The organism is Streptomyces sp. NPDC107454 (assembly GCF_055582885.1).
Genome location: NZ_JBVJPA010000016.1, coordinates 1 through 57,671, shown reverse-complemented (window position 1 = coordinate 57,671; position 57,671 = coordinate 1). Strand labels below are relative to the sequence as shown.

The 57,671-nt window shown below is 70.6% G+C and carries 40 protein-coding genes, 8 tRNA genes and 1 riboswitch; of the genes, 26 read left to right on the top strand and 22 right to left on the bottom strand.

What is annotated here, in order from left to right; all coding sequences use genetic code 11:
* Positions 1–106: 106 nt before the first annotated feature.
* The 3 genes from ACZ69M_RS36275 to ACZ69M_RS36265 form a co-directional block, all read right to left on the bottom strand.
* Positions 107–182: transfer RNA gene (locus tag ACZ69M_RS36275), tRNA-Gly, on the bottom strand.
* Between the two features lie 79 nt (positions 183–261).
* Positions 262–333: transfer RNA gene (locus ACZ69M_RS36270), tRNA-Gly, on the bottom strand.
* 152 nt (positions 334–485) lie between these two features.
* Positions 486–803: a histone-like nucleoid-structuring protein Lsr2 gene (locus ACZ69M_RS36265; RefSeq protein WP_352053582.1), complete on the bottom strand. Its 318-nt coding sequence runs from the start codon at positions 801–803 to the stop codon at positions 486–488.
* A 361-nt stretch (positions 804–1,164) separates the two neighbouring features.
* On the opposite strand from ACZ69M_RS36265, the gene purS reads away from it, so the two are divergent.
* The 7 genes from purS (at position 1,165) to purM (ending at position 8,936) form a co-directional block, all read left to right on the top strand.
* Positions 1,165–1,428 carry a phosphoribosylformylglycinamidine synthase subunit PurS gene (purS, locus tag ACZ69M_RS36260; protein WP_005482678.1) on the top strand — a complete coding sequence of 88 codons (264 nt, stop codon included), beginning with the start codon at positions 1,165–1,167 and terminating at the stop codon, positions 1,426–1,428.
* A complete protein-coding gene (gene purQ, locus ACZ69M_RS36255) occupies positions 1,425–2,105 on the top strand; it encodes a phosphoribosylformylglycinamidine synthase subunit PurQ (protein WP_470056740.1) in 681 nt (226 codons plus the stop codon). The genes purS and purQ overlap by 4 nt, the downstream gene beginning before the upstream one ends.
* Positions 2,102–4,360, top strand: a complete 2,259-nt coding sequence (gene purL, locus ACZ69M_RS36250; protein WP_352053581.1) for a phosphoribosylformylglycinamidine synthase subunit PurL — start codon at positions 2,102–2,104, stop codon at positions 4,358–4,360. The genes purQ and purL overlap by 4 nt, the downstream gene beginning before the upstream one ends.
* 173 nt (positions 4,361–4,533) lie before the next feature.
* The gene (locus ACZ69M_RS36245) at positions 4,534–5,328 is read left to right on the top strand and encodes a maleylpyruvate isomerase family mycothiol-dependent enzyme (protein WP_470056738.1); all 795 of its coding nucleotides are present in this window, start codon (positions 4,534–4,536) and stop codon (positions 5,326–5,328) included.
* A gap of 84 nt (positions 5,329–5,412) precedes the next feature.
* Positions 5,413–6,204: an META domain-containing protein gene (locus ACZ69M_RS36240; protein ID WP_470056736.1), complete on the top strand. Its 792-nt coding sequence runs from the start codon at positions 5,413–5,415 to the stop codon at positions 6,202–6,204.
* A gap of 61 nt (positions 6,205–6,265) precedes the next feature.
* Complete coding sequence (purF, locus tag ACZ69M_RS36235) at positions 6,266–7,792, top strand: amidophosphoribosyltransferase (protein WP_403702294.1); 1,527 nt, start codon at positions 6,266–6,268, stop codon at positions 7,790–7,792.
* 43 nt (positions 7,793–7,835) lie between these two features.
* On the top strand, positions 7,836–8,936 hold the full coding sequence (gene purM, locus ACZ69M_RS36230) for a phosphoribosylformylglycinamidine cyclo-ligase (RefSeq protein ID WP_470056733.1): 1,101 nt from the start codon (positions 7,836–7,838) through the stop codon (positions 8,934–8,936).
* 144 nt (positions 8,937–9,080) lie between these two features.
* On the opposite strand, the gene ACZ69M_RS36225 is transcribed toward purM, so the two are convergent.
* A complete protein-coding gene (locus ACZ69M_RS36225) occupies positions 9,081–9,335 on the bottom strand; it encodes a DUF3073 domain-containing protein (protein ID WP_319753414.1) in 255 nt (84 codons plus the stop codon).
* 321 nt (positions 9,336–9,656) lie between these two features.
* On the bottom strand, positions 9,657–10,745 hold the full coding sequence (locus ACZ69M_RS36220) for a Leu/Phe/Val dehydrogenase (RefSeq protein ID WP_470056731.1): 1,089 nt from the start codon (positions 10,743–10,745) through the stop codon (positions 9,657–9,659).
* 245 nt (positions 10,746–10,990) lie between these two features.
* Here ACZ69M_RS36220 and ACZ69M_RS36215 point away from each other — a divergent pair, with 245 nt between their 5' ends.
* Both ACZ69M_RS36215 and bldC read left to right on the top strand, forming a co-directional pair.
* A complete protein-coding gene (locus ACZ69M_RS36215; protein WP_470056729.1) occupies positions 10,991–11,839 on the top strand; it encodes a DUF8083 family protein in 849 nt (282 codons plus the stop codon).
* Between the two features lie 737 nt (positions 11,840–12,576).
* Positions 12,577–12,783, top strand: a complete 207-nt coding sequence (bldC, locus tag ACZ69M_RS36210) for a developmental transcriptional regulator BldC (protein ID WP_003949541.1) — start codon at positions 12,577–12,579, stop codon at positions 12,781–12,783.
* Positions 12,784–13,232: 449 nt separating this feature from the next.
* Here the strand turns inward: bldC and ACZ69M_RS36205 are convergent, their stop codons facing one another.
* From ACZ69M_RS36205 to ACZ69M_RS36170, 8 genes are all read right to left on the bottom strand, one after another.
* A complete protein-coding gene (locus ACZ69M_RS36205; protein WP_470056728.1) occupies positions 13,233–13,421 on the bottom strand; it encodes a DUF6274 family protein in 189 nt (62 codons plus the stop codon).
* A 377-nt stretch (positions 13,422–13,798) separates the two neighbouring features.
* Positions 13,799–13,873, bottom strand: a tRNA-Asp gene (locus tag ACZ69M_RS36200).
* A gap of 93 nt (positions 13,874–13,966) precedes the next feature.
* Positions 13,967–17,944 carry an ATP-dependent RNA helicase HrpA gene (gene hrpA / locus ACZ69M_RS36195; protein WP_470056726.1) on the bottom strand — a complete coding sequence of 1,326 codons (3,978 nt, stop codon included), beginning with the start codon at positions 17,942–17,944 and terminating at the stop codon, positions 13,967–13,969.
* A gap of 438 nt (positions 17,945–18,382) precedes the next feature.
* Positions 18,383–18,787, bottom strand: coding sequence for a hypothetical protein (locus ACZ69M_RS36190; RefSeq protein WP_470056724.1), 405 nt, complete (start codon positions 18,785–18,787; stop codon positions 18,383–18,385).
* Between the two features lie 130 nt (positions 18,788–18,917).
* Positions 18,918–18,994 (bottom strand) — tRNA-Phe (locus ACZ69M_RS36185).
* Positions 18,995–19,018: 24 nt separating this feature from the next.
* Positions 19,019–19,093 (bottom strand) — tRNA-Asp (locus ACZ69M_RS36180).
* Between the two features lie 47 nt (positions 19,094–19,140).
* Positions 19,141–19,213 (bottom strand) — tRNA-Glu (locus ACZ69M_RS36175).
* A gap of 80 nt (positions 19,214–19,293) precedes the next feature.
* Positions 19,294–20,973 (bottom strand): metallophosphoesterase family protein, encoded by a 1,680-nt coding sequence (locus tag ACZ69M_RS36170; protein WP_470056722.1) that lies wholly within the window; start codon positions 20,971–20,973, stop codon positions 19,294–19,296.
* Between the two features lie 95 nt (positions 20,974–21,068).
* Between ACZ69M_RS36170 and ACZ69M_RS36165 the strand changes: the two genes are divergently transcribed.
* The 6 genes from ACZ69M_RS36165 (at position 21,069) to ACZ69M_RS36140 (ending at position 29,807) form a co-directional block, all read left to right on the top strand.
* Positions 21,069–21,419, top strand: a complete 351-nt coding sequence (locus tag ACZ69M_RS36165; RefSeq protein WP_067377126.1) for a metallopeptidase family protein — start codon at positions 21,069–21,071, stop codon at positions 21,417–21,419.
* Between the two features lie 171 nt (positions 21,420–21,590).
* Entirely contained in the window at positions 21,591–22,112 is a 522-nt protein-coding gene (locus ACZ69M_RS36160) for a hypothetical protein (protein WP_470056720.1), read from the top strand.
* 358 nt (positions 22,113–22,470) lie between these two features.
* Positions 22,471–24,708: a DEAD/DEAH box helicase gene (locus ACZ69M_RS36155; RefSeq protein WP_470056718.1), complete on the top strand. Its 2,238-nt coding sequence runs from the start codon at positions 22,471–22,473 to the stop codon at positions 24,706–24,708.
* Positions 24,709–24,941: 233 nt separating this feature from the next.
* Complete coding sequence (locus tag ACZ69M_RS36150; protein ID WP_470056717.1) at positions 24,942–28,031, top strand: FG-GAP repeat domain-containing protein; 3,090 nt, start codon at positions 24,942–24,944, stop codon at positions 28,029–28,031.
* Positions 28,032–28,089: 58 nt separating this feature from the next.
* Positions 28,090–29,625: an amino acid permease gene (locus ACZ69M_RS36145; protein ID WP_470056715.1), complete on the top strand. Its 1,536-nt coding sequence runs from the start codon at positions 28,090–28,092 to the stop codon at positions 29,623–29,625.
* 109 nt (positions 29,626–29,734) lie between these two features.
* Positions 29,735–29,807 (top strand) — tRNA-Lys (locus ACZ69M_RS36140).
* A gap of 72 nt (positions 29,808–29,879) precedes the next feature.
* Here the strand turns inward: ACZ69M_RS36140 and ACZ69M_RS36135 are convergent.
* On the bottom strand, positions 29,880–30,506 hold the full coding sequence (locus ACZ69M_RS36135) for a GTP cyclohydrolase II (protein ID WP_470056713.1): 627 nt from the start codon (positions 30,504–30,506) through the stop codon (positions 29,880–29,882).
* A 206-nt stretch (positions 30,507–30,712) separates the two neighbouring features.
* Positions 30,713–31,216, bottom strand: coding sequence for a MarR family winged helix-turn-helix transcriptional regulator (locus ACZ69M_RS36130; protein WP_470056711.1), 504 nt, complete (start codon positions 31,214–31,216; stop codon positions 30,713–30,715).
* A gap of 72 nt (positions 31,217–31,288) precedes the next feature.
* Between ACZ69M_RS36130 and ACZ69M_RS36125 the strand changes: the two genes are divergently transcribed.
* The 6 genes from ACZ69M_RS36125 to ACZ69M_RS36100 all read left to right on the top strand — a co-directional run bounded on the left by ACZ69M_RS36125 (position 31,289) and on the right by ACZ69M_RS36100 (position 36,653).
* A complete protein-coding gene (locus ACZ69M_RS36125) occupies positions 31,289–32,431 on the top strand; it encodes a dihydrofolate reductase family protein (RefSeq protein WP_470056709.1) in 1,143 nt (380 codons plus the stop codon).
* Between the two features lie 73 nt (positions 32,432–32,504).
* Positions 32,505–32,578 (top strand) — tRNA-Met (locus ACZ69M_RS36120).
* A 113-nt stretch (positions 32,579–32,691) separates the two neighbouring features.
* Complete coding sequence (locus tag ACZ69M_RS36115) at positions 32,692–32,883, top strand: hypothetical protein (protein ID WP_470056707.1); 192 nt, start codon at positions 32,692–32,694, stop codon at positions 32,881–32,883.
* Positions 32,884–33,059: 176 nt separating this feature from the next.
* Entirely contained in the window at positions 33,060–34,187 is a 1,128-nt protein-coding gene (locus ACZ69M_RS36110) for a PP2C family protein-serine/threonine phosphatase (RefSeq protein ID WP_470057030.1), read from the top strand.
* Positions 34,188–34,443: 256 nt separating this feature from the next.
* Positions 34,444–34,601: riboswitch (cyclic di-AMP (ydaO/yuaA leader) on the top strand.
* A gap of 11 nt (positions 34,602–34,612) precedes the next feature.
* On the top strand, positions 34,613–35,650 hold the full coding sequence (locus ACZ69M_RS36105) for a M23 family metallopeptidase (RefSeq protein ID WP_470056705.1): 1,038 nt from the start codon (positions 34,613–34,615) through the stop codon (positions 35,648–35,650).
* Positions 35,651–35,708: 58 nt separating this feature from the next.
* Positions 35,709–36,653, top strand: a complete 945-nt coding sequence (locus tag ACZ69M_RS36100) for an aldo/keto reductase (protein ID WP_470056703.1) — start codon at positions 35,709–35,711, stop codon at positions 36,651–36,653.
* 3 nt (positions 36,654–36,656) lie between these two features.
* Here ACZ69M_RS36100 and ACZ69M_RS36095 read toward each other — a convergent pair whose 3' ends face one another.
* The 4 genes from ACZ69M_RS36095 to ACZ69M_RS36080 all read right to left on the bottom strand — a co-directional run bounded on the left by ACZ69M_RS36095 (position 36,657) and on the right by ACZ69M_RS36080 (position 41,832).
* Entirely contained in the window at positions 36,657–38,054 is a 1,398-nt protein-coding gene (locus ACZ69M_RS36095) for a PrsW family intramembrane metalloprotease (RefSeq protein ID WP_470056701.1), read from the bottom strand.
* 67 nt (positions 38,055–38,121) lie between these two features.
* Positions 38,122–38,961: a tRNA (guanosine(46)-N7)-methyltransferase TrmB gene (gene trmB / locus ACZ69M_RS36090; RefSeq protein ID WP_470056699.1), complete on the bottom strand. Its 840-nt coding sequence runs from the start codon at positions 38,959–38,961 to the stop codon at positions 38,122–38,124.
* A 68-nt stretch (positions 38,962–39,029) separates the two neighbouring features.
* On the bottom strand, positions 39,030–40,235 hold the full coding sequence (gene lhgO, locus ACZ69M_RS36085) for an L-2-hydroxyglutarate oxidase (RefSeq protein ID WP_470056697.1): 1,206 nt from the start codon (positions 40,233–40,235) through the stop codon (positions 39,030–39,032).
* Between the two features lie 172 nt (positions 40,236–40,407).
* Complete coding sequence (locus ACZ69M_RS36080; protein ID WP_099921857.1) at positions 40,408–41,832, bottom strand: MFS transporter; 1,425 nt, start codon at positions 41,830–41,832, stop codon at positions 40,408–40,410.
* Between the two features lie 747 nt (positions 41,833–42,579).
* Between ACZ69M_RS36080 and ACZ69M_RS36075 the strand changes: the two genes are divergently transcribed.
* Together ACZ69M_RS36075 and ACZ69M_RS36070 are read left to right on the top strand one after the other, a co-directional pair.
* Entirely contained in the window at positions 42,580–44,679 is a 2,100-nt protein-coding gene (locus ACZ69M_RS36075) for an asparagine synthase-related protein (RefSeq protein WP_352053435.1), read from the top strand.
* Between the two features lie 420 nt (positions 44,680–45,099).
* A complete protein-coding gene (locus tag ACZ69M_RS36070; RefSeq protein ID WP_470056694.1) occupies positions 45,100–48,603 on the top strand; it encodes an AfsR/SARP family transcriptional regulator in 3,504 nt (1,167 codons plus the stop codon).
* A 6-nt stretch (positions 48,604–48,609) separates the two neighbouring features.
* Here the strand turns inward: ACZ69M_RS36070 and ACZ69M_RS36065 are convergent, their stop codons facing one another.
* Both ACZ69M_RS36065 and ACZ69M_RS36060 read right to left on the bottom strand, forming a co-directional pair.
* Positions 48,610–50,631, bottom strand: coding sequence for a sigma-70 family RNA polymerase sigma factor (locus tag ACZ69M_RS36065; protein ID WP_470056692.1), 2,022 nt, complete (start codon positions 50,629–50,631; stop codon positions 48,610–48,612).
* 241 nt (positions 50,632–50,872) lie between these two features.
* Entirely contained in the window at positions 50,873–51,652 is a 780-nt protein-coding gene (locus ACZ69M_RS36060; protein ID WP_470056690.1) for a TetR/AcrR family transcriptional regulator, read from the bottom strand.
* A 374-nt stretch (positions 51,653–52,026) separates the two neighbouring features.
* Here ACZ69M_RS36060 and ACZ69M_RS36055 point away from each other — a divergent pair, with 374 nt between their 5' ends.
* Positions 52,027–53,406, top strand: a complete 1,380-nt coding sequence (locus ACZ69M_RS36055; RefSeq protein ID WP_470056688.1) for an NAD(P)/FAD-dependent oxidoreductase — start codon at positions 52,027–52,029, stop codon at positions 53,404–53,406.
* 242 nt (positions 53,407–53,648) lie between these two features.
* Positions 53,649–55,298 carry an ATP-binding SpoIIE family protein phosphatase gene (locus tag ACZ69M_RS36050; RefSeq protein WP_470056686.1) on the top strand — a complete coding sequence of 550 codons (1,650 nt, stop codon included), beginning with the start codon at positions 53,649–53,651 and terminating at the stop codon, positions 55,296–55,298.
* A gap of 71 nt (positions 55,299–55,369) precedes the next feature.
* Here ACZ69M_RS36050 and ACZ69M_RS36045 read toward each other — a convergent pair whose 3' ends face one another.
* Entirely contained in the window at positions 55,370–56,647 is a 1,278-nt protein-coding gene (locus ACZ69M_RS36045) for an MFS transporter (RefSeq protein ID WP_470056684.1), read from the bottom strand.
* Positions 56,648–56,791: 144 nt separating this feature from the next.
* On the opposite strand from ACZ69M_RS36045, the gene ACZ69M_RS36040 reads away from it, so the two are divergent.
* Positions 56,792–57,352 carry a MarR family winged helix-turn-helix transcriptional regulator gene (locus ACZ69M_RS36040; RefSeq protein ID WP_054230573.1) on the top strand — a complete coding sequence of 187 codons (561 nt, stop codon included), beginning with the start codon at positions 56,792–56,794 and terminating at the stop codon, positions 57,350–57,352.
* Positions 57,353–57,671 lie beyond the last annotated feature (319 nt).

Below are 57,671 nucleotides of genomic sequence, written 5' to 3'. Positions count from 1 at the left end.
ACCCGACAGCAGTGCGCGGTGTCATCACTCCGCATGACAAATGTCAGGGGACGCTCGTCCGCGCACACGAGAAAGACCCCGGTCGATGACCGGGGTCTTTGCTTCCTGGAGCGGACGACGAGGCTCGAACTCGCGACCTCAACCTTGGCAAGGTTGCGCTCTACCAACTGAGCTACGTCCGCATTGCCGCCGACCAGCTTTCACCGGTCGGTGCGAGCACCACCCTACCTGATCCACAACAGTGATCGGTAAGGGCTGCAGAGCGGGTGACAGGAATTGCACACTGCGCCTTCCCCCTGGAAGGGGGATGTTCTGCTACTGAACTACACCCGCGTGACTCCTCGGGGTCCGGCTTTTCGGCCTTGCCCCTCGGCGTGCTCCAGACTCTAGCTGATCAGCAGGGGGTCAGCGCAAGTCGGTTGTGCGCGGGGGCGGATGGCCGGCCGGAGCGGGACCCCGGCGGGCCATCCGGCGGCCCCTCGGACTCAGTGCGCCTCGGCGAACGCCTCGTAGACCTTCTTGGGGATGCGGCCGCGCGGGGGGACGTCCAGCTTGTTGGAGCGGGCCCAGGCGCGGACGGCGGCCGGGTCGGGGGTCAACGCGGTGTGCGTGTACGCCTTCCCGGACTTCGACTGCTTGCGGCCGGCGTCGACGTAGGGCGCGAGCACCTTACGCAGTTTCTTGGCATTGGCTGGATTGAGGTCGATCTCGTACGACTTGCCGTCGAGTCCGAAGGCGATCGTCTCCGCCGCTTCCGAGCCGTCGATGTCGTCAAAGAGAGTGACTACGACACGCTGCGCCACGAATATCGGTCCCTTCGTGCGGCACCTCTGCGATCGCCCCCCATGACGTGCGTGGACGTCACGGAGTTGTCGGGGAGATGTCGACTGTCCGGCTGTTATTGGGCAAAGTATCGGCTATTGCCAATTCCTTTGTACAGTGCCGGGCATTGCATTGTGAAGCCCGACTAAAACCTTCCGCGTGTCCGAAGGTAATGGGGCCCAGCCGCTCTTCTGCGATTTTTCCCAGGATTTTCCGTACGTGCCCCCGCGTCGATGCGGGATCGTGATCGGGCTCACGTAGGATTCTACGAATCTACGCGAGTAGAAATTTTGTGCGGGTAGTCTGAAGCGACCTGCTCAGCACCACACACCGGGAGTGCCAGTGGCACGCGTCGTAGTCGACGTCATGCTCAAGCCGGAGATCCTCGACCCCCAGGGCCAGGCGGTGCAGCGTGCACTGCCGCGCCTCGGTTTCGAAGGTGTCTCCGACGTACGTCAGGGAAAGCGATTCGAACTGGAAGTGGACGGACCGGTGGACGACGCCGCGCTCGCCCGCATCCATGAACTGGCGGAATCCTTCCTCGCCAACACCGTGATCGAGGACTTCACCGTCAAGGTCGAGGAAGTCGCGGAGGCAGGAAAGTGACCGCTCGTATTGGAGTCGTCACCTTTCCGGGCAGCCTCGACGACCGGGACACGCAGCGTGCGATCAAGCTCGCCGGTGCCGAACCCGTCGCCCTCTGGCACAAGGACAAGGACCTCAAGCAGGTCGACGCCGTGGTGCTGCCCGGCGGTTTCTCGTACGGCGACTATCTCCGGGCCGGTGCCATCTCGCGCTTCTCGCCCGTGATGGAGACCGTGATCGAGCAGGCGAAGTCCGGAATGCCCGTCCTCGGCATCTGCAACGGCTTCCAGGTCCTGACCGAGGCGCACCTCCTCCCCGGCGCGATGCTCGGCAACAACCACCTCCACTTCATCTGCCGCGACCAGAAGCTGCGGGTGGAGAACGCGGAGACGTCCTGGACGGCCGACTACGAGTCCGGCCAGGAGATCCACATCCCGCTGAAGAACATGGACGGGCGGTACGTCGCCGACGAGCACACGCTCGACATGCTGGAGGCGGAGGGCCGGGTCGCGTTCCGTTACGTGGACGTCAACCCGAACGGCTCGCTGCGCGACATCGCCGGCATCACGAACGCGGCGGGCAACGTCGTCGGTCTGATGCCGCACCCGGAGCACGCCGTCGAGCCCCTCGTCGGCTCCGGCCGCACCGACGGCCTCCCCTTCTTCACCTCGATCCTCAAGAAGCTGGTCACCGCATGAGCCGCACGCCTCTGGACACGGTCGAGAACGCGGCCGCGACCCCCGACGTCGAGCTGCCCTGGGCCGAACTGGGCCTGAAGAAGGACGAGTACGAGCGGGTCGTCGAGATCCTCGGCCGCCGCCCGACCGGCGCCGAACTCGCCATGTACTCCGTCATGTGGTCCGAGCACTGCTCGTACAAGTCCTCGAAGGTCCACCTGCGCCAGTTCGGCGAGAAGGCCCCGCAGTCCGACGCCCTCCTCGTCGGCATCGGCGAGAACGCCGGTGTCGTCGACGTCGGCCAGGGCTACGCCGTCACCTTCAAGGTCGAGTCGCACAACCACCCGTCGTACGTCGAGCCCTACCAGGGCGCGGCCACCGGCGTCGGCGGCATCGTGCGCGACATCATCGCGATGGGCGCCCGCCCGGTCGCCGTCGTCGACCCGCTGCGCTTCGGCGCCGCGGACCACCCCGACACCAAGCGCGTCCTGCCGGGCGTCGTCGCGGGCATCGGCGGCTACGGCAACTGCCTGGGCCTGCCCAACATCGGCGGCGAGGTCGTCTTCGACGCCTGCTACCAGGGCAACCCCCTCGTCAACGCCGGAGCCATCGGCGTCATGAAGCACGAGGACATCCACCTCGCGAAGGCGTCCGGCGCGGGCAACAAGGTCATCCTCTACGGGGCCCGCACGGGCGGCGACGGCATCGGCGGCGCCTCCATCCTGGCGAGCGAGACCTTCGACGACGCCAAGCCGTCGAAGCGCCCCGCCGTCCAGGTCGGCGACCCCTTCCAGGAGAAGCTGCTCATCGAGTGCACGCTCGAGGCCTTCGCCGAGAAGCTGGTCGTCGGCATCCAGGACCTCGGCGCGGCCGGTCTGTCCTGCGCCACCTCCGAGCTGGCCTCCAACGGCTCCGGCGGCATGCGCGTCACCCTGGACGACGTACCCCTGCGGGACTCGACCCTCTCTCCCGAGGAAATCCTCATGAGCGAGTCGCAGGAACGCATGTGCGCGGTCGTCGAGCCGGAGAAGGTCGACCGCTTCCTGGAGATCTGCGACAAGTGGGACGTCATCGCCACGGTGATCGGTGAGGTGACGGACGGCGATCGCCTCGAGATCTTCTGGCACGGCGGCAAGATCGTCGACGTCGACCCGCGCACGGTCGCGCACGACGGCCCGGTCTACGAGCGCCCCTACGCCCGCCCCGCGTGGCAGGACGCCCTCCAGGCCGACGACGCGAACAAGCTGCCGCGCCCGGCGACGAGCGAGGAGCTCAAGGACCAGGTCCTCAAGCTCGTGAGCTCGCCGAACCAGGCCTCCAAGTCCTGGATCACCTCCCAGTACGACCACTTCGTGCAGGGCAACACGGTGCTGGCGCAGCCCGAGGACTCGGGCATGATCCGCATCGACGAGGAGACCGGACTCGGCGTCGCCATCGCCACGGACGGCAACGGCCGCTACGCGAAGCTCGACCCGTACACGGGTGCGCAGCTCGCGCTCGCCGAGGCCTACCGCAACGTCGCGACGACCGGCGCCAAGCCGCTCGCCGTCTCCGACTGCCTGAACTTCGGCTCGCCCGAGGACCCGGCCGTCATGTGGCAGTTCGCCGAGGCCGTCCGCGGTCTCGCCGACGCCTGTCTGCAGCTGGGCACCCCGGTGACCGGTGGCAACGTCTCGCTCTACAACCAGACGGGCGAGGCCGCCATCCACCCGACCCCGGTCGTGGCCGTGCTGGGCGTCATCGACGACGTCGCCCGCCGCACGCCGGTCGCCTTCCAGGAAGAGGGCCAGCTCCTCTACCTGCTCGGTGACACCCGCGAGGAGTTCGGCGGTTCGGCCTGGTCCCAGGTCGTCCACGACCACCTCGGCGGCCTGCCCCCGAAGGTCGACCTGGAGCGCGAACGCCTCCTCGGCGAGATCCTCATCTCGGCCTCCCGCGACGGCATGGTCGACTCGGCGCACGACCTGTCCGACGGCGGTCTGATCCAGGCCGTGGTCGAGTCGGCGCTGCTCGGCGGCAAGGGCGCCCGGCTGGTCGTCCCCGACGGTCTCGACGCCTTCACCTTCCTCTTCTCGGAGTCGGCGGGCCGCGCGGTCGTCGCCGTCCCGCGCTCGGAGGAGCTCCGCTTCAACGACATGTGCGGTGCGCGGGGCCTGCCCGTCACCCGCATCGGTGTCGTGGACGGAGACGCGGTCGAGGTCCAGGGCGAGTTCGCACTCCCGCTGGACGAGCTCCGCACGGCCCACGAGGGCACGATCCCGGCGCTGCTCGCGTAAGCGGTCGTACGACACCGACGGCCCCGACCGTTTCGACGGTCGGGGCCGTTGCCATGCCGCGAGGGGCTCGGTCTCCCGGAGCGCGCCAGGCGTGACGTTCCTGTACGGACATCGACTTCTTCACGTCCGCCGCTTCTTCACGTCCGCCGCCGGACAGGCTCTAGGCTCGCCACATGCCGCCGGCCAGGAAACGCACCCGTACCTATGACCCCGCCAAGATCCGCGTGGCCGTGCTCGCGCAGTTCGGCAACGTGCGGCGCGGCGTCCACGCCCTGACCGAGGAGCAGCTGGCGCGGCCCGCGCGGCTCGGGGACTGGAGTGTGCGGGAGCTGGCCGTGCACCTCACGATGGCGGTCGAGAGCGTGAGCCGCAACCTCGACCGGCCCGAGCCCGGCGCGAAGGAACTCGCGCTGCTGGAGTGGCCGTTCGCGACGGCGGCACGCGCCGTGGACATCGCCGACGGCACCCGGGAACTCGCCCGCGACAACCCCGACCTCGGCGCGCTCTACGCGCGCGCCGAACAGCGGATCACCGAGCGCCTGGCCACGGCCCCCGACGACCGGCTGCTCGCCGCGCGCACCGGAGCCATGACCCTCGCCGACCACCTCGTCACCCGCACCGTCGAACTCGTCGTGCACACCGACGACCTGAACCGCGCCGCCGACACCGACATCCCCCTCGACCGCCAGGCCCTCGCCGCCTGCACCCGGCTGCTCGCCGACGCGCTCGCCGTGAAGGCGCCCGGCGCGTCGACGGAGGTGCGGATCCCGCCGTACGCCGTCGTGCAGTGCGTGGAGGGCCCCCGGCACACCCGGGGCACACCGCCGAACGTCGTGGAGACCGACCCGCTGACCTGGATCCGGCTGGCTACGGGACGTACGGAGTGGAGGACCGCGCTGGACGAGGCGAAGGTCAGCGCCAGCGGTGAGCGGGCCGACCTCGGCGGACTGCTGCCCCTGATGGGCTGACTCCATCCGCCGACACCACCCGTCGAGCCCACCCGCACCGCCCCGGAGGGGAACCGGCCACCCCACCCCTCCCGTCACACCGTCATGGACAAGCAGCGACTGACCCTCAGCGTCCTGACCCTGCTTCCGCTCGCCGTGGCCTGTGGCACCGAGACGGCGGGCGGCGGCTCCGTGGGGACCGGATCGTCCCCGGTCACCGGCGTTCACTGGAGCGTCGACACCCTCACCACGCATGGCCGGACCCGGCAGGCACCGGACAGCGCGTATCTGCGGATCGGCGAGGACGGTCGCGTCAGCGGCAACCTCGGCTGCAACACCTTCGGCTCGACCGTCACCCTCAAGGGTGACCGTGTCGACTTCGGGAAGATCGAGGCGACCGACATGGGCTGCCAGAAGGACCCCATGAGCTTCGAGCAGAGCCTCAGCCGTGCCTACGTCGACAACACGTTCACCAGCGAGGTCAAGGGCGACAAGCTGACGCTCACCACCGACGGCGGCGACCGCGTCAGTCTCACCAAGGAGCCGGACGCACCCCTGTACGGCACGAAGTGGACGGTCACCTCCCTCGGGGACGGTGGCGTGGCCCAGTCCCTTCCCGAAGGGGCCGACGCCCACTTCACCCTCGACAAGGCGAACGGCACCCTTTCCGGACGCCTCGGCTGCAACCAGGTCACCGCCAAGGCCACCGTCCGCGACGGACATATCACCCTCGGCGCCGCCAAGACCACCCGGATGATGTGCGACGGCTCACTCATGGACACCGAGAGGACCTTGCTGGGCCTCTTCGACAGCACGGTCGTATACGACTTGAACCACCGATCCATCGCGCTGACCAGCACAAACGGAAAAACCGTCCAAGCCGTCGCCGACGAGTGATCCGTCAAGGATCCGTATCCCCAATTCGGACCAGTGGTCGATCTCGCCTACACTCGGTGGCGTGCCACGTGGTGACGGTCGACTCAATCATGATCTGCTCCCCGGCGAGAAAGGCCCCCAGGACGCTTGCGGCGTCTTCGGAGTCTGGGCCCCGGGTGAAGAGGTCGCCAAGCTCACTTACTTCGGGCTCTACGCCCTCCAGCATCGAGGCCAGGAATCCGCGGGTATCGCGGTAAGCAACGGCTCCCAGATCCTCGTCTTCAAGGACATGGGCCTCGTGTCCCAGGTCTTCGACGAGACCTCGCTCGGTTCGCTCCAGGGTCATATCGCGGTCGGACACGCCCGCTACTCGACCACTGGCGCCTCCGTGTGGGAGAACGCCCAGCCGACGTTCCGTGCCACCGCGCACGGCTCCATCGCGCTCGGCCACAACGGCAACCTCGTCAACACGGCGCAGCTCGCCGAGATGGTCGCCGACCTCCCCAAGCAGGACGGCCGCACCACCCGCGTGGCCGCCACCAACGACACCGACCTGCTCACCGCGCTCCTCGCGGCCCAGGTCGACGACGACGGCAAGCCGCTGACCGTCGAGGAGGCCTCCGCGAAGGTCCTCCCGCAGGTCAAGGGCGCCTTCAGCCTCGTCTTCATGAACGAGCACACCCTGTACGCGGCGCGCGACCCGCAGGGCATCCGCCCGCTGGTCCTCGGCCGCCTGGAGCGCGGCTGGGTCGTCGCCTCCGAGTCCGCCGCCCTCGACATCTGCGGCGCGGCCTACGTCCGTGAGATCGAGCCGGGCGAGTTCGTCGCCATCGACGAGAACGGCCTGCGTACGTCCCGATTCGCGGAAGCGAAGCCCAAGGGCTGTGTCTTCGAGTACGTGTACCTGGCCCGCCCGGACACGGACATCGCCGGCCGGAACGTGTACCTCTCGCGTGTCGAGATGGGCCGCAAGCTCGCCAAGGAAGCCCCTGTCGAGGCCGATCTGGTGATAGCGACCCCGGAGTCCGGAACGCCCGCCGCGATCGGTTACGCGGAGGCCAGCGGCATCCCGTTCGGCGCCGGCCTGGTCAAGAACGCGTACGTCGGCCGGACCTTCATCCAGCCTTCGCAGACCATCCGCCAGCTGGGCATCCGTCTGAAGCTGAACCCCTTGAAGGAAGTCATCAAGGGCAAGCGCCTGGTCGTCGTCGACGACTCGATCGTGCGCGGCAACACCCAGCGGGCCCTGGTGCGCATGCTCCGCGAGGCGGGTGCGGCGGAAGTCCACATCCGGATCTCCTCTCCCCCCGTGAAGTGGCCCTGCTTCTTCGGCATCGACTTCGCGACCCGCGCCGAGCTGATCGCCAACGGCATGACCATCGAGGAGATCGGCACCTCGCTCGGCGCCGACTCCCTCTCGTACATCTCCATCGACGGCATGATCGAGGCGACCACCATCGCCAAGCCGAACCTGTGCCGCGCCTGCTTCGACGGCGAGTACCCGATGGACCTTCCCGACCCCGAGCTGCTCGGCAAGCAGCTCCTGGAGACCGAGCTGGCCGCGGGTCCCGCAGCCACGGCCGCGGCTGACGCCATCCGTCGCCCGTAAGCGCCGCAGAGCCCCGTTTCACCAACCCGAAAGATCCCAGGCAATGTCTGCTGTATCTGATCAGTCGACTTCGTCGACGGGCACTGCTTCCGGTGCTTCCTACGCGGCTGCCGGCGTCGACATCGAAGCAGGCGACCGCGCCGTAGAACTGATGAAGGAGTGGGTGAAGAAGACGCAGCGCCCCGAGGTCCTCGGCGGCCTCGGCGGCTTCGCCGGCCTCTTCGACGCCTCCGCCCTCAAGCGTTACGAGCGCCCGCTGCTCGCCTCCGCCACGGACGGTGTGGGCACCAAGGTCGACCTCGCCCGTCGGCTCGGCGTGTACGACACCATCGGCCACGACCTGGTCGCGATGGTCATGGACGACATCGTGGTGTGCGGCGCCGAGCCGCTCTTCATGACCGACTACATCTGCGTCGGCAAGGTCCACCCGGAGCGCGTGGCGGCCATTGTGAAGGGCATCGCCGAGGGCTGTGTGCTCGCGGGCTGCGCCCTGGTGGGCGGCGAGACGGCCGAACACCCGGGCCTGCTCGGTCCGGACGACTTCGACGTCGCGGGCGCCGGTACGGGCGTGGTGGAGGCCGAGCGGCTGCTCGGCCCGGATCGTATCCGTACGGGTGACGCGGTGATCGCCATGGCGGCTTCCGGTCTTCACTCGAACGGGTACTCGCTCGTCCGGCATGTCCTCTTCGACCGGGCGAACCTCAGCCTGGACCAGCACGTCGAGGAGTTCGGCCGTTCGCTCGGCGAGGAGCTCCTGGAGCCCACCAAGATCTACTCGCTGGACTGCCTGGCGCTGACGAGGACCACCGAGGTGCACGCGTTCAGCCACATCACCGGCGGCGGGCTCGCGGCCAACCTGGCCCGGGTGATCCCGGACGGGCTGCACGCGATCGTGGACCGCGAGACCTGGACGCCGGCCCCGGTCTTCGACCTCGTCGGCAGGACGGGCGAGGTCGAGCGTCTGGAGCTGGAGAAGACGCTGAACATGGGCGTGGGCATGATCGCGATCGTCCCCGAGGAATCGGCGGACGCGGCGCTGGCCACCCTCGCGGACCGGGGCGTGGACGCCTGGATCGCCGGTGAGATCACCGAGCGCGGCGATCACGCGACGGGCGCGGCCCTGATCGGCGACTACGCGAGCTGAGGCTCTCGGGGCAGCACAAAACCCGGTCCGGCGTTGAGGGCCCGGACCGGGTGAAGTGCGGTTACTACGAGAAATCCGCCAACAGAGATCTGCTCACCGCTACAGCTACGAGAGATCGCGGAAACCGCGAGGGACGCTGGTGCGTCAAGCGCCGCGACGTTGAGAGTGTGGACCGGACTGGTCGTCCTCATCCTCATCGTCGTCGTTGTAGAGATCCGCGTACTGGGCGTACGGGTCGTCTTCCTCGTCGTCGTCCTCGAACGGCTCGCCATTCGGCGGCTGGCTCGAAGTCGAAGCGCCCAGCTCATTGGCCAGACGCGAGAGGTCAGTCCCGCCGCTGCTGTACTTCAGCTGGCGGGCGACCTTCGTCTGCTTGGCCTTTGCCCGGCCGCGCCCCATGGCTCGACCCCCTCGGATACGGGGCTCGGTGGCCCCAGAGTCTTGACACGCGTTCATGATCTGGAACGGGCTCTCCGTGGAGAGACCGGTCCGTAGGGCTTCCACGGTACCTGAGCCCGCGCCCATACGGTACGTCGCCCGCAGGACGCGCCTTGGCCCAGAACCTGCGAGGTGCCCTGTCCTCGCTGGTCAACCGCGATTTTAACCTCTTCTTGGCGGACGACCCGCCGACGGGAGTGAGAGTTCTCTCGAAGTGTCCCCTCGGCGGGTCCCTGACAAGCATCGAGACGCGCGCGGAATGCGACGGAATGGAGGGTTCCGTTATCCGCGGCGGCGCGCCTCCGCCATCCGCTGCTCGGCGATCCGGTCGGCCGCGGCGGCCGGCGGAATCCCGTCCTCCTTCGCACGTGCGAATATGGCCAGCGTGGTGTCGAAGATCTTCGTGGCCTTCGCCTTGCACCGGTCGAAGTCGAAGCCGTGCAGCTCGTCGGCGACCTGGATGACACCGCCGGCGTTCACCACGTAGTCGGGCGCGTAGAGGATCCCGCGGTCCGCGAGGTCCTTCTCGACACCCGGGTGCGCGAGCTGGTTGTTGGCGGCGCCGCACACGATCCGCGCGGTGAGCACCGGCACGGACGCGTCGTTCAGCGCCCCGCCCAGCGCACAGGGGGCGTAGATGTCCAGGCCCTCGGTGCGGATCAGCGCCTCGGTGTCCGTGGCGGCCGTGACGCCCGTCGGGTGCTTGTCCAGGATCCGCCGTACGGACTCCTCGCGTACGTCCGTGATCACGACCTCGGCGCCGTCCTGGCGCAGATGGTCCACCAGGTGGTGGCCCACCTTGCCCACGCCCGCGATGCCGACCTTGCGGCCGCGCAGCGTCGGGTCGCCCCACAGGTGCTGGGCACTGGCCCGCATGCCCTGGAAGACCCCGTAGGCGGTCAGGACGGAGGAGTCGCCGGCGCCGCCGTTCTCGGGCGAGCGGCCCGTCGTCCAGCGGCACTCGCGCGCCACGACGTCCATGTCGGAGACGTACGTACCCACGTCGCACGCGGTGACGTAGCGCCCGCCGAGCGAGGCCACGAACCGGCCGTAGGCGAGGAGTAGGGCCTCGCTCTTGATCTGCTCGGGGTCCCCGATGATCACGGCCTTGCCGCCGCCGTGGTCGAGACCGGCCATGGCGTTCTTGTACGACATCCCGCGCGAGAGGTTCAGCGCGTCGGCGACGGCCTCCTCCTCGTTCGCGTACGGGTAGAAACGCGTCCCGCCCAGGGCGGGGCCCAGAGCGGTGGAGTGGATGGCGATGACGGCCTTGAGGCCGCTGGCCCGGTCCTGGCAGAGCACGACTTGCTCATGACCCCCCTGGTCCGAATGGAACAGGGTGTGCAGGACGCCGTCGGTTACGTCGGTCACGGTGGTGACTCCCAGGTAAGTAGCGGCGGTTGTGGACGGTGCCCGTGCGGATGGCGGGCTTCCGTGGGCATGAGATTAGAGCCTGTGCCCGGTCGCCATCCGCGCAGTGTTCAGGATCACCTCCTCCCGGAGTACGTTTCCGCACGATCGTGGGACGATTTGCAGTGATTTCCCGGTCGCCCGCGTCCCGCTCGCCCGGGATTCCGTCCGGGTTTCGTGTCCGGTCCGTTGGGGAGGGAGCAGGGGTGCCCAAGGTGTCCTCGGTGATCGTCCCGTACGCGTCCTATCTGCGCGTGTACGAACCGCTGGCCGCCTTCCCGGAGCCTGAGCGGACCCACTGGGCGCGTTACGCACGGCGCGCCGAGCGCCCGTCGTACCAGGACGAGTTGCGCCGCTCCCTGGCCGACCTGCTGCCCACCCCGCCGATCCCCGTGCCGGTGCACGAGAGCGCGGACGCGTTCGTGCTGAGCGTCGACGGAGTGCTCTGCGTCTGTCCCTGGCGCACCCGGCTGCGCGGCTGGCAGGCGCTGGAGGAGCTGGCCGACGAACTGCCCGTGTCCGTCCTGGACGCGGTCCTGCCGCCGCTCGTACGCCGCCAGGCGGCCCTCGACTACGAGCGCTGGCTGGCCCGCAACCCCGACGCCCGCCCGTGGATCCGCAGCTCGACCTGGCAGGTGCCGCTGAACTGGTTCGTGCTCGTCACCGACGAGGAGCGGCGGTACGAGAAGGGGGCGGGCGGCGACGGAGCCGCGCCCGCGCTGCGCTACCGGACGCCGATGGTGCAGGCGCGGCGGCGGACGGCACGCGCCCTGAAGACCCTGCGGGACACCCTGGACGAGGGACCCCTCATCGACGGTCTGGTGGACGTGGGGCGCTGGCTGGAGGAGTTCCATCCGCGCTCGCTGGTCGAGCTGGACTACGGCGGGCTCGTGCACGCCCTGCCGGCCGGGCACCTCGAGGACGACCACTCGGCGGCCGACGTCGCCGAGGGCATCGAGGCGCTGCGGCACGGGGACGGGGCGGCGGCGGGAGAGGCGTACGGGCGGCTCGTGGAGCGCTGGCGCTCGGTCCGGGACCGGCGTTCGGCGAACTGAGGTCCGAGACCGGCGTTCGGCGAACTGGGCCTCCCGGGTCTTTGGGCCCGCGGGTGCGTGGGTCCTGTGTACCGCGTGGGTTCCGTGGGTTCTGTGGGGCCTGTGGGTCCCGTGCGTCCTGTGGGGTGTCTGAGTACTTCGGGACGTCTGAGCGTCTCGGGACGGCTGGAGCGGGTTTGCCGCACGAGAAGTGTGATGTGCTTCTCACTGGTGTTCGCCCGAACTGACGTATGGTCCTCGCACGCTGAAGAACCCTCACTGCGGGAGAAGACCGCGCAGGCGGGACCTAGGTCCCGATCCGGTCTTTTGTGTCAACGATGTGTCAAGCGTGACGGATGGCACTTACCTGGCTCTTGCATCGCTTGCCCCTCCTCGTGCCAAAATAGGACAAGGAGCCCGGGGGAGGGCTCCATCCGTCCATGTTTGGGCGGGAATCTCGGTATTGCGCGCTATGGGGGGTCTGACGACTCCTGATCGTCCTGTGACTGATCGTCACAGTGGCGTGACTGTCCGCTATGGCATGGTCCATCGGCTTCCGTCGCTGATGAACACCTGGGAGGGCAATTCCATCGGTTTGGCCGACGCGGCTGGACGGATGGTGTAGTTGTAGTGCCGAGGACAAGCCGTTCGTCCTATAACCGACTCGACTCGCGTCCGCCATTTCGGGCAACGCGGGTCAAGGTGCAGAATTTAGAGGAAAGAACCGAGAAGGTTCGGTTCTCCCGAGGAGGCCGCTCATGACCGCTCGCACCCCTGATGCCGAGCCGCTGCTGACCCCGGCTGAGGTCGCCACGATGTTCCGCGTCGACCCCAAGACGGTCACGCGGTGGGCGAAGGCCGGCAAGCTGACATCCATCCGCACGCTCGGCGGGCACCGCCGCTACCGCGAGGCTGAGGTCCGCGCGCTACTCGCGGGTATCCCGCAGCAGCGCAGCGAAGCCTGAACAATCGCATAATCGGGCAATTCGGCAGGTCCCCCAACCTGTCAAGACGCCCGAACCACAGCTCCAAGCGACGCGGGTCCTGCCCCAACAGGGCTCACGCCCGACCCAGTTACACATGCGACAAGGGTGCGTCGTCGATCGCGCTGGACTCCGCCGGGTCCAGCGCGATTTTTTTTATGCCCTGCTCAGGTGCCGAAGGGGCGCGGGTGTGGGCCGTGCGGTGGGCCTGTGAGCGGCCTTGTCGGAGTCTGGGGAGGGCTGTCGGATCTCCTGTGGGAGCCCTCGGAGAGTGGTGCAATTGCACATATTAAATTGACCAGTTGTAGGTGGGGTGTAAGTTCCGCCCTTCTGAAAACTTATGCGGTGACACCCGTCACATGCCAGAGTCCTTGTTGCCTGTGACGCGTCTGCGCTAAGGGAGTTGGGCGGATGTGCCCTCCCGTGTGAGGTCACGCATGGGAGGGGGTTTCGTCCTCGGCCGCCGTCTCGTCCTCCTCGCCGTGCGCGGAGGGCTCCATGGCCAGTCTCAGAAGCTGATGGCAGATCGGGCAGTGCCGCGTCAGATGGCGGTACCCGGAGGCGGCCGACAGATGGGCGCGGAGCAGCGCGCGCGTCTCGTGCCGAGTGGACGCCGCCATGAACCACCTCCAGGAGGTCGAGTGCCCTGGATTCCGGGGTACCCGCCGAATGTGACGGCGTCAAGGTGCGGGGGGGGGTGGGGGGCTGCGCCGGCGGGGCGGGGCCGCGTCCCGCGTTCGGTGGGAGGGCTTGGGAGGCGGCCGTGCGGGGGTGGGGGCGCGCGAGGCGCTTGGAGGGGCGTACAGCGCCCGGAGTCTGCGGATGCGCGCCCTAGGGACCCGAACGTGCGCTGTTGGGGGTTCGGGCCGTGCGGGGTGGTCCGCGCGCGGGTGGTCCGGGAGTCCGGATGTGCGAGGGGTCCGTGAGTTCGTGTGGCCGCGCGGAGTGCGTACGCACGAGAGCCCGGGTCCGAAGACCCGGGCTCTCGTATCTCTTGCGGTCCTGACGGGATTTGAACCCGCGGCCTCCACCTTGACAGGGTGGCGAGCACTCCAAACTGCTCCACAGGACCAGGTTTCGCAGTCACTTTCTTGCGTTGTGCTGCGAGAAGAGACTGTACAGGAGGGTGAGCCCGGGGTCGAACTCACCCACCGTGCAGGTCCCGTTACGGCACCGCCGCGTCGATGGCCTTCACGATGCGCTTGTCGGAGACGGGGTACGCCGTGCCGAGCGCGTGGGCGAAATAGCTGACCCGGAGCTCCTCGATCATCCAGCGGATGTCCAGGACCGACGAAGGGATCGGCCGGCCCTGCGGCATCTGCTCCAGGAGCCACGCGTACTCGTCCTGCATCTCGTGGACCTTCTCCATGCGGGTGGTGTCCCGCTGGACGCCGGTCGGCATCTGCTGCAGGCGGCGGTCGGCGGCGACCAGATAGCGCATCAGGTCCGGGAGCCTGCGCAGACCGGCCGCCGTGACGAAGCCGGGCTTCACCAGGGCGTTCAGCTGCGTCCGTACGTCCGTGAGGTTGGCCAGCAGGGTGGGGCTGCTGGTGGCCTTCAGACGGCGCTCACAGGCCTGCCAGGCGGCGAGGACCTGCTGCACCTGGCCCACCGTCCGGACCGTCGTGTCGACGATCTCGGCGCGCACCTTGTCATACAGCTTCCGGTACGACTCCTCGTCCCACGCAGGGCCCCCGAAGTCGCCGATCAGCTTGTCCGCCGCCGCCGTCGCGCAGTCGTCGAACAGGGCCTGCACGGAGCCGTGCGGGTTGGCGGACAGGGCGAGCTTCTGGGCGTTGGTGAGCTTGTCCGAGGCGAACTTGGCGGGGTTCACCGGGATGTTGCGCAGGATCAGCCGCCGGGTGCCCGTCCACATGGCCTGCGTCTGCTCGGCCTCCGTGTCGAAGAGACGTACGGAGACGATGTTCGCCGTCGGGCCGTCGTCGACCAGGGCCGGGTAGGCCTTCACCGGCTGGCCGGCCCGGCGCGTCTCGAAGACGCGCGTCAGCGTGCCGATCGTCCAGTCCGTGAGGCCCGTGCGTTCCAGGGACTCGCCGCCCTCGCGCTCCGCCGTCGCCGCCGCGGCCTGCGAGAGCGCCTTGCGCGCCTTCGGCTTCAGCTGGAGCTGGAGGGTCGGGAGGTCCTTGTCCTCGGCCAGTTTGCGGCGCCGCTCGTCGACGATCCGGAAGGTGATCTTCAGGTGGTCGGGGACGCGGGACCAGTCGAAGTCCTCGGCCGTGACCGGCACACCGACCATCCGCTTGAGCTCGCGGGCGAGGGTCGTCGGCAGCGGCTCCTGAAGGGGCACGGCCTGGTCGAGGAAGCGCTTCGCGAAGTTCGGGGCGGGGACGTAGTTGCGGCGTATGGGCTTGGGGAGGGACCGGATGAGCTCGGTGACCACTTCTTCGCGCAGACCAGGGATCTGCCAGTCGAAGCCGTCGTCCGTCACCTGGTTCAGGACCTGGAGCGGGATGTGGACCGTCACGCCGTCGGCGTCCGCGCCCGGTTCGAACTGGTAGGTCACCCGGAACTTCAGGCGGCCCTGACGCCACGAGTCGGGGTAGTCGTCCTTGGTGACCGACCCCGCCTTCTCGTTGATGAGCATCGAACGCTCGAAGTCGAGGAGCTCGGGCTCGTCATGGCGCTTGTGCTTCCACCAGGAGTCGAAGTGCGCGCCGGACACGACGTGGGCCGGCACCCGCTGGTCGTAGAAGTCGAACAGCGTCTCGTCGTCGACCAGGATGTCCCGGCGGCGGGCACGGTGCTCCAGCTCCTCGACCTCGGTCAGGAGCTTGCGGTTGTCGGCGAAGAACTTGTGGTGTGTGCGCCAGTCGCCCTCCACGAGGGCGTTGCGGATGAAGAGGTCGCGGCTCGTCTCGGGGTCGATACGACCGTAGTTGACCTTGCGTTGGGCGACGATCGGGACGCCGTAGAGGGTCACCTTCTCGTACGCCATCACGGCCGCCTGGTCCTTCTCCCAGTGCGGTTCGCTGTAGGTGCGCTTGAGGAGGTGTTCCGCCAGGGGTTCGACCCACTCGGGCTCGATCCTGGCGTTCACCCGGGCCCAGAGACGGGAGGTCTCCACCAGCTCGGCCGACATCACGAAACGCGGCGGCTTCTTGAACAGGGCCGAACCCGGGAAGATCGCGAACTTGGCGTTGCGGGCACCGAGGTACTCGTTCTTGCCCGTGCTCCTCCCGCTCTCGCTCCCGGTCTCCTTCACGTCCTTCATGCCGACGTGCGAGAGCAGGCCGGCGAGGAGGGAGACATGGACGCTCTGCTCCGCCGCGTCGTCCTCGTTGAGGTGGATGCCCATCTGCTTGGCGACCGTGCGCAGCTGGGTGTAGATGTCCTGCCACTCGCGGATGCGCAGGAAGTTCAGGTACTCCTGCTTGCACATGCGGCGGAAGGCCGACGAGCCCCGCTCCTTCTGTTGTTCGCGGACGTAACGCCAGAGGTTGAGGAAGGCGAGGAAGTCGCTCGTCTCGTCCCTGAAGCGGGCGTGCTGCTGGTCCGCCTGCGTCTGCTTGTCGGCGGGGCGCTCGCGCGGGTCCTGGATGGAGAGCGCCGCGGCGATCACCATGACCTCGCGCGCACAGCCGTTCTTGTCGGCCTCCAGGACCATGCGGGCCAGCCGGGGGTCGACGGGGAGCTGGGCGAGCTTGCGGCCGGTGTCCGTGAGGCGCTTGCGTACGTCCTTTTCGGACGGGTCGAGCGCGTTCAGTTCCTGGAGGAGCTGGACGCCGTCCCGGATGTTGCGGTGGTCCGGCGGGTCGATGAAGGGGAACTTCTCGATGTCGCCGAGGCCGGCCGCCGTCATTTGGAGGATGACGCTCGCCAGGTTCGTACGGAGGATCTCCGCGTCCGTGAACTCCGGGCGGGTGTCGAAGTCGTCCTCGGAGTACAGGCGGATGCAGATGCCGTCCGACGTACGGCCGCAGCGGCCCTTGCGCTGGTTGGCGCTGGCCTGCGAGACCGGCTCGATGGGCAGGCGCTGGACCTTGGTGCGGTGGCTGTATCTGGAGATACGGGCGTTGCCCGGGTCGATGACGTACTTGATGCCCGGGACGGTGAGCGAGGTCTCGGCGACGTTGGTCGCCAGAACGATCCTGCGGCCGGTGTGGGGCTGGAAGACGCGGTGCTGCTCCGCGTGGGAGAGGCGGGCGTAGAGGGGGAGGACTTCGGTGAAGCGGTACTGCTTCTTGGTGAGTGCGTCCGCCGTGTCGCGGATCTCGCGTTCGCCGGAGAGGAAGACCAGGATGTCGCCCTTGCCCTCGGCCTGCAGTTCCTCGACCGCGTCCGTGATCGCGGTGATCTGGTCGCGGTCGGCGTCGTCGCCGTCCTCCTCGAGGAGCGGGCGGTAGCGGACCTCGACGGGGTACGTACGGCCGCTGACCTCGACGATCGGGGCGTCGCCGAAGTGGCGGGAGAAGCGCTCCGGGTCGATCGTGGCCGACGTGATGACGACCTTGAGGTCCGGGCGCTTGGGGAGCAGCTGGGCGAGGTAGCCGAGCAGGAAGTCGATGTTGAGGGAGCGCTCGTGGGCCTCGTCGATGATGATCGTGTCGTACGCGCGCAGCTCGCGGTCCGTCTGGATCTCGGCGAGCAGGATGCCGTCCGTCATGAGCTTGACGAAGGTGCCGTCCGGGTTCACCTGGTCGGTGAAGCGGACCTTCCAGCCGACGGCCTCGCCCAGGGGGGTGTCCAGTTCCTCCGCCACACGCTCGGCGACCGTGCGGGCGGCGATGCGGCGGGGCTGGGTGTGGCCGATCATGCCGCGGACGCCGCGGCCCAGTTCGAGACAGATCTTGGGGATCTGGGTGGTCTTTCCGGAGCCGGTCTCACCTGCGACGATGACGACCTGGTGGTCGCGTATGGCGTCGGCGATGTCGGACTTCTTCTGGCTGACCGGGAGCTGCTCGGGGTAGCTGACGGCGGGCACGCGGGTGCGGCGCTCGGTCATGCGGGCCTCGGCCTTGGTGACCTCCGCGTCGATCTCGGCGAGCACGGCGGCGCGGGCTTCGGGCTTGCGGATCCGGCGCGCGCCCTCGAGCCTGCGGCCGAGCCGGTGCGCGTCGCGCAGGGACAGCTCGGCCAGGCGGGGGGCGAGGTCGCCGAGGACGGGGGCAGGATGCGTAGACATACGCCGTCCAGGATCTCACCTCGCCGAAATTACTGGCGAGTGCTTTAACGCGGGGCCCGGTCAACGTGGGGTCGCGGGGCCCGGTGGGGGGTCGGGGCCGTGGCGGTACGTCGAGCCCGTCGCCGCTGGATCAGACGTGGGCCGGGCAAGGGAGCCGCTGCTCGATCCGGGCGTAAGCGACGGGCTTGCGACGTACCGCCACGGCCCCTCGCGTCGCCGGGCGGCCTCGCGTCGCGGGGTGGCGTCGCGTCGCCGGGCGGCCTTGCGTTGCGGGGTGGCGTCGCGTTGCGGGGCGGCCTTGCGTTGCGGGGTGGCGTCGCGTCGCCGGGCGGCCTTGCGTTGCGGGGTGGCGTCGCGTTGCGGGGTGGCCTCGCGCCGCCGGGCGGCCTCGCGTCGCGGGGTGGCCTCGGGTGGTCGGCGGCCTTGGGGTGCGGGTGGTCAGGGGTGCGGGTGGTCGGGGGTGCGGGGGGATGGAGGCGTGGGGGTCGGTGTCCCAGCGGGTGCGGTGGGCGGGGTCGGCGTCTCGGTCGGCGTCGTGAGTGGTGTCGGCGTCTCGGCCGGGGGTGTCGGGGGGCGGTGGGGGGTGCCCTGGGCCATTGCCTGGGCGGTGTTGGAGACGGCCTTGATGCCGAGGTACGCCGTGGTCATGGTGCTGACCGCGGTGAAGGCCGCCGTCAGGACGCCGATGATCACCGACTTGTCGCCGCCCAGGCGCCATACGCCGACGATCGCGACGGCGACGATCGCGAAGTTGCTCAGGACGACCGCCGTCAGCCCGTACAGGGCCCGGTATCGCTCCAGGTCGAGCTCCCTGATCGGCTTCGCCCTGTCCTTGCCCACCATCACTGGTCCCCCTTGCTCACCACACGACGTCGGTCAGCCAGAACGTAGTGGCCTGCCCGGGGCATGCCAAGTTCGGCTCGCATCGGGGGTACGCCGAAGGCCCCGTCCGTAAGGGACGGGGCCTTCGTTGTGGTGGCTGGGGCCGGGGTCGAACCGGCGACCTATCGCTTTTCAGGCGATCGCTCGTACCAACTGAGCTACCCAGCCACGAGGTTTCATGTGAAACCTCAGCGGTCCTGACGGGATTTGAACCCGCGGCCTCCACCTTGACAGGGTGGCGAGCACTCCAAACTGCTCCACAGGACCAAGCTGTTGCGTGCGACGCGTAAAACAGTGTCGCACACGGTGTTGCGTGCCCCCAACGGGATTCGAACCCGTGCTACCGCCTTGAAAGGGCGGCGTCCTAGGCCGCTAGACGATGAGGGCTATCGGCCCGCCTGGGCGCTTCTCAGCGCGTCGGGGACGTGAGAAGCATATGGGATGGCGGGAGGTATCGCCAAAACGGTTTACGGGGTGGTCGTGGAGGTGGTCGGGGAGGGGGAGGAGGACTGGGGCGCGCCCGGTTGGTTCTCCTTCGGGAGGTGGCGGCTGACCTCGGCCGTCGTCAGGCCCAGGCCCCCCAGTTTGATCTCGTCCCAGGCCTGGAGGCGACGGGTGTCACGGTCGACGTAGAGGACCGAGGCTTCGATGGGGTCCGGGTACTTGCCCTCGATCGCACGCAGGCCGCTGCCGCCCGTCGAGCCCTCGACGCGCAGGCGGGTTCCGTACTTCATGACCTCCGTCTGTTCGTGGTGGAGGTGGCCGGCCAGGACGAGGGGCACCTCGCCGTCCGTCCCGCGGGCCGCCGACGGCTCGTGGGCGATGGTGATGTCGACGGGGGTGCCTGCCGTGCGCTGGTCGCGGAGGGCGGAGGCCAGGCGGGCGCCGGCCAGATCCTCCGCCGCGCCGCCGCCCGGGGTGACCGAGCGGTCGGGGGTGAATTGGGGGTCGCCGATGCCGGCGAAGCGCAGGCCCGCGACCGTGATCGCGCGGCCGTCGTCCAGGACGTGCACGTTCTTCAGGCGTTCCAGGTAGCGCTGGGTGACGAGGCTGTCGTGGTTGCCGCGCACCCAGATGTAGGGCGCGCCCAGGTCGGGGATGGGGTCCAGGAAGCCGTTCTCGGCCGACGTTCCGTGGTCCATGGTGTCGCCGGAGTCGACGATCACGTCGATCGCGTACTGCTTCACCAGCGACGCGATGATCTTCCAGCTCGCGGGGTTGAGGTGGATGTCCGAGACGTGCAGGACCCGGATCGTGGACGGGTCGGGCTCGTACGTCGGGAGCGTGGAGGTGACGTCGTACAGCTTCGTCACGTTCGTCACCAGACGCGCCAACTCCTTCTGGTAGACGTCGAATTCACTGACGATGTTGCGGGCGTTGCCGACGAGGGAGGGGGCGGAGGAGAGCAGTCCGGAGAACCTCGGTTCCAGTACCGAGTTCGGGTTCCAGGTGGCGAAGGCCGTCGCGCCCGAGGCGGTGAGCAGGGTGAGGGCCAGGCCGCCGGCGGCCAGGGCGCGGCGCGGACGGCGGTAGACCGCGAGGCCGAGGGCCGTGGCGCCCGACACGACCGCGACGCAGGACCGTACGGCCAGGTCGAGCGTGCCGTGTTCGACGTCCTGCGCGACCTCGTCCTGAAGGCCCGAGAGCCGCTCGGGGTGGTCGACCAGGGCCTGCGCGCGGACCGGGTCGAGTTGGTCGACGTTCACGTCGAGACGGACCGGGGCGATGTGGCTGTTCAGCTCCAGGGCGCCGAGCGGGGAGACGTTGATCTTGGTGCCGCCGCTGACCGAGGGGCGCAGGGTCATCGTGGTGTTCATGGGGCCGACCGGGACGCGCACATTGCCCACGATCAGCAGGCCCAGCCAGGCGCCGAGGAGGACGACCGCCATCAGGCCGAGCGCCCGGGTGTACGGGTTCGGCTGCTGGACGAGTTCCTCGGTGACGGGGCGGAAGCGGCGGGTGCGGCGGAAGTGGCGGGAGCGGAGGCTGTGGTGTTTGCGGGTCAGGGCGGTGGTGACGGTGGATATGGAGGTGGCGAGGGCGGATGTGGCGGTGGATATGGAGGTGGCGAGGGCGGATGTGGCGGTGGATATGGAGGTGGCGAGGGCGGATGTGGCGGTGGTGACGGCAGCGGGGACGCGGGCCATTGGTCCCGTATGCCCAAGTGCGGGGGTGGGTATGCGGGGTGTCCGGGGCTGTCGTCGACATCTCCTGCGAGGCGGTCGTGCCGGACAATGGCCGTGTGCTGGAGATGACGCGCGAGGAGTTCGAGGAACTGGTCGCCGAGGCGCTGGACCGGATTCCGCCGGAGCTGACGCGGTTGATGGACAACGTGGCGGTGTTCGTCGAGGACGAGCCCGACCCCGCCGATCCCGAGCTGCTCGGGCTCTACGAGGGAACTCCCCTGACCGATCGCGGGGAGTGGTACGCGGGGGTGTTGCCGGACCGGATCACGATCTACCGGGGGCCGACCCTGCGGATGTGCGAGACGCGGGAGGACGTGGTCGCGGAGACCGAGGTCACCGTGGTGCACGAGATCGCCCATCACTTCGGGATCGATGACGAACGGTTGCACGCGCTCGGCTACGGGTGAGTGAGCGGGGAGGGGGTGGCGGGGTCCGGCGCCCCCTGGGGCTCGGGACGCGTGTCATGTTCCCGCGTGTCCTCTTGCGGGCGGCGGGAGTTGGGCAGGGGGACTCCCCGATCCATCCCCAGGCTCTCGGCCTCGCCGAGCAGGGGAGACCCCCTCCGGAGGTGGCTGCCCGTGCGCGCCTTGTACGTACCCGTCCGTCTGGCCGCCACGGTCATCGTCGTCGCGTCCGCCGCCGGCTGTGTGAGCGTGGGTGACGACGCGGGCCGGCCCGGGCCCGCGCACTCGGCGGGGCGGCACGGCGGCCAGGCCTCCGACGGGGGGTCCGTGGAGGGCGGGGGCGGTGGCGGGTTCCACGGAGGGACGGGTGTGAAGGGCGGCGCCTCCGCCAGGCCCGGTGAGCAGGCCTCCGGGTCGGCGTCCGCGTCCGCGTCGGCCTCGGGTGGTGCGAAGCCGTCCGCCGGGGTGACGGGCAAGGGGGGCGGCAAGGGGCAGCCGGAGCAGCCTCCGCCGTCGAACGGGGTGCCGAGTCCCACGCACGCCTCGTCCGATCCGACTCCGCCGCCCCCTCCGCCGCCACCGCCCGCGTCGCCGACGCCCGATCCGACCACCGCGGAGCCCTCGTCCTCGGCGCATGAGCAGACCACGCAACTGGTGGATCGGGAGCCGGCGCCGCGGGCGGGCCAACCGGCGTGAACGGGGTGGTGGACGGGCGGCGGGGAGGGGCGGAGGAACGACGAGCGGAGGGGTGGCGGGAAAGTCGGCGGAGGGGGCGGGAATACGCTCGGCCATCGCTGGTGTTGGAACCCCTGCCAGCAGACGTAAGACCTCCCCTGCATGCCTGACCTGCCCCTTTGGGGGTCAGTTTGCCTTCAGGGGTGGGGGGTGCGTATGGTGGTAGATCGTTTGATCCCATTTGCCCGGCGCCATTGCAGAGAGCGCCGCGTGTGGCGCGTACTCTCCCTTGCCGTGGCCGGACCGCATAGAGGCGGTCGATTGCGACTTCACGGAGTTTGGGCGCGTGCCGAAGAACTCCGGAAGGTTCGCATTTCGCATGTCTGTTTCCAGTACTGATCACGTCGTCGTGCCCGAGAACAACGAGAACGACAACAACGAGGGCGTCCAGGCCGCCGTCGAGACCGTGGAGACGGTCGAGACCGTCAACGCCGCCCCCGAGATCACCTTCGACTCCCTCGGTCTCCCCGAGGGCGTCGTCCGCAAGCTCGCCCAGAACGGTGTGACCACCCCGTTCCCGATCCAGGCCGCGACCATCCCGGACGCCCTGGCCGGCAAGGACATCCTCGGCCGTGGCCGCACCGGCTCCGGCAAGACCCTCTCCTTCGGTCTGCCGACCCTGGCGCGGCTCGCCGGCGGTCACACCGAGAAGAAGAAGCCCCGCGCAGTCATCCTCACGCCGACCCGTGAGCTGGCCATGCAGGTCGCCGACGCGCTGCAGCCCTACGGCGACGTCCTCGGCCTGAAGATGAAGGTCGTCTGCGGCGGTACGTCGATGGGCAACCAGATCTACGCCCTGGAGCGCGGCGTCGACGTCCTCGTCGCCACCCCGGGCCGCCTGCGCGACATCATCAACCGTGGCGCCTGCTCGCTGGAGAACGTCGAGGTGGCCGTTCTCGACGAGGCCGACCAGATGTCCGACCTGGGCTTCCTGCCCGAGGTCACCGAGCTGTTCGACCAGATCCCGGCCGGCGGCCAGCGGATGCTGTTCTCGGCCACGATGGAGAACGAGATCTCCACGCTGGTCAAGCGCTACCTGACCAACCCGGTCACGCACGAGGTCGACAGCGCCCAGGGCAACGTCACGACGATGTCCCACCACATCCTCATCGTGAAGCCCAAGGACAAGGCGCCGGTCACCGCCGCGATCGCCTCCCGCAAGGGCCGCACGATCATCTTCGTCCGCACCCAGCTGGGCGCCGACCGTATCGCCGAGCAGCTGCGCGACGCCGGTGTGAAGGCCGACGCACTGCACGGCGGTATGACCCAGGGCGCGCGGACCCGGACGCTGGCCGACTTCAAGGACGGTTACGTCAACGCGCTCGTCGCGACCGACGTCGCCGCCCGCGGTATCCACGTCGACGGCATCGACCTCGTCCTGAACGTGGACCCGGCCGGTGACCACAAGGACTACCTGCACCGCTCCGGCCGTACGGCCCGTGCGGGCCGCAGCGGCACCGTGGTGTCCCTCTCCCTGCCGCACCAGCGCCGTCAGATCTTCCGGCTGATGGAGGACGCGGGCGTCGACGCCGCGCGTCACATCATCAACTCCGGTACGGCCTTCGAGCCCGAGGTCGCCGAGATCACCGGCGCCCGGTCGATGACCGAGGTCCAGGCCCAGTCGGCCGGCGACGCCGCGCAGCAGGCCGAGCGCGAGGTCTCGCAGCTCACCAAGGAGCTGGAGCGCGCGCAGCGTCGTGCGGTCGAGCTGCGTGGGGAGGCCGACCGTCTGGTGGCCCGTGCCGCGCGCGAGCGGGGCGAGGACCCGGAGGCGGCGGTCGTCGCGGCCGCCGAGGCACTGGCGGAGCAGGCGGTGGCCGAGGCCCCGGCCGAGACCCCGGCCGTGTCCGAGCAGCCCGTCGCCGAGCGTTCGTCCTACGAGCCGCGTCAGCGCCGTGACGAGCGGGGCAACTACGAGCGCCGCGACAACGACCGCGGTGACCGTGGTGGCTCTGGTTTCCGTCGGGACAATGACCGTCGTGATGACCGTGGTGGTCGTTCGTTCGAGCGTCGTGACGACCGTGGTGGCTCTGGTTTCCGTCGGGACAATGACCGTCGTGATGACCGTGGTGGTCGTTCGTTCGAGCGTCGTGACGACCGTGGTGGTTCCGGTTTCCGTCGGGACAATGACCGTCGTGATGACCGTGGTGGTCGTTCGTTCGAGCGTCGTGACGACCGTGGTGGTTCCGGCTTCCGCCGTGACAACGACCGTCGTGACGACCGTGGCGGCTTCGACCGCGACCGCCGGGACGGCGACCGTGGTGGTCGTTCCTTCGAGCGTCGTGACGACCGCGGTGGCTCCGGCTTCCGCCGTGACAACGACCGTGGCACCGCCGGCCGCTCCTTCGAGCGCCGTGACGACCGTGGCGGTCACCGTGGCAGCGACCGTCCCTTCAACCGCGACCGCCAGGACAACCGTCCCTCCAGCGGTTTCCGCGCCGGCAGCCACGACCGCCCGTACGGCCGTCGCGACGACCACCGCGGCACCGGCACGGGTACCGGCACCGGTTCCTTCGGCCGCCGCGACGAGAAGCCCCGCTGGAAGCGCAACGGCTGATGTCCGCTGACGTCCGCGAGCGCTGACTGAACGCCGTGGCCCCCACCGATCCGGTGGGGGCCACGGCGTTTTTCGTGCCCGCGCCCGCGCCCCCGAGGTGTTCGAAAAGACGTTCCTGGAGACTGTGAACTCGCTGTAGGATCAGCCGACTTCTGAGGCGGACGCGACGGCCGGGGGGCCGGGGGCATCGAGAAGCGGTGCGCGTCCTGTCTCGTTCTTCGGGGAGGGTCTTCTTGACTCGTCATTCCTTCGTGCGCCTGCGCCTCGTCGCCGCCTCCGCGGTGCTGGCGGCCGGCCTGAGCCCGTTGCTGCCGTCGCCGACGGCCGTCGCGGACGTGCCGCAGGAGACGGTGGTGCCGGCGACGCTGCGCAGCACCTACACCTCGGCCGAGCTCTACAGCGGGTCGACGCCCGGCGGCCACGACGGCGCGGGTCGGCAGGGCGTCTTCCACACGCTGGAGGGGGCCGGGCTGGTCTGGACGCGGTACGCGGACGGGACGTCGGTGCCCGTGCCGCGACCGACGGAGATCGTCCAAGCCTGGGGGACCGGCGGCGACGTCCTCGCGTACCGCTACGCGGGGGACCGGGTCGACCTGTGGAACGCGGTCGACGGGACCACCCGCACCCTCCACATGCCCTCAGGTCTGGCGCTGCTCACCGTGTTCAGCGACCTGGCGGTCGCCTATCGGGGCGTGAAGGACGAGAACGGTCTGACCTGGCGGGAGATGCACCTGCTGCTCCCGGAGGCCGACGGCACCACGCGTGACGTGCCGGTCAGCGGAGTGCCCGCGGGAGTGAACCTCGGGGCGCCCGTGGGCGGGGACGCGGACGGGCTGCTCTTCCAGGGCTCGAAGGACGGGCATTACCTGTCGCTCATGGTCGACCGGCGTACGGGGCAGGTGCGGGACTGGACTCCGCTGCGCTCCAGGGTCTACCTCAGGGCTCAGGTCACCGCCGATCACGTGGTCCTGTTCAACGCCGGCCAGACCGCCGTGCAGGTGTTCTCCCGCTCCGACCTGTCGGCGGCCCCGGCCGAGGTCACGCTGTTGGACAGCGGCAGAGTGAACCCCGTGCAGGATCTCGCCGTGGTCGGCGACTGGCTGGTCTACCGGCCCGGCGGCGGTACGACGGTGATCGCCAAACCGATCGCGGGCGGCCCCGCGGTCACCCTGATGCCCTCGTCGGGTGCCTACTTCTCCGCCGTCTCCGACGGCACCGCCGTCCTGATCGGCCGCACCACCGCCGACGACTGGGGCGTCCAGCGCATCACGCCGGGTCCGGGCGGCAGTCCGGTCGTCACCCAGGTCAAGGCGCTGCCCAAGCCGCCGGTCAAGGTCCAGGGACTGTCCCTGGAACAGGGGCGGCTGCTCGTCGCCGACACCGGCGGCCCGGGCGGACGCCGCGACGACTACGTACGGACCGTCGCCGTGACCGGCACCCCCGCGTTCGGCGCACGCTCGTCCTTCGACGGCACCGACCTGGACCTCGGCACCTGCCCGGCGACGGAGGCCGGCTGCTCCCAGCTCCACGGCACGGCCGACGGTCGCGCCGCCTGGGTGACGAAGGACACCGCGACCAGCGACCGCATTCGCGTCAACGGGCCGGCCCCGCACACCTTCTGGGAACGCACCGTCCCCGCCGGCGGCCGGATCACCGACGTGTCCGGCCAGTACCTGATCCACACGACGGACACCACGCAGACCGTCTACAAGATCGGCAACGACGGCATCCCGGCGCTCACCCGCACGCCCGGCGCCGCCGCCCTCTCCGGCGACACCCTGTGGACCAGGGGCACCACCCCCGGCACCGTCACGGCGTACGACCTCACCACGAAGAAGACAACCGAGACCCTCACCACCGACGCCGGCTGCGCACCCACCGAACTGCGAGCCAACGGCCGTTGGCTGTACTGGAGTTGTGCCGACGGCACGGCCGGTGTCTACGACCGTACGACGAAGAAGTCCGTGCCCGTCCCGGCCGGCGAGGCGGAACTCGGCGACGGATTCGTCGTCACGCACGACAGGCAGGCCGGGCAACTGGTCCTCACGACGGTCGCGGACGGCACACCCGTGAGCCGCGTGATCGGCGCACTGCCCGACACCGGAATCTCCCAGCGCGAGGTGCGCTGGACGGTCGACGAGTCGACCGGGAACGTGGCCTACGTCGACGACCAGGAGCGCGTGCACCTCGTGCCGACCGGCGTCACCCAGCAGCCGCTGCGCCTGCTGGCCCCGGTCGATTCGGCGGCCACCCTCGCCGCGCGGGAGATCGACACGACGCCGTCCACGCTGACCACCCTGCTGCTGTCGAAACCGGCCGCGGGCTGGCGGCTGACCGTGCGCAGCCGCGCCACCGGCAAGGTCGTGGACACGCGGGACGGCGGTGCGACACGTGGCGAGGTGAAGGTCGGCTGGTTCGGGACGGACGCCAAGGGGGCGTTCCTGACGAACGGGCGGTACGACTGGACGCTGTCGGTCACTCCGGCCGACGGGGTCGGCGCCCCGGTTGCCGCGAGCGGCACGGTCGCCCTGTCCGCTGCCGCTCCGGCCACCCACGACTACATCGGCGGCGGCGACTCCTTCGGCGACCTGGTCACCCTCAGTTCCTCGGGCACGCTGGGCTTCCGGCAGGGCTCGGGCAAGGGCACGTTCTCCGTGAACCTCGGCACCAGCAGCGGCTGGACGACGACCAACAAGGTGGTGCCGTTCGGCGACCTGAGCGGCGACCGCTGCAACGACGTCCTGGTCCGGCTGACCAGCGGGGCACTGCGCGCGTACAAGCCGGACTGCTACGGCACGCTGAAGCCGTCGACGGCGTACACCTCGCTCGGCACCAGCGGCTGGAACCAGTACGACGTCCTCACCGCGCCCGGCGACATCAGCGGCGACGGTCGCCCGGACCTGATCGCGCGCAACGCCGCGACCGGCACCGTGTACCTCTACAAGGGCACGAGCACGGGCAAGCTGTCCGCGCGCGTGAAGCTGTACGCCAACTGGAAGACGTACAAGAAGGTCGTCGGCGTAGGTGACCTGAACGGCGACGGCATCGGTGACCTGCTCGCCCAGGACAAGGCCAACACCCTGTACCGCTACTACGGCACCGGCAAGGGGTCGTTCGGCGCGCGGACGAAGGTGGCCGCGGGCTGGGGCGGGTCGTACAACGCGGTCGTCGGCGCCGGGGACATCACGGGTGACGGCAAGGCGGATCTGGTCGCGCGGGACACCGCGGGCAATCTGTACCGTCAGAACGGCACCGGAAAGGGGTCGTTCGCGGCGCGGGTGAAGGTCGGGAGCGGCTGGCAGGGCTACAGGGGCCTTTTCTAGCCAACCCCACGTCTTGATCGGTGCATGTCGATCCCCCGGCGAGGGAATCGCTGGGGGCATGACAGATGACGCCAAGGCGAATGGCTTGTCGGACGAAGAACGGCTTGCCCAGCTCGGCTATACGCAGGTGCTCGCCCGCCGCATGTCGGCGTTCTCCAACTACGCGGTCTCGTTCACGATCATCTCGGTTCTCTCGGGGTGTCTGACGCTGTATCTGTTCGGCATGAACACCGGCGGCCCCGCCGTGATCACCTGGGGGTGGGTCGCGGTCGGACTGATGACCCTGTTCGTCGGGTTGTCGATGGCCGAGATCTGTTCGGCCTATCCGACCTCGGCGGGGCTGTACTTCTGGGCCCACCGGCTGGCGCCCCCGAGGTCGGCCGCCGCCTGGGCCTGGTTCACGGGGTGGTTCAACGTCCTCGGGCAGGTCGCGGTGACCGCCGGGATCGACTTCGGTGCGGCGTCCTTCCTGGGCGCCTATCTGAACCTTCAGTTCGACTTCACGATCACGCCGGGCCGCACGATCCTGCTCTTCGCCGGGATCCTCGTCCTGCACGGGCTGCTGAACACCTTCGGGGTCCGGATCGTCGCCCTCCTCAACGACATCAGCGTGTGGTGGCACGTGCTGGGCGTCGGGGTGATCGTGGGCGCGCTGGCCTTCGTGCCTGACCACCATCAGTCGGCGTCCTTCGTGTTCACGCACTTCGTGAACAACACCGGCTGGGGCAGTGGCGTGTACGTGGTCCTCGTCGGCCTGCTGATGGCGCAGTACACCTTCACCGGGTACGACGCCTCGGCCCATATGACCGAGGAGACCCACGACGCGTCGACGGCGGGCCCGAAGGGCATCGTGCAGTCGATCTGGACCTCGTGGATCGCCGGATTCGTCCTCCTGCTGGGTTTCACCTTCGCCATCCAGTCCTACGACAAGGAGCTGGGCTCGGCGACGGGCGCGCCGCCGGCGCAGATCCTGCTCGACGCGCTGGGGGCGACGGCGGGCAAACTCCTGCTCCTGGTCGTGATCGGCGCGCAGCTCTTCTGCGGGATGGCGTCCGTCACCGCCAACAGCCGCATGATCTACGCGTTCTCGCGCGACGGGGCGCTGCCGTTCTCCCGGGTCTGGCACACCGTGAGCCCGCGCACCCGCACGCCGGTCGCGGCGGTGTGGCTGGCGGCCCTGGGCGCGCTCGTGCTGGGGCTGCCGTACCTGATCAATGTGACGGCGTACGCGGCCGTGACGTCGATCGCCGTGATCGGGCTCTACATCGCATACGTCATCCCGACGCTGCTGCGGCTGCGCAAGGGGGAGGCGTTCGAGCCGGGGCCGTGGCACCTGGGCCGCTGGTCGCGCGCGATCGGCGTCGTCTCGGTCGCCTGGGTCGTCGTGATCACGGTCCTGTTCATGCTGCCGCAGGTCTCGCCGGTCACCTGGGAGACCTTCAACTACGCCCCGGTCGCGGTCCTCGTCGTCCTCGGCTTCGCCGCGACCTGGTGGCTGGCGTCGGCCCGCCACTGGTTCCTCAACCCCGACCACGCCCGCACGGCCGCCCGTGTGGCGGCACGCAAGGACGCGCCCGAACCGGTTGATCCATAGGGCTGTTCGCTGTTGGCGTGGCCGGGACGCGGATACCCGATCGGACTCCCGGCCACGTCCGGCTATGCTCGGGGATGCATCGGCACGGGAGCGATACGGGCCGACGTGTGGACCCTTAGCTCAATTGGCAGAGCAGTGGACTTTTAATCCATTGGTTGTGGGTTCGAGTCCCACAGGGTCTACCGAAAAGCCCCAGGTCAGAGGAAATCTGACCTGGGGCTTCGGTGTGTCCGGGGGGTGTGGGGCCCGGTGGCTCAGCCTGCCGTGAGTTCCGGCAGGGGGAGTGTGTGCTGGGTCTGGAGGACCTTGGCGCGCAGGTAGCGCACGTTGTGGGCCGTGGTGAAGACGCCCGTCGGGACGCGGTGGGAGACCGTGACGCCGAGGTCGCGCAGCTGCTCGGCCTTGTCCGGGTTGTTGGAGAGCAGGTCCAGCTCGTCGATGCCGAGGGTCTGGAGCATCTGGGCCGCTGCGGTGTAGTCGCGGCCGTCCTCGGGCAGGCCGAGGGCGGCGTTGGCGGCGTAGGTGTCGAGGCCCTGGTCCTGGAGGGCGTACGCGTCGAGCTTGTTGTAGAGGCCGATGCCGCGGCCCTCCTGACGGAGGTACAGGAGCACTCCGCCGCGCTCCGCGATCTGCTCCACCGCCTCGCGCAGCTGCGGGCCGCAGTCGCAGCGGGCCGAGCCGAAGACGTCACCGGTCAGGCATTCGGAGTGGAGCCGCACCAGCGGGGTCGCGCCGGGCTTGCCGAGCACGACGGCGAGGTGTTCCTTGTCGTCGGCGAGGCCGTGGAAGGTGACCAACTCCGCGTCGACCGAGTAGCCGTCGCCGAAGCGCAGGGGCACAGTGACGCGGGTGCGCACCGTGGCGGTGGGGAATTCGCGCATGTTGTCTCTCCGGTCCAGCGGGTGTGGTGCGAGTTGTGCCGGTGGTGCTTCAGTTTTGAAGCACTGCCTCGGAGACAGACAGTACACGGTGCTTTAAAGTTCAAGCAACGGCTTTGCTCGATTTCGTGTCGTACGGCTCACTGAGAGTGCTGCCGTACGGCTCGGGAGGGATGCTGTCGCCGACTACGAGGAACGCCGTCGCCGACTCATGAAGAACGCCGTCGCCACGGCAGATCTTCCCCGCAAGCCCCGGGATTCTCCCCCTGGATGCCGCGGGTGATGGCCTCGAAGATCTCCTCCAGTTGCCCCACCTGCTCAGGGGTCAGCCGGTCGAAGACCGCCGTCATGACCTGCTCCGCGTGCCCCGGGGCCGCCCGCTCCAGAACGGCCATCCCTTCGTCCGTGAGGACCGCGACCTGGGTGCGTTTGTCGCTGTGGCAGCCCTCCCGGCGCACCAGACCGTCGTTCGCCAGCCGGGTCACGCCGTACGTCAGCCGACTGCGGGTGATCTTCAGGATCTCGGCGAGATCGGTCATCCGCAGCCGCCGGTCCGGTGCCTCGGACAGCATGGCCAGGATGGAGTAGTAAAGGTGGGGCATGCCGGTCTCGGCCTGGAGCTGCCGGTCGATCGTGTCCTCCAGGAGCGAGGCGGCGCCGATGTACGCGCGCCAGGCGCGCTGCTCGGCGGGGGAGAGCCAGCGGGTCGTCATGCCGACAGTCTAGGTATTGTTTAAAACTTGAACCACTAGGAGCCCTGCGCTCGGAGCTGGAGAGTGCGCCCCATGCCCCACCCCTATGTCCTGTTGTCCGCCGCCGTCTCCCTCGACGGCTTCCTGGACGACACCGGCCCCGAACGCCTGCTGCTCTCGGGCCCGGCCGACTTCGACCGGGTCGACGAGGTACGGGCGTCCAGCGACGCGATCCTGATCGGCGCCGGCACCATCCGCGCGGACAACCCCCGACTGCTGGTCAACTCCGCCGAGCGGCGGGCGGCGCGGGTCGCCGCCGGGCGCCCGGAGTACCCGCTCAAGGTCACCGTCAGCGGCTCCGGCGACCTCGACCCGGACGCCCAGTTCTGGCACACGGGCGGCGAGAAGGTCGTCTATACGACGGACAAGGGCGCCGAACGCGCCACCGACACCCTGCGCGGACTGGACGTCGACGTGGTCCCGACCGGCGCCGAGCTGGACTGGCGCGTCGTGCTCGAACACCTCCACGACGTCCGCGGGGTGCGGCGGCTCATGGTCGAGGGCGGGGGACGCGTGCACACCCAGTTGATGACACAGGGGCTGGCGGACGAGCTGCAGCTCGCCGTCGCGCCGCTCTTCGTCGGGGAGCCGCACGCGCCACGGCTGTTCGGACCCGGGGGATATCCGCCGGGCCGGATGCGGCTGGTGGAGACACGGCCGGTCGGGGACGTCGTCCTCGTCCGCTACGTCCCCACCGCACCCGGGAACGGCGCCCTCGCCTCCGCCGCGGACCGGCACTGGCTGGGCGTCGCCTGTGAGCTGGCGGCGCTGTGTCCGCCGTCGGAGACCGCGTTCAGCGTGGGTGCGGTGGTGGTGGCGGCCGACGGCACCGAGCTGGCGCGCGGACACTCGCGGGAGGGCGACGACCCCGTCGTGCACGCCGAGGAGGCGGCGCTCGGGAAGATCGATCCCGCGGATCCGCGGCTGGGCTCCGCGACCGTGTACAGCAGCCTGGAGCCGTGCGCGCGGCGGGCGTCCCGGCCCGCGCCCTGTGCGCGGCTGATCCTCGACGCGGGGGTACGGCGGGTGGTCACCGCGTGGCGCGAGCCCGACACGTTCGTGACGGAGGCCGACGGGAACGGTCTGCTCGTGGCCGCGGGGGCGGACGTCGTCGTACTGCCGGAGTTCGAGGAGCGGGCCGTGGCCCCCAATCGGCACCTTCTCGCGGCCGGGTAGGGGCGGCCTCGCGGCCGTCCGCGAAAAGCCTGGTGAATCGCGCCCCGCGGATGGCGTACACTAATTTCAACGACGCGGGGTGGAGCAGCTCGGTAGCTCGCTGGGCTCATAACCCAGAGGTCGCAGGTTCAAATCCTGTCCCCGCTACTGAAGGCCAAGGGCCGGAACTCGGAAACGAGTTCCGGCCCTTGGTTTTTTCCCGTTCGCCAGCCCCCCGGTTTTTCCCTGCCGACCCGACTTTCTGTAGTCTTCCGCTCACTATGAGTCGTCCTCGGTGGCTGGTCCGGCGCGCGCCGGCGCTCGCGCTGCTGCTCGCCGTGTGCGCGCTGTTCCTCGCGGCCTGTCACGGCGGTCATGACTTCGTGCCGGACGGCGGGACCGTCGTCGCCCCGGCCGGGCACCACCACGGGCGCGGCGGAGCCGGCGGCGTCCGGTGGACGGCCTCGGACTGACGCGTCCCCCGGTCGGCCCCTCACCGCTCGCCCCCCGCCCCCGTGCCGGGAAGCCTGGACGGGTGGGGCAGCAGCAAGGAGGCGCGCAGCGGGCCGAGGAGCCGTACGGCGAGCTGTACGAGAAGCCAGGTGACGAGCAGCACGACCGGTCCGGTGGGCGATTGCCCGAGGACCCCGTGCCCGATCCGGGGCTGGGGGACGAGCCGGTGCCCCGCCCGCCCGAGGCGGACCACAGCCGGATCTCCTGCGCGCGCAGCCTCGTCCGGGTGCTGCCCGCACTGCTCATCCTGGTCGGCGCGTTCTACGACTACTTCACCCCGATGGCCTTCACCGCCGGCCCCCTCTTCACGGCCGCGCCGCTCGTGGCCGCCCCGCTCTTCTCGCTGCGCGGCACCGTGCTCACCGGCGTCACGGCGCTCGTCGTGGTGCTCACGGTCCACATCCGGCTGGGCATCGTCTTCAAGGTGGACGCGCTCACGGAGGTCGCCACCGTGGCGACCGTCGGCGTGCTGGCCGTGCTCATCAACATCCTCGTCCGCCGCACCGACGAACGACTCGCCTCGGCCCACCAGATCGCCGAGGCGGCCCAGCGTGCCGTCCTGCCGGAACCCGACCAGCGGATCGGCGGCCTCGACGTCGCCGCGCGCTACGAGGCCGCGCAGGCGGGCGCGTTCATCGGCGGCGACCTGTACGCGGTGCAGGACTCCCCGCACGGCGTACGGCTGGTCGTGGGCGACGTACGCGGGAAGGGCATGGACGCGGTGGCCGCCGTCGCCGTGGTCATCGGGGCGTTCCGGGAGGCGGCCGAGCAGGAGGCCACGCCGGAGGCGGTCGCGCAGCGGCTGGAGCGGGCGCTGGCCCGCGAGGGCACCCGGCGCGAGGGCCTCGACGCCTTCGAGGGGTTCACCACCGCCGTCCTCGCGGAGATCACGCCCGAGGGCGGCCTCGTAAGGATCGTCAACCGCGGCCATCCGGCGCCGCTGCTGCTGCACGCGGACGGAACGCTGGTCACGCTCGCCGCCGCGAACCCCGCACTGCCGCTGGGCATGGGCGAGTTGGGCTGCTGGCCGGACCGTGCCGAGGAGACGGAGTTCCCGCACGGGGCCACGCTCCTCTTCTACACGGACGGACTGTCCGAGGCCCGCGACGCGCAGGGGCGCTTCTACGATCCGGCCGCGCGCCTGGCCGGACGGACCTTCCCCGGCCCCGACGCCCTGCTGGCCACGCTCGTGGAGGAGGTCCGGTTGCACACGGGCGGGGCCCTGACGGACGACATGGCGCTGCTCGCCGTACGGCGGCCGTAGCCACGGAAACGGGCTTTCTTGATCGATGTCACGAGGGGTGATCGGGCGATGTCCCTCCGCATAACAACTGACGCACCGTCAAATAACCGCCGGGTAGGGAGGTGCGGCCAACTCGCCCGATTTCCGCCGGTCATGGGCGGTAAGTCCTGGCCAAAAGTGGTTAATGATCAGTACGAACAGCTTGGAATCCGGTACCCGCGTCTATTAACGTTCGATAACGCAGCGCGGTCGTCCCAGCCGTCACAAGAGTCGGCTCCGTGCGCACGCGCCGAATCCCGCGAGGGAACCGGGGAACCACCAACTTGGGGTGAATCGAGCGTCTTTCACGGTGGAGACACCGTGGGTTGACGCGCGTAGGAGACCTTCCTGCTCCGAACCCGTCAGCTAACCCGGTAGGCGAGAAGGAAGGAAAGGAGCACGCCCACGTGGCGTCCAATCGGCCTGCCCAGCCCACTTCGTTCCCGCCGAACGACACCCAGACTTTTGGCTACGCCTACGGCAAGGACGAGGGCCCCTGGGAGGAGTGGAACCCCACCGAGGATTCCGTCCGTCCCCTCCGTGGCCGGCACCGCGTCTCCAAGCAGCGCGGCGGAGGACTCGCCCGCAGCTCCACGGTCCTGGGCGTCGGCGTCATCGCCGCCGTCGGCGCGGGCGGCATGGCCACCGCGGCGCCCGGCAAGCCGCCGGTCTCCATCTCGCTGCCCGACCTCTCCTCGGTCACCGAATCGGCCAAGGCGCTGATATCCGACGGTGGTTCCAGTACGCCGAAGGGCTCCGCCACCCCGCTCACCAGCGCCGGTGTGACCAGCGCCGACGCCGCGCAGGGCAACACGGACGCGGGCGAGGCGCTGCGCGCCCGCATCATCCAGCAGGCCGAGTCGCAGCAGGACCAGATCGACAAGGCGGCCCAGGACGCCGCCGAGTCCGCCGCCGCGAAGAAGGCGGTCGCGCTGGCCGCCCAGCAGAAGGACGACGCCGAGGCCAAGGTCGCCGCCGCGAAGAAGAAGGCGGACGAGGAAGCCAAGCAGAAGGCCGAGGCCGCGCGCCTCGCCGAGCTCGCCAAGAGCTACTCGCTGCCGACCTCCTCGTACACCCTGACCTCCCGCTTCGGTGACGCCGGCTCCATGTGGTCCTCCGGCTACCACACCGGCCTCGACTTCGCGGCCCCCACCGGCACGCTGATCAAGGCCATCCACAGCGGCACGATCACGGAGGCGGGCTGGGCCGGCTCGTACGGCTACCGCACCATCCTCACCCTCGACGACGGCACGGAGCTGTGGTTCTGCCACCAGTCGTCCATCAGCGTCAGCGTGGGGCAGAAGGTGGCCACCGGCGACGTCATCGGGCGCGTGGGCGCGACCGGCAACGTGACCGGGCCGCATCTGCACCTGGAGGTTCACCCGGGCGGCGGCAGCGCGATCGACCCGATGGCGTGGCTGCACAGCAAGGGCCTGAACCCCTGATCGTTCCCGGGGGCCGTATGCGGAATATGGGAATCCGCTACGGCTGTTGAAATAAGGCATGACTTCTCTACGCAAGCTCGGCTCCTCCGACCTCGAGGTCTTCCCGCTCTCCCTCGGCGGCAACGTCTTCGGCTGGACCGCCGACGAGGCGCAGTCCTTCGCCGTGCTCGACGCGTACACGGCCGGGGGCGGCAACTTCGTCGACACCGCCGACGGCTACTCCGCGTGGATCCCCGGCCACACGGGCGGTGAGTCGGAGACCGTCATCGGCAAGTGGTTCGCCGCGCGCGGCAACCGCTCCGACGTCGTCCTCGCCACCAAGGTCAGTACCCACCCCGAGTACAAGGGCCTGTCCCCGGCGAACATCAAGGCCGCCGCCGACGCCTCGCTGCGCCGCCTCGGCACGGACTACATCGACCTCTACTACACCCACTTCGACGACACCTCGGTGCCGGTCGAGGAGATCATCGGCGCGCTGGACGAACTGGTCCGGGCCGGCAAGGTCCGGGAGATCGGCGCCTCCAACATCTCCGCCGAGCGGCTCGCGGAGTCCGTGGAGTTCTCCGACCGCGAGGGCCTCGCCCGCTACGTCGCCCTCCAGCCCCACTACAACCTCGTCTCGCGCGACACCTACGAGGGCCCGCTCCAGGAGGTCGCCTCCAGGACCGGCCTGGCCGCCATGCCGTACTTCGCGCTCGCGTCCGGCTTCCTCACCGGCAAGTACCGCCCGGGTACGACGGTCGAGTCCGCGCGGGCCGAGGGCGCGGGCAAGCACCTCGGCACCGAGCGCGGCATCCGTGTCCTGGCCGCCCTCGACGAGGTCGCCGGGGCCCATGACGCCGAGGTCGCCACGGTCGCCCTCGCCTGGCTCGCCGCCCGGCCGACGGTCGCGGCGCCGATCGCCTCCGCACGGACGGTCGAGCAGCTGCCCGCTCTGCTGGCGGTCGCCGACCTGACCCTGACGGACGCGGAGGTGGCCAGGCTGACGGAGGCGTCCGCCTGAGGCCTACGACTGGTAGGGGTTGTACGCGGGGTACGGCGTCGCCGGGGCGGGATACGGGGTCGTCGCGCCGGCGGGGTACGGGGTCGCGCCGGCGGGGTTCACCTGGCCGGGCACCGGCGCGTAGCCGTACCCGGGCCACGGCGGCGGTAGCTGCGGCGGCACCGGTACGGCCGGGGCCGACGCGTGGGCCGCGTACGCGAGGGAGGGGCGGGCGACCTCCCGGCGGCGCCACAGCTCGTGCAGCAACTCCCGCTCCCGTACGACGAAGTCGGCGTTGGCGCGGCCACTGCGCCCCCGGTGCCGCAGAAACGCCAGCGAGGTCGCGTACGCCTCGTACTGGGCGACCGAGCGCGCCGCCGCCCTGCCGAAGTGGTGGGCGGCGTAGTCGCGGGCCAGCCGCCGCGCCCGCATCGAGCCGAGCACGTACGGCTCGGGAGGGGTGAGCCATCCGGCCGCCGCGTACGCCGGAAGTTCGGTCCGTACGGTCTTCAGCTCCCGCTGCCGCGTCCAGATGACGAGGAAGGTGAGCAGACCGAACGCGGGCACCATGAACGCCCCGTACACCGCGTAGAAGCCGTACTCCCCGAAGTTCGACGAGCCGTTCCACATGGAGTGCATGCCCATCGCGAGCAGCAGTCCGGTCAGGGGCAGCAGGACGCGGCGCACATGCTGGCGCTCGGCGGACAGCGCCGCGATGCCGAAACCGATGCCGGTGAGCACCGTGAACAGGGGGTGCGCGAAGGGCGACATCACGACGCGGACGAAGAAGGTCGCGGCGGTGACGGAGGCCAGACCGCGGTCGCCGTTGAGCTGGTCCGTGCCGAAGGCGGTGCCGAGATAGAGGATGTTCTCGGTGAAGGCGAAGCCGGTCGCGGTGACTCCGGCTATGACGACCCCGTCGACGATCCCCGTGAAGTCCCGGCGGCGGAAGAGGAAGACCAGGAGCACGGCGGCGGCCTTCGCGGACTCCTCCACGATCGGCGCTATGACGGTCGCGCCGAGCGTGTCGGCGCTGGACGGGTCGGCGGTGGCGGTCGCTATCCATCTGGTCGCGAAACTGTTGGCGACGATCGCTATCAGGGCCGCCGCGCAGGCGCCCCACGCGAAGGCGAAGAGCAGATTGCGCCAGGGGCCGGGCTCCACCCGGTCCAGCCAGCGGAACGCGGCGACGAGGAGCGGCACGGGCAGCACGGCGAGGCCGAGCCCGACCAGGAAGCCCTCGGTGCCGGTCTGTTGGCGGACCAGGGCCAGGATGACGAGGCCGGAGAGCGCGAGCAGGGTGATCAGCGCGCCGTAGCGCACCCACTTCCGCTGCCACCAGTGCGCGTGCCGCAGTGCACCGTCGGCCGGCCCACCGGTGGGACCGCCGGGATACGTCGGGTACGGGGGGAAGGTGGCCACGGCATTGACCCTAACGAGGGAGGGGCGCTGCCCGCGACGGCGCCTGGTGGTGTTCGTCCGCGGGTCTTCAGTCGCCGGATGTGTCCTGGTCTCGGTGCTGTACGCGCCGGAACAGGAGGTCGTTCACCACATGACCCTTCTCCAGTCCCTGACCCTCGAAACGGGTCAGTGGCCGGAAGTCCGGACGAGGCGCGTAACCGCCGTCCGGCCGGGTGTTCTCGAAGTCCGGGTGCGCGCTCAGCACTTCCAGCATCTGCTCGGCGTACGGCTCCCAGTCGGTCGCGCAGTGCACGAGGGCGCCGGGCCTGAGGCGGGTCGCGGCGAGGCTGAGGAACTCCGGCTGGATCAGCCGCCGCTTGTGGTGCCGCTTCTTGGGCCAGGGATCGGGAAAGTACACGCGCAGCCCGCTCAGGGAATCCGGCGTGAGCATCTCCCTGAGCAGAATGATCGCGTCACCGTTGGCGACGCGGATGTTGGTGAGCCCGTTCTGGTCCGCGAGATTGAGCAGGTTGCCCTGCCCCGGCGTGTGCACGTCGACGGCGAGGATCCCCGTCTCCGGGTCCTCCGCCGCCATCCGCGCGGTGGCCTCGCCCATCCCGAACCCGATCTCCAGCACGACGGGTCGCTCGCCCCCGAACAACTCCGCGAGATCGATCACCCGCTGCCCGTCGATGTCGAGCCCCCACTTGGGCCACAGCCGCTGCAACGCGTCCGCCTGGCCCGTGGTGACCCGGCTGCGCCGCGGCTGGAAACTCCGGATCCGCCGCTCGAAGTGCGATCCGGCGGGGTCGGCCTTCGGACCGTCGGGGAACCGGGGCTCCCCCTTGGCCCGGACATGCCGGTGGGGCTCACCTCCGGCGGTGGAGCTGGACCGGGGCTCTTCGGGGGAGTCAATGGAGTCAGACACAGTGAGGACGATTTTACGGCGCCCCCGGGAGCGGCCTGCCGCCCCTGCCCGTCCCATCCGTCACCCCGTCACGTCCCCGCCAGCACCTCCAGCGCCCTGCGCGCAACCTCGCGGCCGATCGGGAGCGAGGCGGTGGCGGCGGGAGACGGCGCGTTCAGGACGTGTACGGTCCGCGGGCCCTCCTCGATGAGGAAGTCGTCCACCAGGGTGCCGTCCCTCAGGACGGCCTGGGCCCGGACACCTGCCGAGGCCGGGATCAGGTCGTCCGGCGTCACCGCCGGCAGCAGCCTCCGCACGGCCCCGGTGAACGCCGCCTTGGACACCGACCGCCGCAGCTCCCCCGCCCCGTACCGCCAGTGCCGCCGCGCCATCCGCCAGGAACCGGGCCACGCCACGGCCACGCCCACCTCACGGGGCCGGACGACCCCCCACCCGTACCCCTCCCGGGCGAGCGCGGGCACCGCGTTGGGCCCGATGTGGACGTCTCCGTCGATCCCCCGGGTGAGGTGCACGCCGAGGAAGGGGAAGGCGGGGTCGGGGACCGGGTAGACCAGGCCGTGGACCAGCTCGGGACGCGCCAGGGAGTAGTACTCCCCGCGGAAGGGGATGATCCGCATGCCGGGCTCGTCCCCGGCCAGGCGCGCGATCTCGTCGCAGTGCAGCCCGGCGCAGTTGACCAGGACCCGTCCCCGCACGACCGCCCCGTCCTCCGTGCGGACGGCGACACCGAGCGCGGGGCGGCGGTCGATGCGCACGACCTGCGCCCCGTACCGGATCTCCGCCCCGGAGGACTCGGCGAGCTGCCGGGCCACGGCGACGTAGTCGCACACCCCTGTCGTGCCCACGTGGATCGCGGCGAGCCCGCGCACCTGCGGCTCGTACTCCGCTATCTGGGAGGGGCCCAGCTCCCGCACCGGAATCCCGTTCTCCCGGCCGCGCTGCACGAGCCCGTGCAGACGGGGCAGCTCGGCCTTGTCCGTGGCGACGATCAGCTTTCCGGTGACGGCGTGCGCGATGTCGTACTCCGCGCAGAACTTCACCATCTCGGCGGCGCCCCGCACGGCGTACCGCGCCTTCAGCGAGCCGGGCCGGTAGTAGATCCCGCTGTGGATCACCCCGCTGTTGCGCCCCGTCTGGTGCCGGGCGGGGCCCCGCTCCTTCTCCAGCACCGTCACCCGCGTGCCCGGCGCGGCGCGCGTGATCGCATACGCCGTCGCCAGGCCGACGATCCCGCCGCCGATCACCAGCACATCGCAGTCGTAAGCGACCCGCACCTGTTCCACCTCCCGGCTTCAAGAGTGCACTGCGCCACTGACAATGCCTTCAAACCCGCGAAGCGCCGGAAGCGGTTCTCCGAGCCCCGCAGGGGCGCGAGGAACCGCGCGACCAGCCACAGACGACCCGCGGCCGAACCACCCCGGTCGTACCGGTCCACCAGCGGAGCGACTACGCCGGGGCCATCAGCAGGGGCCGTGCCCGCTCCCTCAGCTCCACCACACGCGGTTCGTCGCCGTAGGGCTCCAGACGGTGCAGAAGGTCCTTCACGTACTCCGTCGTGCGCGCGGAGGAAATCCGCCCGGCAACCTCCACCGCCCGTACGCCCTGCTCGCATGCCGCGTCGAGATTGCCCGACTCGAGCTCGGCGACCGCCGACACCACCAGTCGCAGGCCGTGGGAGCGTACGAACTCCTCCGTCGGCTTCGACAGTGCCTGCTCGGTGAAGCGGCGCACCTGGCGCGGTGCCTTCAGGTCGCGGTAGCACTCGGCCGCGTCGGCCGCGAAACGGTCGTACGAGTAGAAGCCGAGCCAGCTCGGGTCGTGGTCGCCGTCCCGGGCCCGCTCCAGCCAGCCCTCGGCGGCCTTCAGGGCGCCGCCGGCCGCCTGGGCGTCACCCGCGCGCGCGTGGGCGCGTGCCTCGACGAGGCGGAAGAAGCTCATGGTGCGGGCGGTGGCGAGCCCCCGGTTGCGCTCCAGGGCGGCCTGGGCGAGGTCGACGCCCTCGTCGCCGAAGCCGCGGTAGGTCGCCTGGAGGGACATGGAGGCCAGTACATAGCCGCCCAGGGGGACGTCGGCGGCGGCCCGGGCCAGGCGCAGGGCCTGGATGTAGTAGCGCTGGGCGGCCTCCTGCTGGCCCGTGTCGAAGGCCATCCAGCCCGCCAGGCGGGTCAGCTCGGCACTCGCCCCGAACAGGGCTCTGCCCACTTCGTCGGAGTAGGCGCCGAGCAACAGCGGTGCCGCCTCGACCCGCAGACATTCCGGCACCATCGACGAACGCCAGTCGCCACCTCCGTACTTGGAGTCCCAGCGCCTGGCGTCCTCTGCTGCCTCGCGGAGCTTCTGCACATCGCTGTGGCCGACTTTCAGTGGTGCCCCGGAGCCCTCGGAAGGGTTCACGTCCCGCGCCACCGAACTGTCGGCCGGGGTTATCAGCCACCGTGAGGCGGGAGTCGCGTAAGCGCTCACTGCGAAGGATCCCGCCAGGGACTGCCAGATGCCGCCGCTGCCGGCCCGGCGGCCGGCGAGATCGAGGCGGTACAGCTCGGTGGCGGACCGCACCGCCTGCCCGACGTCACGGGGGAAGGCGAGGCCCACTTCGGGCGCGGGATCCGCGTCCGCCAGGCCGATCTCGTGGAGCGGCACCGGGCGGCCGAGCTTCTGACCGATGGCGGCCGCGATGAGATGTGGCGCCGCACCCTGCGGCACCATTCCCTTCGACACCCAGCGCGCCACCGACGTCTTGTCGTAGCGAAGAGTCAACCCGCGTTGAGCGCCAAGATCGTTGACGCGCCGCGCGAGTCCTGCATTGCTGATTCCCGCGAGGGCGAGAACGGCGCCGAGTTTTTCGTTCGGCCCGCGTTGCTCCCTGGACATGCGCCACCCCTCGACACAGACGGCTGCCGCGCTGGCATAACCATGCGGCATTCGTAAACCCAGCGTAGTTCGCCGCATCCCAAGCGTTAAGGGGCGTTGTTCCGGATGGCGGGATTGTGGTCCGTACGGAAGTACGGACGGTTGCATCGTGCTCCCGCTGTGTGGCCGTGCGCCCGTCCGTGCGCTCTTCTCCGGCCATCGGGGGAGCGCTTCCATGGATCGTGCGTGGGTCGGCCCGCTGTACTGGATCCAGTGGGCTGGGGGACACCGCCGCCTACATCCCCGCGGGCGGCGGACCGGTCCGGGAGGCGAACTCCGCCTCCCGGACTGTGCGTTGTCGGAGCGGTGCGCCGGGCCTGTACGGAGCGTGTGCACGCCTGTCCGCCCGCAGCCGATTTGGCCGAAAATCGACGGTGGCCTTTGCGGGCAAATATCGCTCCTACCACGTCACTTGAGGGCGCATGAGGTGCTTTCGGGGAGCGTACCGGGGGCGCATTCGCGTCGCCGATCCACCCCCGCCCACTCGTCGTTCCCAGTGAATCCTTCGTGATCGCCTTGCCTCGGGCGGGTGTTCGCATCTGCTTCGGATCGGCTTTGCAGCGGCCCCCCAACGGCGCGAACGTATTCGCGGGGGCGCATTCCAGGGGGCGCAAGCCACCCCAGGGGCCCTCCCGTACGCGGTCTTCGTGGCAGCATGGAGCCGAGTTCGTACGGTGCACTGGTTGTCCACAGCCTGTGGAGGCGTCGATGCGGTGGTTGGTGGGGTGGAGCAGTACCGCCGCCAGGGCGCCCGAGATCGGCATGGCGGGCGCCACCGGAAGCGACGGCGAGACCGTGCACCCGGTGGGCTCCCAACTCCTGTGGGGCGACCCCGATCCGCTCTGGGCGGTCGGCGACTGGCGCCCCGACGAGGTCCGGGTCATCAAGGCCGACGCGCAGAACCGGATCGCCGTCCTCGGCACCTGCGGGGCGAGCGACGAGGAACTCAAGGTCGGCCTCTTCGCCGCGCGCGGCGGCGCACTGCGCCACCTCACCGCCTGGTCCGGCAGCTACACCGCCGTCGTCCAGGTCGGCCGCCGCACCACCGTCGCGGGCGACCTCGCGGGCGCACGGCCCGTCTTCCACACCCCCTGGGCGGGCGGCACGGCCTACGCGACCGCCGCCCTGCCGCTGGCCGACCTCATCGAGGCCAACCTCGACTTCGGGCACCTGGCGGCCCTGCTCGCCGCCCCCGACGTACCGGCCGCGGTCCACGACTCGACCCCGTACGAAGGCGTACGACGCATTCCGCCGGGGCACGCGCTGATCCTGCGCGCGGGTGCCCGCGAGGTCGCCGGCTACGAGCCCGTCGCCTCCCTCGCCGTCGCCGCGCCCAGCGCGGATCCCGACAGCGCGGTGGACGGCGTCCGGGACGCCCTCGTGGAGGCCGTACGCGCGCGCCTCGCCGCTCCCCGGCACGTACCCGGGACCGACATCGACCCCGGGCCCGTACCCGGGATGGGGCCCGCGGAGCGGCGCGCGGCGCGCGGGATGCCCGTACCGGGAATCGGCGCCGACCTCTCCGGAGGGCCCGCCTCCGGGACGCTGGCCCTGCTCGCGGCGGGGCTGCCGGGGGCGCCCGGCACGGTCCTCGGGCACGGCACGGGCGCCGGTGAGCGGCTCCTCGCCGTCACCTTCAACGACCTCGCCGTGCGCGGACGGGAGGCCGAGGTGGAGCGGGCCGGGACGCTCGCCGCGAACCCCCGGCTGCACCACGTGGTCGTCGCCGGGGGCGAGGAGACGCTTCCGTACGCCGACCTGGAGGGGCCGCTGACGGACGAGCCGGGGCCGTCGCTGGTGACGGCGGCGCGGCACCGTGCGCGGCTGTCCTCCGGCAGCGCGGACCACTTCACCGGGTACGGGGCCCGGCAGGTCCTGGACGCGCACCCCGCGCGGCTGGCCGACCTGCTGATGGACCGCAAGAGACGCCATCTGGTCCGGCCCGTCGCCGCGTTGGCGAAGGCGGACGGGTCCGTCATGGTGCCCGCGCGCGTGTACGGCGCCGCGCGCAAGCTCGCCCGTACGCCGTACCGGACCGGCGTCGACGTTCTCGCCGACCGGCTGCTGCACCGGCGCTTCGACGAACCGGGGGGCGCGGTGGGTGCGTCACTCGCTGCGCTCACCTGGGCCAGGCCTGGTCCCGCGGCGCGTTGGCTGACCGGTGAGGCGCTGGCTGAAGTATCGGTTCGCCTACAAGGAGCCGCAGGTCGGACGGGGGTGGTGGGTCCCGGGCAGCGGCCCGGTGACTTCCGCGCGCGGGCGGCGCTCGCGCGCCACGCCGCCGATCTTCGCGTCCTGGAACAGGCCGCCGAGATCCGCTTCCAGCGGCTGCACGCGCCGTTCCTGGACAACCAGGTCGTCCGCGCGTGCCGTGAGTTGCCGGAGGCGCTGCGGGTCCAGCCCGGGGCGCGCGCCGCGATCCTCCGGACCGTCCTGGAGGGTGCCGGGGTGGCCGACCTGCCGCCCGGCTGGGGCGCGCCCTCGCATGCGTCCTCGGCGGCGGCGGCGCGGACGGGGTTGCGGGTGGCCGCGGATTCTCTGATCGCCTTGTTCGACACTCCTCTGCTGGCGCAGGCGGGGCTCGTCGAGGCACGGGTCGTCCGCAAGGCGCTGCGGGCGGCCGCGGCGGGGGAGCCGCTGCCGCTGGACGGGCTGGCGGATCTGGTCTCCCTTGAACTGTGGCTGCGCCGTCTGCTGGCCCGCCGCGGCACGTGCTGGACGGGCACGCCCGCCCGCCAACGGGCCGTGCCCGCGGGGATCGTGCCGCAGGGGCGGGCGTTGGGGGCGGGGGCCGGGGGGCGGGGCTAGCGATCGAGTTGTCCCTGGGGCGTCTCTGGGCCGTTGTTGGGTCGGGGCCGCGCCGGTACGTCGAGCCCGTCGCCGCCGGATCAGGCCTTGCCCTACAAGGAGCCGCTTCCAGACCCGAACGTAAGCGACGGGCTTACGACGCACCGGCACGGCCCCTTCCGCGCGCGGACGGCTGCGGGCCGGTGGGGCCGATGGGGGGCCTGGGGCGCAGCCCCGGCCCCCCAGGGGCGCGGGGAACTGCGCGATCGGCCCCCACCGGCCCGCAGTCGACGAACCACCCGGGGGTCTGGGGGCGGAGCCCCCAGGTTGAGGATGGGACGGGTAGGGGCGGCGGGGGCGAAGAAACCGGGCGTGGGCCGGAGCGGAGGCCCGCCGGGGAAAGCCTCGGCTCTGCGCACCGGGCGAGGTGAGAATAGGCGGGTGCGGTACAGAATCCTGGGGGTCGCCCAGGCGGAAGATGATCAGGGGGCCCCGGTCGCGCTGGGCGGCCCCCGGGTACGCGCCCTGCTTACGGCGCTCGCCCGACGGACGGACCGCACGACCACCCCCCAGACCCTGATCGACGAGGTATGGGCGGACGAACCCCCACTGGACGCCCCGGCGGCGTTGCAGGCCCTGGTTGGCCGCCTGCGCCGAGCGATCGGCAAGGACGCCGTCGCCTCGGAGGCGGGCGGCTACCGGTTGCGGGCCACCAAGGACGACGTGGACCTGTTCGTCTTCGAGCGGCAGGTACGGGACGGCAAGGCCGCCCTCGATCGCGGCGACGCGTCCACCGCCGCCCACACCCTGCGCGACGCCCTCACCCTGTGGCACGGCCCGGCTCTCGCGGACCTCCCCGACCGAGACGCCGCCGCCCGCTGGGACGCGCTCCGCGTGCAGGCGACGCGCACCCGCATCGACGCGGACCTGCGACTGGGCCGCGCCCCCGACGTCGTACCGGAGCTGACGGAGCTGACAACCGCCCACCCGTACGACGAGGCCCTGCACGCCCTGCTCATCCGCGCCCTGCGCGACGCGGGCCGGGGAGCGGACGCGCTGGCCGCGTACGAAGGGGTGCGCCGCGCCCTCCAGGAGGGTCTGGGTGCGGATCCCGGCGGGGAACTGCAAAGGCTGCACGCGGAGCTGCTCGCCCCGGCGGGAGCGGGCGGGCCGGGGACCATACCCGTGGACGCCGACCATCGCGTACGGCGGGAAGGGGGCGGGGCGGAGGCGGCAACAGGGCGAGGGCCCGGCTTCTTCGGTCAGCGGTCGACTCCGCAATCGGCCGAGGACGGACACCTCCCCGACCCCCGCCTCGACCCCGAACGCACCGGCAACCTCCGCCCCCGTCTGAACTCCTTCGTCGGCCGGGAACCCGAACTCGACGCGATCCGTTCGGATGTGCAGAGGGCACGCCTGGTCACGCTGACCGGACCGGGCGGTTCGGGAAAGACCCGCCTCGCCGAGGAAGCCGCCGCCGGGCTCCCGCAGGCCTGGCTGGTCGAGCTGGCCCCGCTCGACCGGCCCGAGGCGGTCCCGGGCGCGGTGGTCAGCGCCCTCGGTCTGCGCGAGACCGTGTTGATGACCCACGAGATGGCGCTGGCCGGCCAGGACGACCCGCTCGGCCTGCTCGTCGAGTACTGCGCCCCGCGCAGCCAGCTCCTGATCCTCGACAACTGCGAGCACGTCATCGGCGCGGCCGCCGCACTCGCCGAGACCCTGCTCACCCGCTGCCCGGGGCTCACCATCCTCGCCACCAGCCGTGAACCACTCGGCGTCCCCGGCGAGTTGGTGCGCCCGGTCGAGCCCCTGCCGCCCGACCCCGCGCGCCGGCTGTTCATGGAGCGCGCGGCGGCCGTACGCCCCGACGCCGGCGCCGCGCTCCACGACTCCGAGGCGGTGGACGAGATCTGCCGGCGGCTCGACGGCCTGCCCCTGGCCATCGAGCTGGCCGCCGCGCGCCTGCGGCTGCTGACACCACGCCAGATCGCGGACCGGCTCGACGACCGCTTCCGGCTGCTCACCTCCGGAAGCCGCACGGCGCTGCCCCGCCAGCAGACCCTGCGCGCGGTCGTCGACTGGTCCTGGGACCTGCTCGACGAACGGGAGCGGGCCGTGCTGTGCGAGGCGTCCGTCTTCGCGGGCGGCTGGGACCTCACGGCCGCCGAAGCCGTCTGCACCGGTTCCCTCACCGGTCCGGGCGCCGGTGGCGTGACCGATCTTGTCGGGGCGCTCGTCGACAAGTCACTGATCGTCGCGACCCCGTCCGCCCCGTACGACGAGGACGGTGGTGGCGGCATGCGGTACCGCATGCTGGAGACGATCCACGAGTACGCCACCGAGCGCGCCGCCGAAGTCCCCGAGCTGCGCGCCGCGGCCGAGCGGCGCCACCGCGCGTGGGCGCGTGACCTCGTCGAGGAGGCCGAGCCACTGCTGCGCTCCGCCGCGCAGCTGCCCTGGATCCACCGTCTGGAGACCGAGCTCGACAACATCCGGGCGGCACTGCACCGCGCGATCGTCGCCGGTGCGGAGGAGGACACCGGTGCGATCGTCCTCGCCATGGGCTGGTTCTGGTGGCTGCGCAACTTCCGCCGCGAGGGCGGGGAATGGACGGACCGCCTGCTGCGGCTGGGCGCGGCGCTCGACGCGAGGCCCGTCGTGTCCGAGGCGCGGGGGGCGTACGGCGGGGAGAGCGGCGACGGTGGTGAGGGGAGCGAGGGTCGCGGCGGTGGCGACCTCTTCGCGGACCTGGACCGGTTCGACCCACTGGCCGCCTACCTCGACGCCCCGGACCACGAGGAGTCCCATCCGCTGCACGGCATGCGGATGCGGGCGCGCATGCTCCACCTGTTCATGCTGGTGGACACCGATCCGTGGGACGCAGGTGAGTACCCGCGGATTCAGGAGTACATCCTGCGGGTGCGGGACTTCTTCGAGAAGGGCGGTCCTGACGCGGCGACCATGCCGGGCATCGTCTGGCCGATGACCGCCTTCTTCCTGAGCGGTTGGCACGACGTGCGTCCCTCGATGGACGCGGCGCTCGCCAACTGCCGTGCGTACGGCGGTGAGTGGGAGATCGGCGTCACCCTGATGTTCCGTACGCACATGGTCGTCGACGCCCCGGGCGGCATGCCGGGCGTGGACGACGACCTCGCGGAGCTACGGGTGCTCAGCCGGCGGGTGGGTGACCGCTGGGTGCGCGCCCAGGTGTGCAGCGCCGCGGGGGAGGCGGCCACGGCGCGCGGTTTCTACGACGAGGCCAAGGGCGAGTACGAGGAGGCACTGCGGCTGGCCTTCGAGGTCGGCGCGTACGCCGAGACGCCCTTCCTCATGGCGCGGCTGGCCGAGCTCGCCTACCGAGCGGGCGAGCGCTCGCAGGCCCTGGCCGCCCTGGACGAGGCGAACGCCGCGGCCGAGCGGTACAGCGTCACGGACTCCGGCGCCTTCGTCCGTCTGCTGCGCGCCCAGCTGGCCCTGGACGACGGCGAGGTCGCCGTCGCGCGTGAACAGTGGGAGCAGGCGTGCGAGATGACCGCGCGCGGCACCCCGCCGCCGCAGTTCATGGCGGGGCTGAACTGGGTCGAGGCGCTCGTCACGGCCGCCGAGTCCGGCCCGGCGCCCGGCCTGCGCAAGATGGCCGACGCGTTGGCCGGGGCGGTGACGGGGCGCTGCGCCGACGTGGTGACCGCGAGTCTCGTCGAGAGTGCGGCGGGCCTGCTGTCCGAGCTCGGTGACCATCCCCGAGCGGCCCGTCTGCTCGCCGCCGGTACTTCCTGGCGCGGCGGTCACCCCCGTCCGAGCCAGGAGCGCACCGGTGCCGAGCGCACGGAGACCGCCGCGCGCGCCGCTCTCGGTCCCGTCCGCCATGACTCCGAGCGGACGACGGGGGCGGGCTTCACCCAGGCCGACGCCCTGCGGGAGCTCGCGGAGGCGCTGGAGGAGTAGTTCACCTCACTGGCACTGGAACGTGGACTCCGCCCAGTCCGCCAGGGCCACCGTGTCGAATCTCGTGTGCGGTTCGACGGCCAGCCGGATCGTTGTGCGGCCGGTGAGGTTCACATGCACGGGGATCGCGGGTTCGCCGCCCTTGATCAGCGGCGACTGCCACAGGCGCGCTCCGTCGGCGTACACGGAGAAACTCACCTGGCCGAGGCCCAGCGCCAGGTCGTCCACGCCGACCAGCGCGTCGTACGCCGAGCAGCTGCGGTTGAGGTCGATGGTGACCGAGGACCGGCCGTGCACGGTCACGCCGTGGGTGTACCGCTGCCCCGCGATCGAGACTCCCCACCGCTGCCACACCCAACTGCTCTCGCCGAGCCGCATCTCGGGCTCGGTGTGGTCACCGGTGACGTTGTACTTCAACTCGTTCCACTGGTAGACGACCGGTGCCGGAGGCGGCGGCGGGGCGGGGGCCGGTGTGGGGGTAGGTGTGGGGGTGGGATTCGGCTGCGCCTGCGTCGGGGTGGGTGATGGCTTGGGTGTGGGCGTCGGGGTGGGCCGGGGGGTCGGGGTCGGGGTCGGGCTGGGCTTCGGTGCGGAGGCCACCACCGGGGCCCCTGGCGCGGGCTTCTTCGACGCAGTCGGCGTCGGCGTCGGTGTCGGCTGTGGCTGTGGCGCTTCGACCACTGGCGAGGTGGCCGGCGGCTTGGCCTCGGGCTTCTGGGTCGGGCTGCCGTTGCCTACGAGGGCCAGTGCCACCGCCGCCGCTGCCACCGCGACGACTCCCGCCGCGATACCGGCCTTGACCGGCGCGCCGAGCCCCTCCGAGGCGGCAGCGCCGCCCCCGGCGCCCACCCCGCCCGAGCCGCCGCCCGTCGCCCCGGCCGCGCCCGCCGCCCCGCCCGAGCCGCCGCTCGCCGCCGCCGCTGCGCCCGCCGCCCCGGCCGCACCCGCTCCGGCGCCACCGGCGATGAGCGCGACGGCCTTCGCGTACCCGGCGGCACCGAACCAACCGATGACCGCGACCGGCACGACCGCGGGGATCCCGCTGGCGACTTCCTTGATCTGGCCCGCGGCCAGTCGGCACTTGGCGCACTCCTCCAGGTGCTTGCGCAGTCCGCGCTCGGCCCGGGTGCGCAGGCCGCCGCGGGCGTAGGCGCCGAGCCGGTCGGCGTAGCGCGCGCACTCCTCGTCCATGATGAGCGTGGCGCTGACGTGTGCCTGGAGGTAGGCCTGCTTGAGGCCCTCGCGGGCGCGGCTGGCCAGGACGCGGGTGCCGTTGGCGTCGAGCCCGAAGAGCGTGGCGACCTCGCTCGGGGACTCGTCCTCGACCTCCGTGTGCCACAGCACGGCCTGCCAGCGCTCCGGCAGCGACCGGAACGCCTGCATGGCCATCGACTGCTCGGCCTCGTGCATCGCCCGTACGTCGGCACCCGGGTCCAGCGTGACGTCGTCGGACACCTCGGAGGTGCGGGAGGACTGCGCGGCGAACACCGCGAAGTCGTCGACCAGTTGTTCCCGTTTCGCGGACTTCGTCCAGCTCGCGGCGACGCGGCGGACCGTGGTGAGCAGATACGCGCGTACGGCGTGCTCGGGGCCGTGGCCGCGGCGGACCGCCTGGAGCATGCGGGCGAACACCTCGGCGGTGAGGTCGTCCGCGGTGTGCGCGTCCCGGCAGCAGGTGCGGGCATAGCGACGGACGGCTTCGGCGTGACGGCGGTACAACTCCTCGTACGCCGTGTCGTCGCCCGCCCGCATCCGCCCGATCAGGTCGGCGTCCGAGGGCGGCAGCCCGATCGGGGGCGGCAGGACGCCGTCACGCCGGTCGAACCGGTCGCGCTGCGCCGGAACGCTGGCGTCCCGCGGGGCACCCGAAGTACCTGAAGCACCCGAAGTACCTGGAGCAGCCGGTGGACCCGAGGGTTCCGGGGTGATGCCCGACGGACCGCCCTGGCTCGGTACCTGCCGCGAGGGCGGCCCGCCGGCCTCCGCGCCACCGTCACCGGGTGACTCGTCCCGCCCGTCAACGCTCATCGCGGAAAGCCCCCGCCTGCACACTCGGACCCGAATACCGGGACAGAGTGCCACACGCTTCAGTGACGGGACCCCACCGCACGGACCAACCACTCGTCCGTGGGGACTTGCCACACGACAGCACTAGTGGTCATCCGTTTGGGGAATAGTCAATAAACGCTCCTCACAAGGCAGTTGCGCCACGGCCGGAATGCGCGGACCCCGCACTACGTCACCTCGGACTCCGTCACCCCGGCCGCCGTCACATCGGCCGCGAGCGCAGCCCCTCCAGCAGGATGTCCAGCAACCGGGCCGAGGCCGCGGCCTGCTGGGCGGCATCCGGCAGCGAAGGCGCCGCCGTGGCTATGACCAGCAGTACGTCCGCCACGGTCACGTCCGCCCGCAGCTCACCGGCCGCGCGCGCCCGATCCACCAGCCGGCCCACCACGTCGAGCAGCGCGGCCGCACCGGCGTCGTCGGCCACCGCGGCCATGGCCTCTTCTTCGGGCGCCGGCCGCTGCTCGACGAGCCGGAGCTCGGGGGCGAGCTGGGACCGCTGCTGCGGCACCCGTGCCTCGTCCGCCGAGGGTCCTTCCTCCGCGACGCCGACCCGCAGCACCTGCGGCGGCAGCAGCCGCCCGGCGCCCGAGGCCACCGACGTACGCAGGAAGCGCGAGAGCGCCGACCACGGCTCGTCCTCCTGACCGAGCGCCGCGCGCGCCTGGTCGGTCAGCCGGGAGGTCTCCTCCTCGGCTATCCGACGGACCAGGACGTCCTTGCTCGGGAAGCGCCGGTACACCGTGCCGACGCCGACCCGGGCGCGCCGTGCGACGTCCTCCATCGGCGCGCCGTACCCCAGCTCGCCGAAGACCTCGCGCGCCGCGCGCAGTACGTGTTCCAGATTGCGCTGTGCGTCCACCCGTAGCGGCGTCGTCCGCGATCCTTCCACCGGACCGCGGCCGTTGCCGCCCGTTGCCGCGCCGACCGTGCCACCGGACGCGATGGCAGACGCGGAAGACCAATGAGCATCCTGAATGTGCATAAGCGTTCCCCCGGTAATGACGTCTCCCCCCGGAGACTCTCCCCGCCATTGGAAGCCGGAGCGAGCGGAACAAGCTTGATTCACGAACCCGTCGTGCGGACTCGTCGAGCGCATCCCCCTACACCCCGTCGACACACGAACATAGTTGAGTGGGGGTCAATTCAGAAGGGGCAGGTTCCGCACGGAGCGCCCCCCGATCGGAGTACGGGTCGGTTACCTCCCGATTACGCCCCCTCCGAACCCTCCGATCACCCCATCTGACCTGCGCACTCTTCCCGCGCTCCGGCAAAACGGCCAACCCCCCGGGCCCCCGGCCGTCGGTCACACAAATTGTCGAGCCTGTGGACAAACTCAAGAGCGGGGTGCGTCATGGGATGGTGAAGGAACCTGTGCGCATTCTCATCGTCGGCGGCGGCTACGTCGGGATGTACACCGCCCTGCGCCTCCAACGAAAGTTGAAGCCGGAACTGAATCGGGGCGAGGTCGAGATCACCGTCGTCTCCCCCGACCCCTATATGACTTATCAGCCGTTCCTTCCCGAAGCCGCCGCAGGCCTGATCTCGCCGCGCCATGTGGTGGTCCCGCTGCGCAGGGTCCTCGACCGGTGCCGGATCGTGATCGGCGAGGCCCACAGCATCGACCACGCCAAGCGCACCGCGACGCTCAGCACGCTCGCCACCGCCGAGGAGGGCGCGGGCACGGAGCAGATCACGTACGACGAGCTCGTCCTCGCCCCCGGCTCGGTCTCACGCGCCCTCCCGATCCCCGGACTCGCCGACTACGCCATCGGCTTCAAGACCATCGAGGAGGCCATCGGGCTGCGCAACCACGTCATCGAGCAGATGGACATCGCCTCCTCCACCCGCGACCCAGGGATCCGCGACGCCGCCCTGACCTTCGTCTTCGTGGGAGGCGGTTACGCGGGTGTGGAGGCGCTCGGCGAACTCGAGGACATGGCCCGCTACGCCGCCCGCTACTACCACAACGTCAACGCCGACGACATGAAGTGGATCCTCGTCGAGGCCTCGAACCGCATCCTCCCCGAGGTCGGCGAGGAGATGGGCAAGTACACGGTCACCCAGCTGCGCCGCCGCAACATCGACGTACGCCTCGAAACCCGCCTCGACTCCTGCGCGGACCGGATCGCCGTCCTCAGCGACGGCGCCCGTTTCCCCACGCGCACGGTCGTGTGGACCGCCGGCGTGAAACCGCACCCGATCCTGGCCGCCACCGACCTCCCCCTCAACGGGCGCGGCCGTCTCAAGTGCACCGCGGAGCTGACCGTCGACGGCGCCCCGCACGCGTGGGCGGCGGGAGACGCCGCCGCCGTCCCCGACGTCACCGCCGGGGAGCCCGGCAAGGAGACCGCGCCCAACGCCCAGCACGCGGTGCGCCAGGCCAAGGTCCTCGGCGACAACATCGCCCACTCCCTGCGCGAGGAGCCCCTGGAGACGTACTCCCACAAGTACGTCGGCTCGGTCGCGTCCCTCGGGCTGCACAAAGGTGTCGCGCACGTCTACGGGCGCAAGCTGAAGGGCTATCCTGCCTGGTTCATGCACCGCGTCTACCACCTGAGCAGGGTCCCGACCTTCAACCGCAAGGCCCGCGTACTCGCCGAATGGACCTTGGCGGGGCTCTTCAAAAGGGAGATCGTGTCCCTCGGATCGCTCGAACATCCTCGAGCGGAGTTCGAACTCGCGGCCGGTGGAAAGCATCCTATCGACCCGAAGCTCGACCCGAAGGGGTCGTCCTGACCGGACCCAGGAACTCCACCGATCAGGCAGGCGTCTGACGGATGTCGGTCCGGTCGGCCAGACTGGTCCCGACCTTGGGCGGGCCGACGGTTCGCTCATCCGCACCCACAGGCTTCTTCCCCAGCGCCGCATTTCCCGGATTCCGATCAGGGAGGCAGCGCTCCAGTGGCTCCGGCCGCGGGCCGGACCCCCGGCCGGATTCCGGAGCCGACCGGAGACGACAATCACGAGGCAAGGATTCGGTGAACTTCACCCGCTGGAGCGCCCGGCTCCCCGGAACGCAGCGCCGCGCCGCGGCGCGGACCGAACACACGGCCTCCCCGGACCGTCGAGGCGAGGGCTCCGTGCCCGCGGCCCGCGCCGAGCAGCTGACCGACGACGCGCCGCCCGTCCCCGCCGTCGACGACCTGCCCGTGCGCGAGGTCCTCGACCGCGTCCCGGCCCTCGTCGCCCTCGTGCACGGCCACGACCACCGCGTGGCCTACGTCAACGACGCCTATGCGGCGGCCTTCGGCGCCCGGCCCGTCGGTGAACCCGCACGCGAGGCGTTGCCCGAGCTCGCGGAGATCGGCCTGCTCCCGCTCCTCGACCAGGTGCTGCGCAGCGCCAAGCCGCGCACGGTCAAGTCCCGCAAAGCCCCCGGCGGTCGCTCGTACACCTTCACCTGCACGCCCGTCGACGCCACCCCGGACGGCCAGGACGGCGGCGTACTCGTCTTCGCCACCGACGTCACCGACCACGCCGAGGCCGCGGAGCGACTGCGCGCCAGCGAGCGCCGCCAGCGCGAGACCGCCGTCACCCTCCAGCGTTCCCTGCTCCCCCAGGAGCTGGAAGAACCCGACGACCTCCGCGTCGCCGCCACTTACCAGCCCGGCGGCACAGAGGCCGCGGTCGGCGGCGACTGGTACGACGTGATCACCCTCGGCGGTGGCCGCACCGCGCTCGTCATCGGCGACGTGATGGGCCGCGGAGTGCGGGCCGCGGCCGTCATGGGGCAACTGCGCACCGCCGTACGCGCGTACGCCCGCCTCGACCTGCCCCCGCACGAGGTCCTGCAACTCCTCGACGGACTCGCCACGGAGATCGACGCCAACCAGATCGCCACGTGCGCGTACGCCGTCCACGACCCCAACGAGGGGCGTCTCGTGTACGCCTCCGCGGGCCACCTCCCGATCCTCGTCCGCGACGAGAACGGCATCGTGATCCGAGCCGACGAACCCACCGGACCACCGCTCGGCACCGGCGGCTGGATGCACGCCTCGGGCTCGGTCCCGCTGGGCCCCGGCTCCACGGCCGTCCTCTACACCGACGGCTTGGTCGAGCGCCGCAACGAGGACCTCGACGAGGGGATCGCGTCCCTGGAGCGCGCCCTCGCGGGGGCGACCGGCACGCCCCAGGTCGTCTGCGACCGCCTCGTCCGCTCCGCGGGCGTCACCGCCGACCACGACGACGACGTGGCCGTCCTCGTCCTTCAGCACCCCGCCCGCACGGGCCCCGACGGCGAGCTCTTCCGCAACGCGGCCCTGGAGCTGCTGGGCGGGGTGGAAGCGGCGCCACGCGCGCGTGCCTTCGCCTCCGGCGTGCTGACGAGTTGGCGTTTCCCGTCCGACCTTCACGATCTCGGCGTCCTCGCCACCAGCGAACTGGTCGCCAACTCCCTCCAGCACGGCACCCCGCCGATGCGCCTTCGGCTGCGCCGCACCGACCGCCGCCTCATCATCGAGGTCACCGACGGCGACGACCATCTGCCGCGTCGGCGTCGCGCCGAGCCCGCCGACGAGGCCGGCCGCGGTATCGCGATCGTCGCGACGATCGCTTCCGGCTGGGGGTCGCGGCGTACGCCCGGGGGAGGGAAGGCGGTCTGGTGCGAGTTCGCCCTGCCCCGCACCTGAGAAACAGCGGACGGCTGCCGCCACGGTGAAACGTGGTGACAGCCGTCGTGCGAACGCCGTACGAACCTGCGTCAGGCGCTCGCCGGTACCGGCTCCGCGGGTGCAGCCCCGCCCTGAGCCACCACCCGGCTCTTCGCCAGCCACGGCTGGTTCTGTACGGGGCTGAGCTGCCGCCCGAGCCGGAGCGCCAGGAACGTGATGCCGAGCGAGAAGAGCAGAAACGTCACGACGTAGGGACCGTGCAGCGAGGCCCCCATCGGGCCGCCCACCGCAGGACCGACGGCCAGCGCGAGCTGCTTCACCAGGGCGAAGGCCGAGTTGTACTGGCCGGCCAGTCCCGTCGGTGCGAGATCCGCGACCAGCGGCGCGACCGTCGGCGACAGCATCGCCTCGCCGAGTCCGAACAGCGCGTACGTCGAGACGAACGCCGCCGTCGCCATCGTCTGGCTGCCGTGTCCCAGCCCCGCGTATCCAGCGGCCAGCCACGCCACGGCCCAGATGAGGCCCACCGCCGCGATCACCCGCGACCGCTTCCGGCGCTCGACGAACTTCAGCACCGCGAACTGCGCCACCACGATCATCGCCGTGTTCGCCGCCATCGCCGTACCGAGCGCGGAGGTCGAGATCCCGGCCGCCTCGACGCCGTACGCGGACAGCCCCGACTCGAACTGTCCGTAGCAGGCGAAGAACAGCACGAAGCCCAGCACGGACAGCTGCACCATGGCCCGGTTGCCCAGCAGCTGCTTCCAGCTGCCGCCCTCGGCCTGCGGCGCGTCCCCCTCGATCCGCGGCGCGTGCGGCACCCGTACGGTTGCCATGATCACGACCAGCACCAGGAACATCGCCGCCTCGATCGCGAACAGCAGCGTGAACGAACTCGCGCGGGTCGTGTCGACGATGTGGCCGCCGATCAGGCCACCCACGCCGAGCCCGAGGTTCTGCAGGAAGAACTGTGTCGCGAAGGCGCGCGACCGCGTGTCCGCCGTCGAGCAGTCCACGATCATCGTCGCCAGCGCCGGCTGCATGACCGCTTGTCCCGCACCGAGCGCCGCCGCCGACAGCAGTACGGCCGTGGCGTTGCTCGAGAGCCCCAGGCTCAGCGCCCCGACGGCGGCGGTGACCAGGGCGGTGAGCAGGACCGGCAGCGGGCCGCGCAGGACGATGGCCCGTCCGGCGAACGGCAGCACCACGAGAGCGGCCACGGCGAAGACGGCGAGCACGAGACCCGCCGTCATGGAACCGAGTCCCCGTACCTGCGCCACATAGACGTAGAGGAAGGGGACGGTAAAGCCGAGCCCGAACGCTCCGAGTGCGTTGCCCACGTGGATCCGGCGCATCGCTGCGCCCATCGCCCTGGTCACTTTCACCTGCCTTGGTCGTGAAGCTTCGGCGTGCATGGATGCAGGCCTGAAGACTTCGAAGCTAAAGTTAGATGTTGAACTGTACAGCTTCAAGGACTTCAATGCCAAGCGAGCCCGTGCGATACTTCGGACATGGGCGACACCCCCGGCCTCACCGCGCCGACAACCGAGCCGACACTCGACGAACAGATCGCCGCCTACCAGCGCGAGTTCCGGGACCTCGACCCCCAGGTCGAGAAGATCGTGGCGGCGCTCGGTCGCCTCAACCGCCGTATGAACGTCGCCTACGGCCGCCAGACCGCCACCCTCGGCATCAGCAACGCCGAGTGGGAGGTCCTCAAGGCCCTCGTCCTGTCCGGCGAGCCGTACCGGATGGGCCCCAGCGACCTCGCCAAGCGGCTGGGCCTGACCCCGGCCGCGATGACCCACCGGATCGACCGGATGGTCGCGGAGGGTCTGGTCACCCGGGAGCGCGACGAGTCGAACCGTGTCCGCGTGATCGTGGAGCTCACGGACGAGGGGCGCGAGAAGTGGCTGGAGGCCATGCGCCTCGCCACGGTCTTCGAGGAGGACCTCCTCCAGGACCTGTCCGCCGACGAGCGCGGTGTCCTCGGTGAGGTCCTGACGCGTCTCCTGCGACGCGTGGAGCACGCCCAGCCGGACGCGGGCGGCCGGCTCAGCGACCTCGATTAAAAGATCTTGACAGAGATGGTTGACACCACCTTGCTGGATCCGTAAGGTTCTTCGAGTTGCCACGGGGCCGTAACGGTTCTGCGGTAGCACCTCCGCCGCAGAAGCGGCACCCCAACCATCAGCACGATCTCCCAAACGGGTGAATTCGGCGTGCCCGAATTCAATTCGCCTGGGACGCGGCGGTCCGATTAGGAACTGCCGAGAGGATCCGCTAAAGTTTGGGACGTCGGAACGGCCCAAGGGCCTGGAAGACAAGCCCCGCTGACTGGGAATCAGGCCCGAAAGGATCTGATAGAGTCGGAACCGCCGGAAAGGGAAA

What these genes read in the sequence shown, in the direction of transcription:
- ACZ69M_RS36040 (WP_054230573.1), top strand. Translation starts at nt 56,792, where the DNA reads ATGGGCGACACCCCCGGCCTCACCGCGCCGACAACCGAGCCGACACTC.
- ACZ69M_RS36190 (WP_470056724.1), bottom strand. Translation starts at nt 18,787, where the DNA reads ATGGTGGGCAAGGACAGGGCGAAGCCGATCAGGGAGCTCGACCTGGAG.
- ACZ69M_RS36135 (WP_470056713.1), bottom strand. Translation starts at nt 30,506, where the DNA reads ATGCGCGAATTCCCCACCGCCACGGTGCGCACCCGCGTCACTGTGCCC.
- ACZ69M_RS36125 (WP_470056709.1), top strand. Translation starts at nt 31,289, where the DNA reads ATGCCCCACCCCTATGTCCTGTTGTCCGCCGCCGTCTCCCTCGACGGC.
- ACZ69M_RS36080 (WP_099921857.1), bottom strand. Translation starts at nt 41,832, where the DNA reads ATGTCCAGGGAGCAACGCGGGCCGAACGAAAAACTCGGCGCCGTTCTC.
- ACZ69M_RS36245 (WP_470056738.1), top strand. Translation starts at nt 4,534, where the DNA reads ATGCCGCCGGCCAGGAAACGCACCCGTACCTATGACCCCGCCAAGATC.
- ACZ69M_RS36240 (WP_470056736.1), top strand. Translation starts at nt 5,413, where the DNA reads ATGGACAAGCAGCGACTGACCCTCAGCGTCCTGACCCTGCTTCCGCTC.
- hrpA (WP_470056726.1), bottom strand. Translation starts at nt 17,944, where the DNA reads ATGTCTACGCATCCTGCCCCCGTCCTCGGCGACCTCGCCCCCCGCCTG.
- ACZ69M_RS36075 (WP_352053435.1), top strand. Translation starts at nt 42,580, where the DNA reads ATGCGGTGGTTGGTGGGGTGGAGCAGTACCGCCGCCAGGGCGCCCGAG.
- ACZ69M_RS36060 (WP_470056690.1), bottom strand. Translation starts at nt 51,652, where the DNA reads ATGCACATTCAGGATGCTCATTGGTCTTCCGCGTCTGCCATCGCGTCC.
- ACZ69M_RS36205 (WP_470056728.1), bottom strand. Translation starts at nt 13,421, where the DNA reads ATGGCGGCGTCCACTCGGCACGAGACGCGCGCGCTGCTCCGCGCCCAT.
- ACZ69M_RS36225 (WP_319753414.1), bottom strand. Translation starts at nt 9,335, where the DNA reads ATGGGGCGCGGCCGGGCAAAGGCCAAGCAGACGAAGGTCGCCCGCCAG.
- ACZ69M_RS36155 (WP_470056718.1), top strand. Translation starts at nt 22,471, where the DNA reads ATGTCTGTTTCCAGTACTGATCACGTCGTCGTGCCCGAGAACAACGAG.
- ACZ69M_RS36100 (WP_470056703.1), top strand. Translation starts at nt 35,709, where the DNA reads ATGACTTCTCTACGCAAGCTCGGCTCCTCCGACCTCGAGGTCTTCCCG.
- ACZ69M_RS36065 (WP_470056692.1), bottom strand. Translation starts at nt 50,631, where the DNA reads ATGAGCGTTGACGGGCGGGACGAGTCACCCGGTGACGGTGGCGCGGAG.
- ACZ69M_RS36115 (WP_470056707.1), top strand. Translation starts at nt 32,692, where the DNA reads ATGAGTCGTCCTCGGTGGCTGGTCCGGCGCGCGCCGGCGCTCGCGCTG.
- bldC (WP_003949541.1), top strand. Translation starts at nt 12,577, where the DNA reads ATGACCGCTCGCACCCCTGATGCCGAGCCGCTGCTGACCCCGGCTGAG.
- purL (WP_352053581.1), top strand. Translation starts at nt 2,102, where the DNA reads ATGAGCCGCACGCCTCTGGACACGGTCGAGAACGCGGCCGCGACCCCC.
- ACZ69M_RS36170 (WP_470056722.1), bottom strand. Translation starts at nt 20,973, where the DNA reads ATGGCCCGCGTCCCCGCTGCCGTCACCACCGCCACATCCGCCCTCGCC.
- ACZ69M_RS36130 (WP_470056711.1), bottom strand. Translation starts at nt 31,216, where the DNA reads ATGACGACCCGCTGGCTCTCCCCCGCCGAGCAGCGCGCCTGGCGCGCG.
- purM (WP_470056733.1), top strand. Translation starts at nt 7,836, where the DNA reads ATGTCTGCTGTATCTGATCAGTCGACTTCGTCGACGGGCACTGCTTCC.
- ACZ69M_RS36055 (WP_470056688.1), top strand. Translation starts at nt 52,027, where the DNA reads ATGGTGAAGGAACCTGTGCGCATTCTCATCGTCGGCGGCGGCTACGTC.
- ACZ69M_RS36145 (WP_470056715.1), top strand. Translation starts at nt 28,090, where the DNA reads ATGACAGATGACGCCAAGGCGAATGGCTTGTCGGACGAAGAACGGCTT.
- ACZ69M_RS36045 (WP_470056684.1), bottom strand. Translation starts at nt 56,647, where the DNA reads ATGGGCGCAGCGATGCGCCGGATCCACGTGGGCAACGCACTCGGAGCG.